General features: G+C 66.2%; 40 protein-coding genes (1 of these 40 running past the window's edge). 21 read left to right on the top strand and 19 right to left on the bottom strand.

Going from position 1 to position 57671, the window contains the following annotated elements:
* The 11 genes from Q1V78_RS04980 to Q1V78_RS04930 form a co-directional block, all read left to right on the top strand.
* Positions 1-1727, top strand: the 3' portion of a protein-coding gene (locus Q1V78_RS04980) for a glycosyltransferase (RefSeq protein ID WP_300612282.1). It extends 358 nt beyond the left edge of the window; 1727 of the gene's 2085 nt are visible here — the last part of the coding sequence; its start codon lies off the left edge, out of view; it ends in the stop codon at positions 1725-1727.
* Entirely contained in the window at positions 1727-2320 is a 594-nt protein-coding gene (locus Q1V78_RS04975) for a phosphatase PAP2 family protein (RefSeq protein WP_300612280.1), read from the top strand. The genes Q1V78_RS04980 and Q1V78_RS04975 overlap by 1 nt, the downstream gene beginning before the upstream one ends.
* A gap of 45 nt (positions 2321-2365) precedes the next feature.
* Positions 2366-3418, top strand: a complete 1053-nt coding sequence (locus Q1V78_RS04970) for a decaprenyl-phosphate phosphoribosyltransferase (RefSeq protein WP_300612278.1) — start codon at positions 2366-2368, stop codon at positions 3416-3418.
* A gap of 129 nt (positions 3419-3547) precedes the next feature.
* Positions 3548-4543 (top strand): alpha/beta hydrolase family protein, encoded by a 996-nt coding sequence (locus Q1V78_RS04965; protein WP_300612276.1) that lies wholly within the window; start codon positions 3548-3550, stop codon positions 4541-4543.
* 325 nt (positions 4544-4868) lie between these two features.
* Entirely contained in the window at positions 4869-6809 is a 1941-nt protein-coding gene (locus Q1V78_RS04960) for an alpha/beta hydrolase-fold protein (protein ID WP_300612274.1), read from the top strand.
* Positions 6810-7018: 209 nt separating this feature from the next.
* Positions 7019-7600 (top strand): hypothetical protein, encoded by a 582-nt coding sequence (locus Q1V78_RS04955; RefSeq protein ID WP_300612272.1) that lies wholly within the window; start codon positions 7019-7021, stop codon positions 7598-7600.
* 25 nt (positions 7601-7625) lie between these two features.
* Positions 7626-8576 (top strand): cutinase family protein, encoded by a 951-nt coding sequence (locus Q1V78_RS04950; protein ID WP_300612270.1) that lies wholly within the window; start codon positions 7626-7628, stop codon positions 8574-8576.
* Positions 8577-8678: 102 nt separating this feature from the next.
* The gene (locus tag Q1V78_RS04945; protein WP_300612268.1) at positions 8679-10556 is read left to right on the top strand and encodes a FadD32-like long-chain-fatty-acid--AMP ligase; all 1878 of its coding nucleotides are present in this window, start codon (positions 8679-8681) and stop codon (positions 10554-10556) included.
* A 78-nt stretch (positions 10557-10634) separates the two neighbouring features.
* Positions 10635-15635 (top strand): polyketide synthase Pks13, encoded by a 5001-nt coding sequence (pks13, locus tag Q1V78_RS04940; protein ID WP_300612266.1) that lies wholly within the window; start codon positions 10635-10637, stop codon positions 15633-15635.
* Positions 15636-15642: 7 nt separating this feature from the next.
* Positions 15643-17244: an acyl-CoA carboxylase subunit beta gene (locus tag Q1V78_RS04935; protein ID WP_300612264.1), complete on the top strand. Its 1602-nt coding sequence runs from the start codon at positions 15643-15645 to the stop codon at positions 17242-17244.
* 123 nt (positions 17245-17367) lie between these two features.
* Positions 17368-19095 carry an acyl-CoA synthetase gene (locus Q1V78_RS04930; protein ID WP_300612262.1) on the top strand — a complete coding sequence of 576 codons (1728 nt, stop codon included), beginning with the start codon at positions 17368-17370 and terminating at the stop codon, positions 19093-19095.
* A gap of 117 nt (positions 19096-19212) precedes the next feature.
* Here the strand turns inward: Q1V78_RS04930 and Q1V78_RS04925 are convergent, their stop codons facing one another.
* The 8 genes from Q1V78_RS04925 to trmB all read right to left on the bottom strand — a co-directional run bounded on the left by Q1V78_RS04925 (position 19213) and on the right by trmB (position 28503).
* Positions 19213-20490, bottom strand: a complete 1278-nt coding sequence (locus tag Q1V78_RS04925; protein ID WP_300612260.1) for an MFS transporter — start codon at positions 20488-20490, stop codon at positions 19213-19215.
* A 16-nt stretch (positions 20491-20506) separates the two neighbouring features.
* Positions 20507-21925: a DUF6114 domain-containing protein gene (locus Q1V78_RS04920; protein ID WP_300612258.1), complete on the bottom strand. Its 1419-nt coding sequence runs from the start codon at positions 21923-21925 to the stop codon at positions 20507-20509.
* Positions 21909-22478, bottom strand: coding sequence for a DUF6230 family protein (locus Q1V78_RS04915; RefSeq protein WP_300612256.1), 570 nt, complete (start codon positions 22476-22478; stop codon positions 21909-21911). Before Q1V78_RS04915 ends, Q1V78_RS04920 begins: the two co-directional genes overlap by 17 nt.
* An 85-nt stretch (positions 22479-22563) precedes the next feature.
* A complete protein-coding gene (locus Q1V78_RS04910; RefSeq protein ID WP_300612254.1) occupies positions 22564-22980 on the bottom strand; it encodes a DUF3054 domain-containing protein in 417 nt (138 codons plus the stop codon).
* A 9-nt stretch (positions 22981-22989) separates the two neighbouring features.
* Entirely contained in the window at positions 22990-24111 is a 1122-nt protein-coding gene (locus Q1V78_RS04905) for a YbhN family protein (RefSeq protein WP_300612252.1), read from the bottom strand.
* Positions 24111-26780, bottom strand: coding sequence for an MMPL family transporter (locus Q1V78_RS04900; RefSeq protein ID WP_300612250.1), 2670 nt, complete (start codon positions 26778-26780; stop codon positions 24111-24113). Before Q1V78_RS04900 ends, Q1V78_RS04905 begins: the two co-directional genes overlap by 1 nt.
* Complete coding sequence (locus Q1V78_RS04895; protein WP_300612248.1) at positions 26773-27519, bottom strand: NYN domain-containing protein; 747 nt, start codon at positions 27517-27519, stop codon at positions 26773-26775. Before Q1V78_RS04895 ends, Q1V78_RS04900 begins: the two co-directional genes overlap by 8 nt.
* Positions 27520-27654: 135 nt before the next feature.
* On the bottom strand, positions 27655-28503 hold the full coding sequence (gene trmB, locus Q1V78_RS04890; RefSeq protein WP_300612246.1) for a tRNA (guanosine(46)-N7)-methyltransferase TrmB: 849 nt from the start codon (positions 28501-28503) through the stop codon (positions 27655-27657).
* 117 nt (positions 28504-28620) lie between these two features.
* Here trmB and Q1V78_RS04885 point away from each other — a divergent pair, with 117 nt between their 5' ends.
* The 3 genes from Q1V78_RS04885 (at position 28621) to Q1V78_RS04875 (ending at position 31906) form a co-directional block, all read left to right on the top strand.
* Positions 28621-29475: a hypothetical protein gene (locus Q1V78_RS04885; protein ID WP_300612244.1), complete on the top strand. Its 855-nt coding sequence runs from the start codon at positions 28621-28623 to the stop codon at positions 29473-29475.
* Between the two features lie 3 nt (positions 29476-29478).
* Positions 29479-29859 (top strand): DUF6802 family protein, encoded by a 381-nt coding sequence (locus Q1V78_RS04880; RefSeq protein ID WP_300612242.1) that lies wholly within the window; start codon positions 29479-29481, stop codon positions 29857-29859.
* A 226-nt stretch (positions 29860-30085) separates the two neighbouring features.
* The gene (locus tag Q1V78_RS04875) at positions 30086-31906 is read left to right on the top strand and encodes a phosphoenolpyruvate carboxykinase (GTP) (protein WP_300612240.1); all 1821 of its coding nucleotides are present in this window, start codon (positions 30086-30088) and stop codon (positions 31904-31906) included.
* 241 nt (positions 31907-32147) lie between these two features.
* Here the strand turns inward: Q1V78_RS04875 and ahpF are convergent, their stop codons facing one another.
* Both ahpF and ahpC read right to left on the bottom strand, forming a co-directional pair.
* A complete protein-coding gene (ahpF, locus tag Q1V78_RS04870) occupies positions 32148-33716 on the bottom strand; it encodes an alkyl hydroperoxide reductase subunit F (RefSeq protein ID WP_300612238.1) in 1569 nt (522 codons plus the stop codon).
* Positions 33717-33906: 190 nt separating this feature from the next.
* Positions 33907-34470 carry an alkyl hydroperoxide reductase subunit C gene (ahpC, locus tag Q1V78_RS04865; protein WP_300612236.1) on the bottom strand — a complete coding sequence of 188 codons (564 nt, stop codon included), beginning with the start codon at positions 34468-34470 and terminating at the stop codon, positions 33907-33909.
* Positions 34471-35119: 649 nt separating this feature from the next.
* Between ahpC and Q1V78_RS04860 the strand changes: the two genes are divergently transcribed.
* The 3 genes from Q1V78_RS04860 (at position 35120) to Q1V78_RS04850 (ending at position 38571) form a co-directional block, all read left to right on the top strand.
* Complete coding sequence (locus Q1V78_RS04860) at positions 35120-36601, top strand: YeeE/YedE thiosulfate transporter family protein (protein WP_300612234.1); 1482 nt, start codon at positions 35120-35122, stop codon at positions 36599-36601.
* A gap of 223 nt (positions 36602-36824) precedes the next feature.
* Positions 36825-37109 carry a hypothetical protein gene (locus Q1V78_RS04855; RefSeq protein ID WP_300612232.1) on the top strand — a complete coding sequence of 95 codons (285 nt, stop codon included), beginning with the start codon at positions 36825-36827 and terminating at the stop codon, positions 37107-37109.
* On the top strand, positions 37054-38571 hold the full coding sequence (locus tag Q1V78_RS04850; protein WP_300612230.1) for a hypothetical protein: 1518 nt from the start codon (positions 37054-37056) through the stop codon (positions 38569-38571). The genes Q1V78_RS04855 and Q1V78_RS04850 overlap by 56 nt, the downstream gene beginning before the upstream one ends.
* A 300-nt stretch (positions 38572-38871) precedes the next feature.
* On the opposite strand, the gene Q1V78_RS04845 is transcribed toward Q1V78_RS04850, so the two are convergent.
* The 3 genes from Q1V78_RS04845 to Q1V78_RS04835 all read right to left on the bottom strand — a co-directional run bounded on the left by Q1V78_RS04845 (position 38872) and on the right by Q1V78_RS04835 (position 43449).
* Entirely contained in the window at positions 38872-41142 is a 2271-nt protein-coding gene (locus Q1V78_RS04845; RefSeq protein ID WP_300612228.1) for a 3-hydroxyacyl-CoA dehydrogenase NAD-binding domain-containing protein, read from the bottom strand.
* Positions 41143-41247: 105 nt separating this feature from the next.
* On the bottom strand, positions 41248-42477 hold the full coding sequence (locus Q1V78_RS04840) for an acetyl-CoA C-acetyltransferase (RefSeq protein WP_070758530.1): 1230 nt from the start codon (positions 42475-42477) through the stop codon (positions 41248-41250).
* Between the two features lie 129 nt (positions 42478-42606).
* Positions 42607-43449: a bifunctional 2-polyprenyl-6-hydroxyphenol methylase/3-demethylubiquinol 3-O-methyltransferase UbiG gene (locus Q1V78_RS04835; RefSeq protein WP_300612226.1), complete on the bottom strand. Its 843-nt coding sequence runs from the start codon at positions 43447-43449 to the stop codon at positions 42607-42609.
* Between the two features lie 62 nt (positions 43450-43511).
* On the opposite strand from Q1V78_RS04835, the gene Q1V78_RS04830 reads away from it, so the two are divergent.
* Positions 43512-44699 carry a glycosyltransferase family 4 protein gene (locus Q1V78_RS04830; RefSeq protein WP_300612224.1) on the top strand — a complete coding sequence of 396 codons (1188 nt, stop codon included), beginning with the start codon at positions 43512-43514 and terminating at the stop codon, positions 44697-44699.
* Here the strand turns inward: Q1V78_RS04830 and Q1V78_RS04825 are convergent.
* Positions 44696-46492 (bottom strand): hypothetical protein, encoded by a 1797-nt coding sequence (locus tag Q1V78_RS04825; protein ID WP_300612222.1) that lies wholly within the window; start codon positions 46490-46492, stop codon positions 44696-44698. The genes Q1V78_RS04830 and Q1V78_RS04825 overlap by 4 nt on opposite strands.
* Before the next feature lie 81 nt (positions 46493-46573).
* Positions 46574-47785 (bottom strand): DUF3068 domain-containing protein, encoded by a 1212-nt coding sequence (locus Q1V78_RS04820; RefSeq protein ID WP_300612220.1) that lies wholly within the window; start codon positions 47783-47785, stop codon positions 46574-46576.
* 253 nt (positions 47786-48038) lie between these two features.
* On the opposite strand from Q1V78_RS04820, the gene Q1V78_RS04815 reads away from it, so the two are divergent.
* Positions 48039-49289, top strand: coding sequence for an acyltransferase (locus Q1V78_RS04815; RefSeq protein WP_300612218.1), 1251 nt, complete (start codon positions 48039-48041; stop codon positions 49287-49289).
* On the opposite strand, the gene Q1V78_RS04810 is transcribed toward Q1V78_RS04815, so the two are convergent.
* From Q1V78_RS04810 to Q1V78_RS04800, 3 genes are all read right to left on the bottom strand, one after another.
* On the bottom strand, positions 49199-53017 hold the full coding sequence (locus Q1V78_RS04810) for a DUF3367 domain-containing protein (RefSeq protein WP_300612216.1): 3819 nt from the start codon (positions 53015-53017) through the stop codon (positions 49199-49201). The two genes, Q1V78_RS04815 and Q1V78_RS04810, sit on opposite strands and share 91 nt — an antisense overlap.
* Before the next feature lie 49 nt (positions 53018-53066).
* Entirely contained in the window at positions 53067-53276 is a 210-nt protein-coding gene (locus Q1V78_RS04805; RefSeq protein ID WP_012359452.1) for a DUF2613 domain-containing protein, read from the bottom strand.
* Between the two features lie 99 nt (positions 53277-53375).
* Complete coding sequence (locus Q1V78_RS04800) at positions 53376-53978, bottom strand: universal stress protein (protein WP_300612214.1); 603 nt, start codon at positions 53976-53978, stop codon at positions 53376-53378.
* Positions 53979-54022: 44 nt separating this feature from the next.
* Here Q1V78_RS04800 and Q1V78_RS04795 point away from each other — a divergent pair, with 44 nt between their 5' ends.
* On the top strand, positions 54023-55225 hold the full coding sequence (locus tag Q1V78_RS04795) for a glycoside hydrolase family 3 N-terminal domain-containing protein (protein WP_300612212.1): 1203 nt from the start codon (positions 54023-54025) through the stop codon (positions 55223-55225).
* A 175-nt stretch (positions 55226-55400) separates the two neighbouring features.
* Positions 55401-57131 carry a VanW family protein gene (locus Q1V78_RS04790; protein ID WP_300612210.1) on the top strand — a complete coding sequence of 577 codons (1731 nt, stop codon included), beginning with the start codon at positions 55401-55403 and terminating at the stop codon, positions 57129-57131.
* A gap of 85 nt (positions 57132-57216) precedes the next feature.
* Here Q1V78_RS04790 and Q1V78_RS04785 read toward each other — a convergent pair.
* A partial coding sequence (locus tag Q1V78_RS04785; protein ID WP_300612208.1) for a carboxymuconolactone decarboxylase family protein occupies positions 57217-57671 on the bottom strand: 455 nt, incomplete at its 5' end.

Genomic DNA, 57671 nt, shown 5'->3' with positions numbered 1-57671 from the left:
GCCACGGTACCGCGGAGTTCACCGTCTCCCTGGCCCCCTTCGAGGACGGCGGCTGGATCTGGTTTGACCTGACCTGCGAGTCCGAGACCACCGTCCACTCCGCCGGCTGGTACGCCACGAAGCCCGCCGAAGGCCAGGTTCTGCAGTCCCCGGCCGTCGTGCGTGACGCCGACACCGCCGCCGAGACCCACCTGAACCCGGGCGACAAGCTGCCCGCCGCCGAGCCGCGCGTCACCGTCGGCATCCCGACCTTCAATCGTCCGGCAGATGCCGTCGCCGCCCTCGAGGCGCTGGCTTCCGATCCGGAGGTCGGCAAGGTCATCGAGGCGGTCATCATGCCTGACCAGGGCGACAAGCACCCGGCCGACGAGCCCGGTTTCCCGGCCGTCAGCGAGCACTTCGGCGACAAGCTGCGCATCGTCCAGCAGGGCAACCTCGGCGGCTCCGGCGGCTACTCCCGCATTATGTACGAGGCCCGCCACGCCGAGCGCGGCACCTCCAGCCCGTTCATCCTCTACATGGACGACGACATCCAGATCGAGCCGGACTCCGTCCTGCGCTCCCTGGCGGCTGCCCGCTACGCACGCTCCCCGATGCTGATCGGCGGCCAGATGCTGAACCTGCAGGAGCGCAGCCACCTACACACCATGGGTGAGGTCATCGACCGCGGCTCCTTCATGTGGACCGCAGCACCCCACACCCACTACGACCACGACTTCTACAAGCACCCGCTGCGCGACCGCGGCTCCTATGGCAAGAACGCCTCCGGCGAGGAGATCGACTCCCGAGATCTGCACCGCCGCATCGACGTCGACTACAACGGCTGGTGGATGTGCATGATCCCGCGCGTGGTCGCGGACACCATCGGCCAGCCGCTGCCACTGTTCATCAAGTGGGACGACGGCGAGTTCGGCCTGCGCGCCAAGGACGCCGGCTTCCCGACCGCATCCTGGCCAGGCATCGCGATCTGGCACATGGCCTGGTCCGATAAGGACGACGCTATCGACTGGCAGGCCTATTTCCACCTGCGCAACCGACTCATCGTCGCCGCCATCCAGCACGAGGGCAGCACCCGCGGCATCATCACCTCGATGGTAAAGGCGACTGCCAAGCACCTGCTGTGCCTGGAGTACTCCACCGTCGCCATCCAGAACGAGGCGATGAAGGATTTCCTGGCCGGCCCGGAGCAGCTGTTTAGCATCCTGGATACCTCCCTGCCGCGCATCAACGCGCTGCGCAAGAGCTACCCGGACGCCGTGGTGATTCCCTCGGCTTCCGAACTGCCGCACCCATCCGGTGGGCCGCGTAACCTTACCCGCATCCCGCTGAGCATCCCGGCGAAGGTCAAGACCCTGACTCAGGCGGTGATCAACACCGCCAAGCCTGCCGATGAGCATCACCACGAGGTCCCGCAGGTCAACCTGCCGCCGATCGAGGCCCGTTGGTTCAGCCTCTCCCGCGTGGACGGGGCGACCGTGACCACCGCTGACGGTCGGGGAGTGGTCTACCGCAAGCGCGACCGCGCCAAGATGCTGGAGCTGGCACGCGAGTCCATGCGCCTGCAGAAGCAGGTCGCGGAGCGCTTCGATGAGCTGCGCACCCGCTACCGCGAGGCTCACCCGTACCTGACGAGCCTCGAGGGCTGGGCCCAGATCTTCGAGCCGGACTCCGAGCTGGCCAAGGCAGGCCGGGATTCCAACCTGGCGCCGAAGAAGGAGCGTGCCTAATGGCTGCGCAAAATTCTCAGACCGCCGGTCGCGTCGCGGGCGATCCGTTCGGTGAGACCCGCGCGCTGGTCGCGATCCAGAACGCGATCGGCGAGCCGGGGAGCGGCTCCAGCCTGGCCTCGGTGCAGCGCATCTCGCGCGGCATGAGCCACTTCGGGGAGCACGCACTCGGCTGGTTCGCAGTCTCCGCAGCGGGTGCAGCGGCGGATAAGCCGCGCCGGGCCGAGTGGCTGGGCGTGGGTGTGTCCGCCTTCATCGCGCACGCTGCGAGCGTGATCATCAAGCGCATCGTGCGCCGACCCCGCCCGCACGACCCGGCGATTCGCATCGGCGTGGGAACCCCGTCCAAGCTGAGTTTCCCCTCCTCGCACGCCACCAGCTCCACCGCAGCGCTGGTGAGCATGGCGGACCTTAGCGGGAAGAAGGCGCCCCTGGCGGGCATTCCCGCGATGGGCTTTTCCCGCCTAGTCTTGGGCGTGCACTACCCGAGCGACGTGATCGTCGGTACGCTTATCGGGTTGACGACCAGTAAGGCAGTTCAGAAGACGATCGTCCCCCGCTTGAAGCAGCGGCTGAGTGGCTGCGATGCCTAGCGGGTTGAAAAGACACTTGTTTTCCACAGGGAGTGACGCGTAACAGTGAGCAATCGGGATCCAGAATCCGTCTTCGGCGGCGAGCCCCATACCTCCGGCATTGAGTCGGCAGATGCGACGGCGCGCCGCTACGAGGGCACGGAATATGACGCGTCGAAGACGAGCACCTCGGTGGAGGCGGCGAAGCTGCAGCCACCGAAGAACCTGCTCGACGGGATGATCAAGGCGCTGCGTCCGAAGCAGTGGGTGAAGAACGTCCTGGTCGTCGCCGCGCCCGTCGCGGCCGGCGGGGACGTCATCTTCCAGGGCCGTGTGCTGCTGGACATCCTCATCGCCTTCGTGGCCTTCTGCCTCGCCGCGTCCTCCATCTACCTCATCAACGACGCCCGCGACGTCGAGGCCGACCGCCAGCACCCGACGAAGCGCTTCCGGCCGATCGCTGCTGGTGTGCTGCCGGTCTCGCTGGCCTACATCATGTCGGTGGTGCTCATCGCCCTGGCGGTGGGCGGGTCCTTCCTGGCCAGCTCCGGGCCTGGGCTGGCCATCGTCGTGGCCGTGTACATCGCGCTGCAGCTGGGCTACTGCTTCGGCTGGAAGCACCAGCCGGTGATCGATATCGCCCTGGTCAGCTCCGGCTTCATGTTGCGCGCGATGGCCGGTGGCGTGGCGGCCGGGGTGATCCTGTCCCAGTGGTTCCTGCTGGTCGCGGCCTTTGGTTCCCTGTTCATGGCGGCGGGTAAGCGCTACGCGGAGCTGAAGCTCTCCCTGCGCTCTGGCGCGAAGATCCGCAAGTCCCTGGAAAGCTACACCCCGACCTACCTGCGCTTCGTGTGGACGCTGGCCGCGACGGCCGTGGTGCTGAGCTACGCGCTCTGGGGCTTCGATCTCTCCCAGCAGGTCAGCGGTGCGGCCGCGGTGTGGTACCAGATCTCGATGGTTCCGTTCACGGTGGCGATCTTGCGTTACGCGGCCGATGTGGACCGGGGGGACGGCGGGGCACCGGATGAAATCGCGCTCAACGACCGCGCTTTGCAGGTGTTGGCGCTGGCCTGGCTGGTGACGATCGGCATCGCGGTCTACGTGGTTCCGGCTTTCTAATACCCAAGAGAGTTTCCAAAACAAAAGTTTTCATACGAACGGTATGGCGTGTCAGATAAAGATTTGATAACGTCATGCCGTTAGTTATTCGTCTTTGAGGGATTTTTCATGAACCTTAAAATGAGCTCCATGGTTATGGGCAAGCGCCTCACAGCAGTGCTGGTGGCCATTGCTACTGCGCTCGGCATGGCGACCGTAGTTGCGCCGCAGGCTTCGGCCGATACCCGTGGCGTGCTGCGCCCGGGCTGCACCTGGTCCCCGTACAAGTACTACGTGCAGGACTGCTGGGTCAGTTCGCCGTCGATGGGCCAGAAGATCAAGGTCCAGATCCAGGCTGCCTCCCGTGGCGGCAGCGCCGGCATCTACTTCCTGGACGGTCTGCGCGCTCCAGAGCACTACAGCGATTGGGTGGAGCTGGGGCACGCTCCACGCAAATTCGTCAACGACAACGTCACCATCGCTATGCCGGTCGGTGGCAAGGGTCAGTTCTATGCCGATTGGCAAGGTCACTGGGGCGGCACTAATGGCCCGCGCAAGCCGCGCTGGGAGACCTTCCTGACCCGTGAGCTGCCGAATTACCTGGCCCGCGAGTTTGGCGTCTCCCGCACCAATAACTCTGTGGTCGGCCTGTCCATGGGTGCGATGGCCGCGATGAACCTCGCCGCGTGGCACCGCAACCAGTTCAAGCAGGTGACCTCGATGTCCGGTTACCTGAACCCGACCCTCCCCGGCATGTACTTCGCGATGGACTACTCGATGAAGGATTCTTCCGGCCCGGGTGCTCGCGTTGAGAACATGTGGGGCCCGCCGGCTAGCCCGGGTCGCTTCCGTAACGATCCGACCCTGAATGTGGGCCGCCTGCGGGGCCTGCCGATGTACCTTTCTTCCGCCCAGGGTGCGCCGACGCCGGACATTAACTTTGTGAACAATCCCGTGGTCGGGGCTAGCGCGGTCATGCTGGAATTCTTCGCCCGTAGCTCTACTGGCAAGTTCGAGCTTGCTGCCCGAGCCGCTGGCATCAATCCAGTTGTCAGTTACCCCTTTAACGGTGTTCACAACTGGAATAACTGGGGTGCCGAGCTCAGCAAGGCTCGCCCGCATATCCTGCGCGCACTGGGCGCTTAGTCCGGTTCGAGCCTGATGGGATCGTGTTCTCCCGTGAGTGGCTGAACACCCTGGCTCTATAGAAAAAGGGGCGCTTCCTCTCCATCGAGGAAGCGCCCCTTTCTTTGTGTCTCGGAAACTTTTCTGCGAGTTGCCGTCGAGTGTGCTTTACAAGCCCTAACGAAACAGTAAACTTAAGCCTTAAGTGAAGCTTTAGGCTTTGTGGCTATTGAGGCTGGCGAGCAACCCAGGACGAAGCGGGAGGGGAACCCGCTTCGACTGGGAACTACCAGCCTGGATCTCGGCCGTTTTATTGACGTTCACAAGGACACAAGGAAGAAAACACATGCGCATTGCTGCGAAACTCCCCCGCCCCTCCCGTCTGGGGAAGGCGACGCTTGCCCTGCCGCTGGCCGCGGCTCTCGCTCTGCCGCTGATGCCAGCCGCCAACGCGCAGAGCCCTGCCGGCGGCCTGGCCGGCTCCAGCGGCCCTGGCTCCGGCACTGGCTACCTTGAGCCTGACAACGTTCCGGCGCGTGAGCCGGTGCGCGTGACCGAGCAGAACCTCCCGGGCCTGCCGGAGGGCGTGTCCGTGGACAAGGTCGAGTGGATCACCGACCGCTGGGCGAACGTCTACATCAACTCTGCCGCCATGCCGGGCAAGCCGGTCAAGGTCCAGATCCTGCTGGCTCGCGACTGGTACTCCAAGCCGAACCAGAAGTTCCCGACCGTCTGGGCCCTCGACGGCCTGCGCGCCCGTGAGGACGAGTCCGGCTGGACCCTGTCCACGAATATCGCGAACTTCTACGCGGACAAGAACGTCAACGTCGTCCTCCCGGTTGGCGGCGAGTCCTCCTTCTACACCGACTGGCAGCAGCCGGATAACGGCAAGCACTACAAGTGGGAGAGCTTCCTCGTCAACGAGCTCCCGGCTGTCCTGCGCGAGGGCTGGCGTAGCACCGAGGACCGCGCGATCGTCGGCCTGTCCATGGGCGGCACCGCGGCGATGAACCTCGCGCAGCGCTTCCCGAAGATGTGGAAGTTCGTCGGCTCCTTCTCCGGCTACCTGGACACCACCTCCCCGGGCATGCCGCAGGGCATCGCCTACGCCACGCAGGACGGTGGCGGCTACGACGCGCAGAAGATGTGGGGCCCATTCGGCTCCAAGGACTGGTACGAGCACGACCCGAAGCTGGGCGTTGGCCTGCTGAAAGATATGTCCGTGTACGTCTCCGCCGGTAACGGCACCCCGGGCAGCCCGGAGGAGAATAGCCCGGCCGGTATCGGCCTGGAGGTCATGTCCCGCCTGACCACCCAGACGTTCCTCAAGGAGGCCAAGAAGAAGGGCGTGAATGTCACCGCCCACTTCCGCAACTCCGGCATCCACAACTGGCCGTACTGGCAGTTCGAGATGACCCAGGCGTGGCCGAAGATCGCTAACGCGCTCTCCCTGCCAGAGGGCGACCGCGGAGCGCGGTGTGTTGTTGGCGGTGCGATCGGCGATGCGCTGAAGGCCAACCCGCAGATCGGCGCCCAGATCGGCGCTTGCGTCTCCGGCGAATACGACGCCGCCCGCGGCGGCAAGGTCCAGGACTACCGCTCCGGCCGCGCCTACTGGCACCCGGACACCGGCGCCCACTTCCTGTGGGGCCGCATCGGTGCCCGCTACGTGGAGATGGGCGCAACCCACTCCTGGCTCGGCTACCCGAAGAGCGAGGAGCATAAGATCTCCAACGGCCGCGGCCGCTTCGTCGAGTTCGAGCACGGCAACATCTACTGGACCCACGAGACCGGCGCCTACGCGGTGAAGAAGGACATCATGCGTACCTGGGGCAAGAAGGGCTACGAGAACGGCCCGCTCGGCTACCCAGTGGCGAACGCCGAGAAGGTCGGCGACGGCTGGGTGCAGCGCTTCCAGAACGGCGTCATCACCCGCGACAAGGACGGCAAGACCCAGTACGTCCAGGGCGAGATCGCCAAGAAGTACATGGCAGCCAAGGGCCCGGAGTCCAAGCTGGGCTTCCCGGTCACCGGCGAGATGGATCTGCCGAACAAGAAGGGTAAGTTCTCCGAGTTCACCGGCGGCTACATCTACTGGTCTCCGCAAACCGGCGCTCACATCATCTACAAGGGCGCGATCTTCGACGCCTGGGGCGAGGAGAAGTACGAGCAGGGCAAGTACGGCCTGCCAGTCTCTGACCAGGTCTCGATCCCAGCGGGCGGCGAGGTCGTGCGCTTCCAGAATGGCGAGATCCAGCAGGTCAACGGCAAGATCGTCAAGAAGTAACACTCACCCATAGGGCGGGGCCGGGAAGATAAAACCCGGCAGACCGGGCACCAGGAGGGGCGGCGCGTGCACCAGCGCTCTCCCCCGGTGCCCGGTATCGTTTTAACTAGTCAATCCGTTCACCGCGCCTGGCTACTAGCCCCAGCCCCGGCGGGGTCGTAATATGGCTGACCCGCCGAATTCCGGCGCCAATGGAAAGGAAGCGCACTGTGCGAAAGACCAGCCTCCCAACGATGCGGCGGCCGCTAGCCATCCTGGCGAGCCTGACCCTCCTCGGCGCGGCCAGCGCATGCGGCACGGGCAGCACCGTCGACAACTCGGAGCAGGCCGATAACACCGCCGTGCCGAGCGTCTCCGCATCCGCGAAGCCGGACAAGGGCGACGATAAGAGCAAGGATAAGGACGACTCCAAGGATGAGGGCGCGTCTTCCGGCGACCACGGTGCGACCGGCAAGGGTGCGCAGGACGGTGCCGTCGAGGAGGTCGACGACGTCCCCGAGGGTGACGACCGCAGCGAGGGGGAGGAGCACTTCCTCGCGGCCCTGGAGAAGTCCGGCGTGTACTTCGACAAGGTGGACGAAGCGAGCCGCAACGCCATCGAGTCGCAGATCATCGCTGCCGGCTACCACCACTGCCGCGAATCGGATACCCCGCTGATCGGTGTCGCGGCCGGTCAGATGCTCGCCCAGGGGCTCGTCGATGCGCCCAAGGGGGACGACGCCCTCACCCAGAAGTTCGAATCCATGATGAAGGATCTGCGCACCGCCGCGGATGAAAACCTCTGCCGCTAAGCGTGGCCGGGAGGAAAGAAGAATAATGCGCAAGCCAATCGGCAAAACCGTGACGATCATCGGCCTGGTGGTGCTCCTGGTGCTCATCATCGCCGGCATCGGCTCCTGGCTGGGTACCGATGGGAAGGGCGGCTTCGGCGGGCCCGGCTCCAACGAGGGCTCCGGGAAGCCGGGCCGCGAGGCGAGTCCGAACCCGCCGGGCTGCATTGACTACGAGGTCATCGCCCTGCCCGGTACTTGGGAGTCCAAGGCGGACGACGACCCGGTGAACCCGACGGCCAACCCCCGCTCCCTGCTGCTGCACGTCACCCAACCCCTGCAGGAGCAGACCAACCCGGAGCGCGTGAAGATCCACACGGTGCCCTATACCGCGCAGTTCCGGAACTTCAACGCGCAGCACGAGATGAGCTACGACGACTCCCGCAAGCAGGGCCTGGGGCGCGCCGTCGGGGAGATTCAGGCGACGCACGAGAAGTGCCCGGCCACGAAGTTCGTCCTCGTCGGGTTCAGCCAGGGTGCGGTCATCGCCGGTGACCTGGCGTCGAATATCGGTAATCACCGCGGCCCGGTGGACCCGTCCCTGATTGCCGGTGTCGCGCTGATTGCGGATGGTCGTCAGGAACCACAGCACGGCGAGCTCGTGGGCAATAAGAAGAACACCGGCATCGGTGCGGAGGTTGCGCTCCACGCCGTCAACGCCCTCGTGCAGCCCATCGTGCCAGGGGCGACGATGCGCGGCGGGCGCCCGGATGGTTTCGGCGAGCTCAATGACCGCGTGAAGAACTTCTGTGCTGCCGGCGATACTGTCTGCGACGCGCCGCCGACGATCGGTAACGCGGTGTCCCGGGCGAAGGATCTGGTGGGATCCAACGGCATCCATGCGCACTACGACACGAACCGCGACGTCGTCGATGGGATGACTGCGCCGGAGTGGATCACCAATTGGGTGCGCGACCTCGTGCAGCAGCCCATCTAAAACTTCAGACACGAACCCTGAAGTAGTGCATTCAGCACCTAAATAGTTTAGGGTACAAAACAGCAATTTCTGAGCTTTAGGAAGGGACTAGGTGGTCCACCGATGGATATTAACGCAGCCATGGGGCAGTTTTTCGACGAGAACGGCAATATCGCCGTGCCCGATGCACTGACTCTCTCCGGCATGAACGAGATGCTCTTCGCCGCGGCGAAGGCACAGGGAGAGGCCGACAAGGTCCTGTACCGCTACTGGGACTACAACGACTCCGCAGAGGGCGAGCTCCGCGAATACACCCGCGAGGAGATCAACACCCGCATCAAGGCCGTGTGCGTGCGCCTGCAGCAGGTCACCAAGCGTGGTGACCGGGTGGCCATCCTCGCCAATAACTCGCCCGAGTATGTCTACAGCTTCCTTGGCATCATGTACGCCGGTCTGGTGCCGGTGCCGCTCTACGACCCGACTGAGCCGGGCCACGCGGACCACCTCACCGCGGTGCTAGATTCCTCCACCCCGGTGGCCGTCATGACCAACAAGCGCTCCGCCGCTGCCGTCCGCGAGTTCTTCGCCGACCGCCCGGCCCCGGAGCGCCCGCGCGTGCTCGTCGCCGACGCCCTGCCGGACAGCCTCGCTGAGCAGTGGCAGAACCCGGCCGAGCTGCTGGCCAAGCATCCGGAGCTGGCGCCGAAGAGCTCCGACGAGGCGTTCCTGCAGTACACCTCCGGCTCCACCCGCACCCCGGCGGGCGTGGTCCTGACCCACAAGTCCATCGTCACCAACGTGCTGCAGATCTTCATCGCGGTGAAGCTGCAGCCGCCGGTGCGCATCGTCAGCTGGCTGCCGCTGCACCACGATATGGGCCTGATCCTCGCGACCTTCGCCTCCATCCTGGGCCTGCCCTTCGACCTCATGAGCCCGCGGGACTTCCTGCAGAACCCGGCCCGCTGGATCAAGCAGCTCGACAAGCGCGACGACGAGGAGAACATCTACACCGTCGTCCCGAACTTCGCTCTCGAGCTGGCGACCCGCTACGCCAACCCCGCCGACGAGGCGAACGCCGAGCTGCTCGCCGGCCTGGATCTCTCCCGCGTCGACGGCCTGGTCAACGGCTCCGAGCCGGTCACCCACGCCTCCGTGGAGCGCTTCCTCGACCTCTTCGCCAACTACCAGCTGCGCCGCGACACGATGCGCCCGTCCTACGGACTGGCCGAGGCCTCCCTGCTGGTCACCACCCCACAGACCGACAAGCGGCCGTGGACCCAGTGGTTCGACCGCGAGCAGCTCGCGGGCGGCACCGCCGTGGCTCTGCCGGAGGGCGACGAGGCAGCCATGCCGCTGACCTCCGTCGGCCAGGTTTGCCCGTGGCAGAGCCTCTGCATCGTTGACCCGGAGACCGGCGAGGAGCTCGCCGACGGCCAGGTCGGTGAGCTGTGGACCAACGGCGAGAACACCGCCGCCGGTTACCTCAACCGTGAGGAAGAGACCACCTTCACCTTCCGCAACCACCTGCCTGCGGACCACCGCCTGCTGGAGAACTCCCGGGCAGGCAACGCGCCGGAGGATAACTGGATGCGCACCGGCGACCTCGGCGTCATCGTCGACGGTCAGGTGTTCATCACCGGCCGCCTGAAGGACCTCGTCATCGTCGCGGGCCGCAACCACTATCCGCAGGACATCGAGGAGACCGCTGCCGCGGCGACGTCCCACGTCAGCCACGGCGCGATCGCTGCCTTCGCGGTACCGGGCGCCGAGCTGGGCCAGGACGTCGAGGGCCTGGTCATCCTCGCGGAGCGCACCCCGGAGGCCTCCCCGGTGGAGGACGGGCTTGCTGCCAACGACATCCGCGCGGCAGTCTCCAAGGTCCACGGCCTGAAGCCGGCGGATATCCGCATCGTGGGTGCCGGAAACATCCCGCGCTCCAGCGCCAACAAGATCGCCCGCCGTGTCGCGGCGAAGGCCTACACGCAGGGCCAATTCAACTAGAGTTAGGCGGCTCGTCCGTTAGGATGAAAGATTCACTAGGACGCGCCGCATTGCAACGAGAGGAATCACCCGGTCACCATGGCAGAAGATAACGTGGGTCGCGCTCAGCAGAGCCACCCCCGGAGCGAATCCGAGCTCCGGCAGTGGCTGCGTAACTGGGTTTCGGAGACCACCGACACCCCGGAGGCGGAGATCCGCGACGATCAGCCCCTGGAGGAATTCGGGCTCTCATCCCGCGACGTGGTGATCCTCTCCGGCGAGCTGCAGCGCATCACGGGCCAGTCGGTGGACGCCACCGTGGCCTATGAGCACAACTCCATCGGGGCGCTCGTCGACTACTTGAGCTCTCAAAGCCAGGCGAGCGCTCCGGCGGCAGCGTCCGCACAGAAGCGGGCCGTGGGCGGCGAGCAGGCGCCGGGGGAGCGGGACATCGCCGTCGTCGGCATGGCGGGCAGCTACCCCGGTGCCCCGACCACCGACGAGATCTGGGACCTGCTGATCGGCTACCAGGACGGCATCGGCGAGCTGCCGGAGGGCCGCTGGTCCGAGTGGGCAGATAACCCGGAGATGGCCCGCCGCATGGCGGACGCGCAGCTCACGGGCGGTTACCTGCCGGACCTGGCGTCCTTCGACGCGGAGTTCTTCGGGCTCTCCCCGCTGGAGGCCGCGAACATGGACCCGCAGCAGCGCATCCTGCTGAAGCTGACCTGGGAGGCCCTCGAGGACGCGCTGATCCCGGCGAACACGCTGCGCGGGGTTGATGTGGGCGTGTTCATGGGAACCACGAACAACGATTACGCGAACCTCATCATCGCAGACCCGAAGGTCGCCCACCCCTATGCGCTGACCGGCAACTCCAGCTCCATCGTCGCCAACCGCATTTCCTATGCTTTCGACTTCCGGGGGCCGTCGGTGGCGATGGACACCGCCTGCTCCTCCTCGCTGGTGGCGATCCACCAGGCCGTGGGTTCCCTGCGTAATGGCAGCTCCGAGGTGGCGATCGCCGGTGGTGTGAACCTGCTGGCCAACCCCTTCGCGACCATCGCGTTCTCCGAGACCGGTGTGCTGTCCCCGACCGGCAAGATCCACGCTTTCTCCGAGGACGCCGACGGCATCGTGCGTTCCGACGGCGCGGGCGTGATCGTCCTCAAGCGGCTTTCCGACGCCGTGGCAGCCGGTGACAACATCCTCGGCGTGATCAAGGGCTCGGCGGTCAACTCCGACGGCCGCTCCAACGGCATTACCGCACCGAACCCGGAGGCGCAGTCCGCGGTGCTGCGCGCTGCCTACGAGGACGCAGGGATCGACCCGACGACCGTGGACTACGTGGAGGCCCACGGCACCGGCACCATCCTGGGCGACCCGATTGAGGCTCGCGCGCTCGGCGAGGTGCTGGGCGCGGGGCGCGATGCGGATCACCCGACCCTGCTGGGATCCGCCAAGACGAACTTCGGCCACACCGAGGCCGCGGCGGGCGTGGCCGGCGTGATGAAGGTTCTGATGGCGATGCGCGAGGGCGTGCTGCCACCGAGCCTGAACTACGTTGGTCCGAACCCGCACATCGACTTCGACGCCCAGCGCCTCGAGGTGGTCGAGGATCCGCGCGAGTGGCCGGAGTACTCGGGCCGCCCGGTGGCCGGTGTGTCCGGTTTCGGCTTCGGTGGCACGAATGCACACGTGGTGATCGCAGCACCGACCGAGGAGGAGCTTCGCGACGCTGCTGCACTGAATGAGGAGCGGGCCGCTGGCTCTGCTGGTTCCGACGCTGGCTCGGACGCCGCCGCGGGCACGGACCCGGGCCGCCCGCTGATCGATTGGGAGGCCTGCGAGACCCCGGCCGCTCTGCTGCCGGTTTCCGGATTCCTACCCTCCCGCCGCCGCCTGGCCGCAGGCGACCTGCGCGACTGGTTTGCCGAGCATCAGTCCGCCGATCTGCTGGACGTCGCCGGGGCGCTCGCCGGCCGCAACCACGGCCGCTCTCGTGGCATCGTCCGCGCCACCAGCGCCGCTGAAGCTATTGAGGGGCTGGAGCGCCTCGCCGAGGGCAAGAAGGGCGCTTCCGTCTTCACGGCGGACTCTCCGGCGGCCACCGGCCCGGTGTGGGTCTACTCCGGCTTCGGCTCCCAGCACCGGAAGATGGGCAAGGAGCTCGCCGGCATCTCCAGCTTCTTCGCCGAGCGCCTCGCTGCGATCGACGAGATCGTGCAGCGCGAATCCGGCTGGTCGCTGGTGGAGAAGATCAACGACGACGAGCAGAACTTCGACCTGGAATCCGCCCAGGTCGCAATTACCGCCGTCCAGATCGCGCTGACCGACCTGCTGCGGGAGTTCGGGCTGCGCCCGGCCGCGGTCGTCGGCCAGTCCCTGGGCGAGATCGGTGCCGCCTACGGCTCCGGCGGGCTGTCCCTGGAGGACGCCATGGTCGTGGCCTGCCACCGCTCCCGACTCATGGGCGAGGGCGAGAGCCAGCTCACCGGCGACCAGGCCGGGGCGATGGCCGTCATCGAACTAGGCCCGGAGGCGCTCGAGACCTTCCGCGCCGAGCACCCGGAGTTCGCCAAGGTTGAGCCAGCGGTCTACGCCGCGCCGGGCATGACCACCGTCGGTGGCCCGCAGGCGGCCGTCGCCGCGCTGGTCGAGTACCTGGACGGCGAGGGCAAGTTCGCCCGCATGCTGGACGTCAAGGGCGCGGGGCACACCTCGATGCTCGACCCGATCCTCTCGGAACTCCTTTACGAGATCGGCGGCATCACCGCCCGCCCGATCCACACGCCGCTGTACTCCACCGTCCACCGCGGTGAGGTCTACCAGCCGGGTGAGGCTGTGCACGACGCGGATTACTTCGTCCACTGCACCCGCCACCCGGTCTGGTTCTCGGACGCCACCGGCCAGCAGTTCAAGGACGGCTACCGCACCTTCGTGGAGCTCTCCGCCCACCCGGTCGCGCTCATGCCTATCATGAACAACGCCTTCGCTCACGACGCGGGCGACGCCAAGACCCTCTACGCGCTCAAGCGCAAGGAGCCGGCCGCGGAGACGCTTCTAAATCTCCTGGCCGAGCTCTACGCCGAGGGTGCCGACCTGGACTTTGGTCGCCTGTACCCGCGCAACTTCGCGCTGCAGCTGCCGGGCCAGCACTGGGTGGAACAGCCGCACTGGACCGAAGCCCACCCGTCCGGCCCAGGCGCGCAGGGCCTGCCGGGCAGCCGCGTGGACCTTCCGGACGGCCGGGTGGCCTTCGCGACGCAGGCGGATCGCGTCGCCTCCCTGGAGGTGCTGGCCGAGGCGCTGGCCGACGAGCTCGCGCCGGGGCACGCCGTCAGCGCAGCACAGTCCCACGGGGTGCTGCCGGCAGCCGGTGAGATCACGACCATCGCCACCCGCACTCTGGGCGGCTGGTCCCTCCAGGTTTTCGACGTCGCCGGCACCGGCCAGGTGCTGGGCGAGGCTTTCGTCAGCACGCTCGGCGGGGACGCAGGCGCCGGCGCGGCAGCTGCTGCACCAGCCGCTGCGGTTGCCAACGCCAACGAGGACGCAGGGCAGAAGCTCGGCGCGGTGACGCAGTCCGCGCACGCCCTGCCGGAGGTCCAGGAGGGCGAGGCACGCTGGACCCCGGACAGCGGGGTGAGCGTGGCCCAGCGGCTGCGGGAGATCGTTTCGGAGTCCATGGGCTACGACGTCGAGGACCTGCCGGGCGAACTACCGCTGATCGACCTGGGTCTGGACTCCCTGATGGGCATGCGCATCAAGAACCGGGTGGAGTACGAGTTCGACCTGCCGCCGCTGCAGGTCCAGCAGCTCCGCGACGGTTCCGTGGACACCGTGATCGCCATGGTCGAGGCGGAGATCGCCTCCCGCACCAGCGAATCGGGTGCCGCGGAGCAGGCCGACGCGCAGCCAGCAAGTGACACAGCCGACGACGCCGAAGGCGCAGCAACCGACTACACCGTCAACACCGGGGGAGTCGCCCCGCGTGATGCCTCCGAGCGACTCGTCTTCGCCACCTGGGCGAAGATCAACGGCAAGGCAGCAGCCGGCGTCACCAGTCCGCTGCCGAAGATCAGCGCCGAGACTGCCCAGCAGATCGCCGAGCGCCTGAGCGAACGCTCCGGTGCTGAGGTCACCGCCGAGCAGGTCGCCGAAGCCGCGGACCTCGCCGCCCTGGCGGATACCGTCCGCTCCAGCCTGGAGACCGCCGTCGAAGGCAACATCCGCGTGCTGCGTGCCCGCCCGGCCGGCTCCGAAAAGCCGAGCGTGTTCCTCTTCCATCCAGCCGGTGGCTCCTCGGTGGTGTACCAGCCGCTGACCCGCCGCCTGCCGGAGGACGTCCCCGTCTACGGCGTCGAACGCCTCGAGGGCAGCCTGAAGGAACGCGCCGCGGCCTACCTGGACGAGATCATCGCCCTGGCCGAGGGGCGCCCGGTTATGCTCGGCGGCTGGAGCTTCGGCGGGGCCCTGGCCTACGAGGTCGCCTTCCAACTTGCGCAGCGCGCCGCCGCGGGCGAGCCCAGCGCCGAGGTGCAGCGCATCGTCCTGCTCGACACCGTGCAGCCGGCCAACCCGGCGCCGGATACGAAGGAGGAGATGCACGCCCGCTGGGACCGCTACGCCGCCTTCGTCAACAAGACCTACGGCTTCGAGATGGAGGTTCCGCACGAGCTGCTGGACCTGCAGGGCGAGGACGTTATGCTCGCGATGTTCCAGGAGATGCTGCAGTCCCCGGAGGCCGCCAGCCTCGGGCTGCCAGCGGGTGTGCTGGAGCACCAGCGCGCCAGCTTCGTGGACAACCGCATCCTCGAGTCCCTGGATTTCCACGCCTGGGCGGCCGTCGAGGTACCGGTCACCCTCTTCCGCGCCGAGCGGATGCACGATGGTGCAATCGAGCTGGAACCGGCATATCGTGATATTTCGCCGGACGGCGGCTGGGGCGAGATCGTCACCGAGCTGGATGTCATCCAGCTGCAGGGCGACCACCTCGCCATCGTCGACGAGCCCGAGATCTCGAAGGTGGGCCGCGCTCTCACCGAGGTGATCCAGGACACCCCGGCCACGGACGAAGAACCACAGGATGAGGAGTAGCCCCGACGTGTCTGAAGACTCTGCTGACCAGGCCAACCCGCAGGGTGAAGATACTGCTCCAGCGGACAGCATTGTGTCCGCGAAGCTAAAGGGCCTGCAGCGCCGGCTCGAGCTGGCGCAGGACCCGGGCTCCGAGTCGGCGAAGGCCAAGCGCGACGCCGCTGGGCTCACCACCCCGCGCCAGCGCATCGACGCCCTCCTCGACGAGGGCTCCTTCACCGAGATCGGTGCCCTCGGCCAGGCCCCGGGCGACCCGAGCGCCCCCTACGGCGACGGCGTGGTCACCGGCTACGGCCGCATCGGCGGCCGCCCCGTCGCGATCTATGCCCACGACAAGTCCGTTTTCGGCGGTTCCGTGGGCGAGACCTTCGGCAAGAAGGTCACCGAGGTCATGGACATGGCCACCCGCGTCGGTATCCCGGTCATCGGCATCAACGACTCCGGCGGCGCCCGCATTCAGGACGCCGTGACCTCGCTGGCCATGTACTCCGAGATCGCGCGCCGCCAGGTCCCGCTCTCCGGCCAGAGCCCGCAGATCTCCATCCTCCTGGGCCCCTCCGCAGGTGGTGCGGTCTACGCCCCCGTGACGACGGACTTCCTCATCGCCGTGGACGGCCGCACCCAGATGTTCGTCACCGGCCCGGCCGTCATCGAGTCCGTGACCGGCGAGAAGGTCTCCATGGAGGAGCTGGGTGGGGCGCGCCAGCAGGCCCGAAACGGCAACATCAGCTACGTCGCCGCCACCGAGGAGGAGGCCTTCAACTACACGAAGGACCTGCTGGACTTCCTGCCCTCCTCGGCCTTCGACGACCTGCCACAGTACTGGGCGCCGAACGACTCCCTGACGGAGCGGGATAAGGAACTGAACTCCATCATCCCGGACGACCCGAACGCCGGTTACGACATGATGGACGTGCTGACCCGCATCTTCGACGACGAGAACGTCCTCGAGGTGCAGGGGGACTACGGTGCCAACGTCATCACCGCCTACGCACGCATCGACGGGCAGACGGTCGGCGTGATCGCGAACCAGCCGATGGTGCTGGCCGGCTGCCTGGATGCCGAGGCCGCGGATAAGGCCTCCCGCTTCATCCGCATCAACAATGCCTACAACATCCCGTTGGTCTTCGTGGTGGACACCCCCGGCTACCTACCGGGCGCGGAGCAGGAGAAGGTCGGCCTGATCCACCGTGGTGCGCACCTGGGCTTCGCCCTGGCCGACGCGACGGTGCCGAAGCTCACCGTGGTGGTGCGTAAGGCCTTCGGTGGTGGTTACGCCGTCATGGGCTCGAAGAACCTCACGGCGGATGTGAACCTCGCGTGGCCGACCGCGCAGATCGCGGTGATGGGCGCGGAGGCTGCCGTCGTCATGATGAAGGGCAAGGAACTGGCCGCGATGCCGCCGGAGAAGCGGGTGGTGGCGAAGAAGATGTTCATGGACTTCTACAACGCCAACATGACCAGCCCCTATGTATCCGCGGAACGAGGCTACGTGGACGCGATCATCTCCCCAGAGGACACCCGCGTGCAGCTGCGTCAGGCGCTGCGCCAGCTGGCGCACAAGCGCACTCCGCGCGAGAAGAAGAAGCACACGATTCTGCCGATGTAGCCGCATCGGTGGATACGCACAGCGTGGCGGGTTCTCTCGAACCCAGCCACGCTCGCGTTGTTTCGGCGTAATATCCATAGTAATTTTTGGGTCCAAACAACCGGCCAACTAGATGGGAAGTATATGACGACGCAGTCGCCGCTGAGCCAGATCAAGAAGCTCGCCAATAACCTCAAACACTCGGCAGAGGGACTGGCCACCGAGGTCTCCGCCGTGGGGCGCGGGCTGATCCCGGTGCTGCGCTCCGACATCGTCGCCAAGGGAGGCGGCGTGCGCGGCAAGCTGACCTTACTGGAGGGCATCGCCCGCTATGGCTTCAGCACCGCCCGCCAGATGCGTTACGCGGCCTTCCACGCTCCGGATCAGCTGGCCTTCATCGACGACATGGGGCAGCGTACCTACGGTGAGATGCTGGACGACGTCCAGGCGCTGGCCCGCGCCCTGCAGCGCCGCGGCGTGGGCAAGGGGAGCCGGGTCGGCGTGATGTGCCGCAATAGCCGCGCGATCATCTACGCCCTCGGCGCCAAGGGCTTCGTCGGGGCAAAGATCTTTCTGCTGAATATCGGCAGCTCTCCGGAGCAGCTCGCGAACTCCCTGGCAGAGCACGATCTGGACCTGCTCATCATCGATGAGGAGTTCGCCGAGCGTCTGCCCGAGGATCTTGATGGTTGCCAGATCATCATCGGGCACGCCGAGGACCTAAGTAGCCCGCAGGTGCGGGATGCCTCCTGGCCGACTTTCCAGCAGGTCATCGACTCCGCCCCGGGCGAGCAGGAAGAAAAGCTACCGCTCTTCCCTAAGCGGGATCGGATCATCATCATGTCTTCCGGCACCTCCGGGACCCCGAAGGGCGTGTCCATCCAGGATCCGCTTATCCCCACCCCCTTGGTCACCTTGGTGACCAAGGTGCCATGGCGCAAGCACATGATGGTGCAGATGTCCGCCTCGATGTTCCATGCCTGGGGCTGGGGCAACATCAACCTCATCATCGCCCACCGCGCGACCGTGGTGCTGCGCCGCATCTTCGACCCAAAGCAGGCGATGGAGGACCTGGTCAACTACCAGGTCGAGGGCATTATCTCCTCCCCGATCTTCCTGAAGGAGCAGCTCCGCGTAGCCGTGGAGGGGGACTACGACGTTTCCAACGTGAAGATGATCTTCTCCTCCGGGCACGCCATCAGCCCCGAGCTTATCGACGGGATCCACGAGAAGTTCGGCCCGATCCTGGCGAATTACTATGGCTCCACTGAAGCCTCCTCCTGCGTGATCGCGACCGGCGAGGATTTGGCGAAGGACCCGGCAGTCTCTGGGCGCCCAGTTGCCGGCGTCCGGATCAAAATTTTGGACGAAGACGGCAAGGAGCTGCCCCCGGGTCAGGTCGGTCGCATCTTCTGCCGTGGGCGGTTGACCATGAAGGAGTACACCAACGACCGGGACAAAATGGTGATCGAAAAGGGACTGCTGGAGATCGGCGACAAGGGCTACCTCACCGAGGACGGCCGTCTCTACGTCCTGGGCCGCAACGACGATATGATCATCGTCGGCGGCGAGAACGTCTACCCGAAGTCCGTCTCTGAGGCCCTGGAGCCCATGCCGGGCATCCGCGATCTCTTCGTTAAGGGTGTGGAAGACGAGGAGACTTTCGCCCGCCTGGCGGTATGGATTGTCCGAGAGGACGACGAGACCGGCCGGAGCCTGACGAAGAAGGCCGTCCAGGACTGGGTGCGAGACAAGCTCGCCGAGCACTCCGTGCCCCGGGATGTTGTCTTCGTCGACGAGTTGCCGTACAACCCCACCGGCAAGGTCATGCCGCGCCAGCTCCCGGACTCCCGTATCCACGGCGAGCCCTAGTCTGCCCTAGGGGGCTGGGGTCCAGGCGCGCTTTGGGAGTGCGCTGCCTGGGGGAGGGCAGCGCGTGCCCCCGGGGGCGCATCGGCGCGTGCCCGTGAGGCGGCGCGCCTCCCGGGGCTAGGCCTGCTGCTTGGCCTTGCGGTGCACGGACAGCGTGATGAGTAGGGCCAGCACATAGAGCCCGGTGAGCCAGCCGATCAGCGCCTCCCAGCCGATGTTGAAGAACTGGCCGGAGAGCGCGCCCAGCAGGGAGGAACCCAGGTAGTAGCTCAGCACATAGGTGCTGGAGGCCTCGGCCCGGTCCTTCTTGGCCACAGCGCTCACCCAGCCGCTGGCCACGGAGTGGCAGGCAAAGAATGCGGCGGTGAACAGCAGCGCGCCGGTGACGGTGAGCCAGACCGTCGGGATGAACATCAGCAGCAAACCGGACAGCGCCAGCACCATCGAGACGGTGAGTACCCGGCCCTGCCCGTAGGCCTGCACGGCCCTACCCGCCCGGGCGGAGGACCAGGTGCCAGAAAGGTAGATGACGAAGACCGCGGCGGCCAGGGACTCTGGCAGCCCGTACTCGCCGATCAGGTGGAAGCCCAGGTAGTTGTACAGGGAGACGAAGGCGCCCATCAGCAGGAAGGGCAGCACGAACAGCCCCAGCAGCACCGGCGAGCGGAAGTGTCCTGCGAAGGCGGCGAGCTCGTGGGAGACCGTGATCTTCTTTGGCCGGAAGTTCTGCGAGGGAGGCAGCAGCACCAGCATCGCTAGGCCGATGAGGACGGAGACCCCGCCGGAGGTCAGCACCGCGACGCGCCAGTCCGCGAACTCCAGCACCGCGCCGGGGATAAGGCGGCCGAAGAGGCCGCCGATGCTCGTGCCGGAAATATAGAAGCCCATCACCCGCGGCAGATGTTTGGCATCGATCTCCTCGGCGAGGTAGGTCATGATCACTGCGGGGACGCCGGCCACAGCCACGCCCTGCAGGGCACGCATGAGCAGCAGCGAGCCGACCCCCGGGGCGATGGCCACCAGCAGGCTCAAGAAGGTGGCGGCCATGACGCTGATCTGCAGGATGCGGTAGCGCCCCAGCCGCTCGGAGAGGATGCCGACGGGGATGACGGATAGCGCCAGCGCGCCCGTCGTCGCCGAGACCGAAAGCGCGGCGACGGTGGGGCTGATGCCAAAGTCTGCGGTGATGCTCGGCAGCACCGCTTGGGTAACGTACATGGCGTTGAAGGACGCCAACCCGGCGAAAAGCGCGCCGATCAGGGCCCTCTTGTAGCCGGGATCGGTTGGTGTGAGCCCCCTCGATACGCCAGCGGCGTCGGCCGCCACCTCTCGGGCGGCCGACGCCGTCGTTTCTGGATTAACGCCCTCCGTCGCGTGATTCTCTGCGTGGCTCATGCCACTAATTATGCACTTAGGGTGCTAGCGAGGTGCCTTTGGGTAGGTCGATGCGGTCCGAGGAGACCACGTAGGCATCCATCGTGCCGTCCAGCATCCGCAGCTTCTCGGAGAGCGCGTCGGGCTGGCCGAGCCCCATCTTCGCGGCTTCCTTCTTGATCTCCTCCGGCGCCCAGGAGGCGTCGATGGTGATCGGGATGGTCTTCACCCCGGCGATCTCCGGGGTGATGGTCAGCTTGCTGACGATGATGTGGAAATTTCCGCTCAGCACGCTGGTCTTACCGGGGCCCGTGCGCTGCCAGATCGGTCCCGCGGACTGGCCAGGCATCTCCATCGCCAGGTTCTGCAGGACGGCCTTGTCCGCGTCGATGCGCAGTGCCGGCTTCGGGCCCTGCTGGGTCTCCAGCGTGATCAAGGAGAGCTTCATATTGCCCAGCAGCGCGGTGGAATCGGTCGTGATCTGGAAGGTGGTGCCCGGAATTCCCCGCAGGCCCTCTATGGGGGCTGGGGGAGTGAGATCCATCTCGTATTCCTCCGGGATCTCCGGGGGTTTGGGAGCTTCCGGCAGCTTCGGAGGATCCGGGAGCTTTGGGGCTTCCGGCAGCGCGGGCGAGGCAGGCCGTTGCTGTGCTGGGGGCTTCGCCGCCCCAGGGTTCTTGGGGACGCCCGGCAGCTCCGGGAACTTCGGCAGTTCCAGCTGCGCCTGCGCCGGTGGTGCGCCCGCCGTGGCAGTCAGGCCCGCGGCCAGTCCGGTCGCGGTGACGGCGGCGAGAACCGCAACAGCAGTGGAATTGCTGGCCCCGGAGGTCGTGCCTGCCTCGGTGGCAGCCCGATCCGCCTTCTGCTGCTTCTTGGCCTCCCGCCGCGCGGCGAGCTCCTCCTTGGAGGAATCTGTCCAAGACAGCGCCAGGGCGCCGCCCACCAGGGCCAGCAGGGTGCCGAGCACGAAGCCACCGAAGTTGGACGTCGGCAGCGCGACGATGCCCAGGATGATGCCAGCCACGCCGGTGAGGATGCGGCTGCCGCCCCCGAACCACGTCATCAGCCCGCAGGCGATCAACAGAGCGCCGATGATGAAGGTGGACACCCCCGAGATCGTCGAGACCTGGATGATGATGTTCGAAATCTCCAGCGAGAGGTACGCAGGGGTGAGGATCACGACCCCGCCCAGCAGCATCATCAACCCGGCGAAGAAGGGACGGCTGCGCCGCCACTGTGCGAAAGAGGGACGGCTGCGCCGCCCCTGGGCGAACCCGGAGCGGCGCTGGCTTGCCGTGGCCTCGTCTCCATTCTCGCCTGCTGTGGCGTCTACTCCCGCATCTGCTGTGGTCGACAGCTCCTGGGTATCCGTGTTCTCAGTCACGGGGGTGCCACCGGTGCTCGCCGCGTCGGTGGCTGCCGCCTCCGCCGCTGCACCGTTAGCACTCTGCGTCATCTGGATTCTCCAGCGTGATCTTGCTTCCCGCCGCGGTCAGCTGATCCGCGGACAGCGAGGACGCGCGCATGGTCTGCCCATCGGAAAGGAGCTTCTCGGCCGCGATTCCCCACGCACCGGGGGTGGCGTTATCGGCGACCTGGCTTGCATCGATGCCGATCTGTGGCTTGACCAGAGTCATGCCACCGCTCAGGTCGGGGGCGCCGATGATCATGTTCTCGGCTTCCATGTTCTGGCCTGGCACGAGCATCTGGAACTTCTTCTCCCCAATACCCGGCACCTTGACTGGTGCGGACATGCACACGTCAGACACGCGGGCCTTGGACATCTTGATGCGGGAGACCGTCTCCTCGCCGGTGGCCAGCTTGTCGGAATCGACGAAGAGCGAGAATCCGTCCGCGTCCAGACCGCCGACGTCCATGTTGAAGATCGTGTTGGACAGCGCCAAGTTGGCGGAGATCCCGCCTTCGGCCATCGCGACGCCCATTCCGCCGGATGCCAGCAGGCCGACACCCAGAATTCCTGCGAATCGAATTTTCCTTGTGTGTCCCATGTCATAGAACCCTAGGCGCGCAAAACTAAGTTTCGTGCGAACTTCGAGAAAATTTCCCCGAAAAAATTGAGAGCGGCGGGGAGTTTTAGCTCTTTCGCGCCCTGCGCTGGGCGATCCCGCGCCAGCCGAAGAGCAGCAGCGCGGACATCACAGTGGCCACCAGGATGAAGGACCAGTGGGGGATCGCCGCATGGCGGATGCCCCAGATGCCGAGGCCAACGACGAGGCCGCCCAGCCATACGAAGACCCCGGTGCGCAGCGCCTGGCCAGCGGCGCGAGCCCCCGTGGCAAGCAGGATGCCCCAGACGATCACGGCCCCCAGCATGAAGGGCCAGGCGGTATCCAGCCAACGCAGGACGCTGAAGCCCGAGCCGTCGTCGTGGGCCAGGCGCGCGAGCAGTGCGAAGATCAGCAGTGCCAGAAGATCCAGCACGGGCGCAAGAGCGCCGGAGGTTGGCGCCGGGGTGGCGGGGGCAGAAGCGTTGTGCGGGGTAGTAGACATGCCCTCAGCTTAGCGGGAGGTGGGTCCGGGGTTCTTGGGCACTACGGGGGAGGTCGCCGAGCCCGTACCCGTGACGGGCTCGGCGTCTGGCTTCGGTGCCTCCGCCTCAGTAGCTGGTGCCAGCTCGCGGGGGTTGGGCAACTTTGCCACGAGGAAGATGATCCAGCCCAACCCCACGAGGCCCACGAAGCTAAACATGCGGAAGACAATCACGGCGGCGAAGGCCTGCCCGGAGGTCAGCCCCGCAACCGCGACCAGGGTGCTGGTCAGCACGATGTCCACCGGCCCCAGCCCTCCCGGGGTGATCTGTGCCTGCCCGACCAGCTTGGCGGAGATGAAGCTCAGCACCACCCCGGCGATCGGCGCCTTAGCCCCCACGGCGTAGGTGCAGGCCAGCAGGCAGATAATCTCCAGGATCCAGTTCAGCATGGACCAGTTGATCGCCAACGCGAGCTTCGGCAGCGGCAGCTCCACGGTCGCGAGCTGCTCGGAGAAGCCCGCCAGCTGCTCCACGTGCCGATCCTCCGGCTTCTTGCGCCAGCGGTTGAAACCCCGCAGCCGGGCGATCAGCCAGTCCTCCACCTTCTTGGGGTTGCGGGCGGCCCAATTCGTTAGGGACGCCAACACCACCAACACCACAAGCGAGACAGCCAACGTGAGTGGGTTGACCTTCAGCCCGAGGAAGAAGACCGAGCCGATGCCCAGCAGTGCCATGCCCGCGCCCGCGAGCAGGCCGGAGAAGACCATGTACCAGCTGGCGATCACCGGGGTCGCGCCCCACTTCAGCTGCTCCCGGAAGATCATCGCCACGGAGATGGCGGGCCCACCGGGCAGGGACGCGGACCAGGCATTCGCGACCAGCCCCAGCACGTTGGCTGAGAGCCGCCGGACCCTGATCCCCGCCGAGCGCAGCAGCACGACCATGACCTCCGCCTGCGCGAACATAGACAGCAGGACGGTCATGGCGGCGAGCAGCAGCCAGCGGTTATCGGCAGCCTTCAGCTCCTCCCACCCATTTTCCAGGAAGCCGAAGTGGCGGTGCGCCATGAACGCGATGGCGGCGAGCACCGCCAGCGCAATGGCGATCCGGGTGAGGGGGGAGCGGAGGAAGGCTGAGGTCTTGGCGAGCACTAGTCTTGGCGACCCTCCTCGCGGCGCTTCAGCTCCGCCATGAGTTGCTCGAAGGGCACGGTGCGGCCGCGCTGCCCGGAGTGCTCGGTGTCCGGCTCGGCAGCGGGCTCATGAGTCGCTTCGTATTCTTCCTCGCCGTCTGCTTCGACGTCGGCGTCGTCGTCTACCTCGTCGTTCGCAGCCTCGTTCGCTTCGGGTTCCACGTCGACGGCGGCAGCCGCATCAGCATCGACGTCCGCGGCTGCGCCCTCGTAGTCCACGTGGTCCGCATCCTCCGCGGAGGCCACGTGGCCCTCGTCCGCAGACTCGACGTCCTCCGCGAACTCGGCACCCTCGGTGCGCTCACCGTCGACGTCCACGTCCTCGTGCTCATCTTCGGCGTGCGGCTCAGGGAGCGGCTCCGGCAGCGGCGAGCGCTGGCCGGAAACCTCCGGGGCGGCCACGGTGGCGGCCCCACCGGTCGTGGCAGCAGCGCCCGCTGCCACCGGTGCGCCAGCACCCACCAGCGCCGGCTCGGCCGCGCCCATCGCGACCGGGGAATCAGCCAGCTGCTCGTTGTGCCCAACCTTCTCGGACAGCCGCTGCACCCAGCGGGGTGCCCACCAGTTGTCCTCGCGCAGCATGTGCATCACAGCGGGAACCAGCAACAGGCGGATGACGGTCGCGTCCAATATCAGGGCCGTGATCATGCCGTAGGCGATGTACTTCATCATCACGATGTCCGAGAAGCCGAAGGCTCCGGCGACCACGATCATGATCAGGGCGGCGGCGGTGATGATCCCGCCGGTATTCGCCACGCCGAAGCGGATCGAACGGTCGGTACTCTCCCCGTGGGAGCGGGCCTCCACCATGCGGGAGACCAGGAAGACCTCGTAGTCCGTGGACAAGCCAAAGAGGATTGCCACGATGAGCACCAGGATCGGGCTCATCAGCGGGCCTGGCGTGAAGTTGAACAGGTCCGCGCCCACGCCGTCGACGAACAGCAGCGTCAGCACGCCGAGGGTCGCGCCGATGCCCAGCACGTTCATGATCACGGCCTTCGCCGGGATGATCAGCGAGCCGAAGACCAGCGCCATGAGAACGAAACTGACCACCACGATGTAGAGCATCATCCACGGCAGCTTGTCGAACAGGGCCTGGATGGACTCCTGCTCCATGGCCGGGGTGCCGGCGACCAGCACCTCGGCGCCCTCGGCATTCAGGTCCTCCAACTCCTCGACGATGCGCTTGTAGTCGTCGCGGTCGGCGATACCGGTGGACAGCACCGTCGTGTCGTCCTTCGTCGGCTGCGTGACGCGGAACGGACCGGTCAGCCCCGTGATGTTGTTGGCCTCTCGGTAGACCTGGGCCACCGCCTGCTGATCGCCCTGAACGACGAGCTTGATCGGGTCGGTGCGGAAGGCCGGGAACTTCTCGTCGAAGTTATTCTGCGCCACGCGGGTGGTCTCGTTCGGCGGCAGGTAGGTCTCGTTGATGCCGCCGAACTTGATGCCGGCCATCGGGGCGGTCAGGGCGAGCAGAAGCGCGACCAGCAGGAAGGTCACGGCCTTGGAGTGGCGCATCGCGAAGGCCGGGATGCGACCCCAGATGGTGTTGATCTGCTCGTCGCGGGTGCGGGTCTTGTGCTTGCGCACCGCCCACTTATCGATGTTGTGGCCCAGCATGCCGAAGATGCTCGGCAGCACCATCACGGAGAGCAGCGCAGCCAGGCCGACCGCGCTCATCGCGCCGAAGGCCACGGACTTCAGGAAGGCCTGCGGGAAGATCAGCAGGCCGGAAAGCGCGACGGCCACCATCGCCGCGGAGAAGACCACCGTCTTACCCGCCGTTGCGGTGGTATTCCGTACCGCGGTGGGGACGTCGCTGCCCTCGGCGAGCTCCTCGCGGAAGCGGGAGACCATGAACAGGCCGTAGTCGATCGCCAGGCCCAGGCCCAGCAGGGTGACGACGGAGATCGCGAAGACGTTGATCTGCGTGGTCGCCGCAAGCAGCGAGAGTACGCCCAGGGAGCCGAGGATGGACAGCACGCCCACCAGCAGCGGCATCAGCGCGGCGATCACGCCACCGAAGACGATGAGCAGCAACACGCCGACCGCCGGCAGGGCGTAGATCTCGGCGCGGGAGATGTCCCGGGACATGCCGGAATCCAGCGCGCCGGCCACCGCGGTCTGACCCGCGATCTCCGTCTTCAACCCCGGCACCTCGATCTTCGCCAGGTCGTCCTCGATGGCGCGCAGGTTGTTCAGGACATCCTCGTCCTCGCCCTTCATCGCCAGGGACGCGAAGGCGGCGTCGCCCTCCGGGGTTGCCATCTGGCGCGGCCCGTTGGCCCAGTAGGAATTGATCGTGCGGATGTTATCCGGGTACTTCTCCTGCAGGGCGGTCAGCTGCTTCGTTAGCGATTCCTTGACCTCCGGGGTGGTCACCGACTGAGGTTTATCGCCGGTGACCAGCAGGATCACGTCGCCCGAGTCATCGCGACCGAAGATCTCCTCCTCGATCTCCTTCGCCCGGGTGGACTGCGAGCCGGGATCGTCCCAACCCTCCTGGCTCAGCCGGTCGTCCAGCTGTGTGCCCACGGTCGCGAAGAGCGCGAGCACCGCCGCGATGATGACCAGCGGGATGACCCGGCGGAAACGGTAGGCGAAATTTCCCCAAGCGCTAAACATGGAAGTTGTTCTCCGAAGGATTGTGGTGGTTGTTGTCCCTGCGCTCGGCAAGCGCAGTCAGCGGGCGGAAAGGCTGCAGCCAAGCGCCCTCGTCCGGCAGGTTGTCCAGGCTCACGCGCGGCAGCGGTTCGCGGAAGACCCCGGGGATGTCCTCCAGGTCCACGAAACGCAGCTTTTCGTTGCCCAGCACCCAGGCGACGTGCTCCCGGAATCCGATCACGGTGACCGGGATGTCCTCGGAGAGCTCCTCCAGGGTCTCCCGGAAGTTCTGGCCATCCGCGCTGGCGACGATCAGCCCGTCGAGAACGCCCTCCGAGTGACGGCGACGGATGAGGTCCAGCATGTCGGCGTCGACGTCCGAATCCTCGCGGATCTTGGGCTTGGCGAAGACGGCGAAGCCCACGTTGCGCAGGGCTTCCACCCAGGGACGGACGACGTCAGCGCCGCCGGGGGTGATGTTCGTGAAGACGGTCGCTTCGGGCTCGATCAGCTCCTCACCGCTGAGCCCGAAGTCCTCGTTGAGCTGCTCGGTTTCGTTGATGACCCAGCGGCCCACCGCGTCGAAACGGGGACGGTGGGCGGCGGTGGGGCGAGCCCCCAGGATCGCGCCCAACCCCATGTCGATATTCGGGGCGTCCCACACCAGCAGCAGGGTGGGGCGGGTCTCGGTGGCGGAACCGTAGGAGCGATGCTGCTCCCCAACGGTGGTTCCGGCACCGGAAGAAGAAGGACTAGTCATATGCGGGATAAATCGTGATGAAAGAGCTCAGCAGTGAAAAGCTGCTGAGGAAATTCTGGAATAGGGATCAATCCAAACTACCACCGGTTACCCCGCGTCCCTAGGAGCTATTTCCCAGGAACGACTAACCAGTGGCTACTTCTTAGTCCACAGGTATTCCTTAATAGTGTGCTCCTTGCGCAGCCCCTTGTCCTCAAACTTCGTGAGCAGCTGGCGGTCCACCAACTGGTTGAGGTGGCCGCGGCCATCGTCCGCCCCGCTGGCGAGCTCCTCGGGCCAGCCCAGGTATTCGAGCTGTGGCTCTGCGTTCACGAGCTCGTCGATCCACTCGGCGTAGTCCGCGTGGTCGGTGGCGACATGCAGAATGCCACCCGGGCGCAGCCGGCTGGCGATGAGGTGCAACGTGCCGGTCTGGACGATGCGGCGCTTGTGATGGCGGGCCTTGGGCCACGGGTCCGGGAAGAAGATACGCACCCCGGCCAGGGACTCGGGCCGGAACATGCGCTGCAGCACCTCCACGCCGTCGCCCTTGATCATGCGGATGTTCTCGATCCCCTCGCGGCTCACCGCGCCGACGAGCTTGGCCAGGCCGGGGCGGTAGAGCTCGACGGCGACGATGTTCTTATCGGTCTCCAGCGGGGCCATCGCCGCGGTGGAAGTGCCGGTTCCTGAGCCGATCTCCACGATCGTGTCCGCATGCCGGCCGAACCAGTCATCCAGGTCGATGTACTGCTCGTTGACCTGCTCGTCGAGCTCCTTGCCCAGGCGCGGCCAGTTGGCTTCCCAGGTGGCCTCCTGGTTATCGGTGAGCGTGCCGCGGCGGAAGGCGAAGCTGGATAGCCGCGGGTAGTCGCGGCCGTCGTTAAACACGGTTTGAAGTGGGCGCCTGCCGGTGCCACCGGTGACTTCCGGAGCCGGTGCGGAGTTTTCTTCCGAAAGGGCTTGCTGCTGGTCGTCCTGTGGGGAATTATTGGAGCTAGTCATCGTCATCATTCTTGCAGATGGACTGGTTTTCCGGGAGTTTCGGCGTGGGGTATGCCGCCCGGGGTCTAAGGCGATGGGGGCAAGCCCGGGGAGAGCCCCCGGGGAAATGGGGGAAAGATGAAGACTATTGCCGTGATCGGCCCGGACGAGGCCGAGGCGAAGAAGCTTGCGGAGCAGCTCACCGGGGTGCGCGCGGTGCCTGGTGCGGGGCCGGGGAAGGACATCGACGGGGTCGTCGCCGTCGCGGGGGAGCCCACCGTGGAGGCCGTGGAGATCGTCCAGGCCGTTGCCCGGAACATCGGTGTGGTTGCGGTGCTCAGCGACCACCGCTGGCCCAACATCCCGGGGGTTCATGTTCTTGGTTCCCGGGACGTCGCCGGCCTGCAGCGGTTGATTGACCGGCTCTACGTGGACACCAAGCAGTGGGAGATGGCGGCGCGCCGGGCGGATCAGGAGCGCCTCGAGCAGGCTCGCGTGGCGATCCGGTTGCGGATGCAGCGCTTCATCCGGGAGGGGTGTTCCGCCGCCGACCTGGGGGAACCCGGCTCGGGCGGCCGGGAGCTGGTGCACCGCCGCTTCCTGGCGGAGCTGCGGGTCGCGGTGCTGAGCCAGGGGATCTTGTGCCCGCCTGTAGATGCCGCGGTTCCGCCGGCCGCCAAGCCGGTGGAAGTGCCCGGCCGTGCCGCGCAGCTAGCCACCCTGGCAGCCGGGGTGCTGGGCGCGGTGGGTCTGCTCTTCGCGGTGGGGCGGCTGGCTGGCTACCCATGGCTGGGCCTCAGCCTGGGGCTGCTCGCGGCGGTCGCGCTTGGCTGGTTTCGGCTCAGCGCGCAGCAGCGGGCTATCGACCAGGCGCAACGGGAGGCGGACTTCCGCATGCTCCAGGAGGCCTGGGGTGCACAAGTCACAGAGACGATCACCCGCATGAACGTCCCGCGGGTGGCTGAGCAGCTGGCGCTGCGAACGGGGGTATAAAACATGGATTTCCTGGGCGATATCTTTTCCCATCTGCCGGCGGAACCGGGGGCGGCAGGAGCGCAAGATTTGGTCTTCTCCTTCGGTGGCTCGGAGTACGCCATTCCCAACCCGCAGGGTCTCGAATCCGCGACCTTCACCGGTGAGGATGGGGTCACCACCGTCTCTGACTTGGATGGGGATGGGCACGTGGACTACGTCAGCAACGTCTCCTACGACGGCAAGTGGACGGCATGGCGTCCTGATGGGGTGGCGGAAGCAGCGGAAACCGGGCAAGAAATGGGTGAGCTTGTGGAGGGGGTGGCCGAAACCACCCCCAATGAGGTGAGCAAAACTTGGGATGCTGGCCGATGGGAGTGTGTGGACCGGGGGGAGTGGGGCTAGTGTGGGGGTGAAGAAAAACTCTGCGCAGCAGCACTCATCGGTACGAATGAGCACCTCAGCGCCCGCGACGCGATTCTGTGCATCGGGGCATGGGGCGAAGGCTCGGCTGGAGTAGCCCACACAAAGGTGGGCAATTCCGGTTGATCCGTGAGTCTGGTCCCCACATCCACGCTCAGAACCGATAGTGTTGAGCCAGAGAATTAGCCGAGCGTAAGGAAAATATTCGATGACCATCCGAGGGCTTGTCGGCGAGGCACCCACCAAGAACCAGGAGCTGCTGGACTGGATCGAAGAATCCGTAGAGCTGTTCCAGCCGGACTCCGTCGTATTTTGTGACGGCTCCGACGAGGAGTGGAACCGGCTAGCCGAGCAGCTGGTTGAGGGAGGAACCCTCATCAAGCTGGACGAGGAGGCACAGCCGAATAGCTTCCTCGCGCGCTCCAACCCGGCCGACGTGGCTCGCGTTGAGTCCCGCACCTTCATCTGCTCCGAGAAGGAGGAGGACGCCGGCCCGACCAATAACTGGGTCGAGCCCGAGAAGATGCGTGAGGAGATGCGTCAGCACTTCTCCGGCTCCATGCGCGGCCGCACGATGTACGTCGTCCCGTTCTGTATGGGCCCGATCTCTGACCCGGAGCCGAAGCTGGGCATCGAGCTCACCGACTCCGCATACGTCGTGATGTCCATGCGCATCATGACTCGCATGGGCGCAGAGGCCCTGGCGAAGATTGACGAGACCGGTCAGTTTGTCAAGGGCTGGCACACCGTCGGCGCTCCGCTGGAGCCGGGCGAGCAGGACGTCCCGTGGCCGTGCAATGACACGAAGTACATCACCCACTTCCCGGAGGACCGTGAGATCTGGTCCTACGGCTCCGGCTACGGTGGCAACGCCATCCTGGCTAAGAAGTGCTACGCCCTGCGCATCGCGACCGTCATGGCCCGCGACGAGGGCTGGATGGCCGAGCACATGCTGATCCTGAAGCTGATCAGCCCGGAGGACAAGGCGTACTACATCTGTGCTGCCTTCCCGTCCGCCTGCGGTAAGACCAACCTGGCGATGCTGCAGCCGACGATCCCGGGCTGGCGCGCGGAGGTCGTCGGTGACGACATCGCGTGGCTGCGCTTCGGCGAGGACGGCCGCCTGTACGCCGTGAACCCGGAGAACGGCTTCTTCGGTGTGGCACCAGGCACCAACTACGCCTCCAACCCGGTCGCAATGAAGACCATGGAGCCGGGCAACACCCTGTACACCAACGTCGGCCTGACCGACGACAAGAACGTCTGGTGGGAGGGCCTGGAGAACAAGCCGGAGCACCTCATCGACTGGCTGGGCAACGAGTGGACCCCGGAGTCCGAGGACAAGGCTGCCCACCCGAACTCCCGCTACTGCTCGCCGATCTCCCAGTGCCCGACCGCGGCACCGGAGTACGACGATCACCGCGGCGTCCCGGTCTCCGCGATCCTGTTCGGTGGCCGCCGCGCGGACACCGTCCCGCTGGTGACCCAGGCCCGCGACTGGAACCACGCCACCTTCATCGGTGCGACGATGGCTTCCGGTCAGACCGCCGCTGCCGCCGAGGCAGCCGTGGGCTCCCTGCGCCACGACCCGATGGCGATGCTGCCCTTCATCGGCTACAACGCCGGTGACTACCTGCAGCACTGGATCAACATGGGCGAAAAGGGCGGCGACAAGATGCCAGAGGTCTTCCTGGTCAACTGGTTCCGCCGCGGCGAGGATGGCCGCTTCCTGTGGCCGGGCTTCGGCGAGAACTCCCGCGTCCTGAAGTGGATCGTTGACCGCATCGAGGGGCGCGTCGAGGCCGACGAGACCGTGGTTGGCTACACCGCTCGCTACGAGGACCTCGACACCGAGGGCCTCTCCGAGCCGGAGGAGGACATCCGCGAGGCACTGAGCGTCCACCCGGAGGAGTGGGACCGCGACGTAGCCTCCAACGAGGAGTGGCTGAAGTTCCTTGGTCCGAAGGTTCCGGCCGAGGTTTGGGAGCAGCACGAGGCGCTGAAGCAGCGCATCGAGGCTGCCAAGTAAGCACTTAACGCTTTCGCAGACGGCCCCCGCCCGCTGGGTGGGGGCCGTTTTCGCGCATTAAGAGGCTCGCAGCGGGTGGGGTGGTGGCGTTCTCGGCGGACCTCCGCGGGGCTCGTTTGCCTGCGAGGTGCTCGGCTACCTACGCGCCGAAGGGGCGGCCCAGCACGCGCACCCGTAGAAAGAGCAACACCCCGGCGCCACCATCGCGGTGGAGCCGGGGTGAGTGCTTAACAGCGGTGTATTAGCCGATCGCGTTGTGCTCCCAGGCGGACAGGCCGGCGGTGGCGCCGGTGCCCGTGGCGATCACGATCTGCTTGTATGGCACGGTGGCGCAGTCGCCAGCGCCGTAGACGCCCGGCACGTTGGTCTTGCCCTTGGCGTCGATGACGATCTCGCCCATCTGGTTCAGCTCCACGCCGGAGCCGTCCAGCCACTTGGTGTTCGGCAGCAGGCCGATCTGGATGAACAGGCCGGACAGCTCGAGGGTCTTCTCTTCGCCGGTGGTCCGGTCCTCGTACTTCAGGCCGGTGACCTCCTTGCCGTTGCCGATGATCTCCTTCGTCGCGGCGGAGGTGACGATGTCGACGTTCTTCAGGCTGCGCAGGGTGTCCATGAGGACGTCGTCGGCGCGGCAGGTATCTGCGAACTCCAGGACGGTGAGGTGGTTGACCACGCCAGCCAGGTCGATGGCAGCCTCGATGCCGGAGTTACCGCCACCGATGACGGCGATGTCCTTGCCCTTGAACAGCGGGCCGTCGCAGTGCGGGCAGAAGGAGACACCCTTGTTGCGGTACTCGTCCTCACCCGGCACGCCCATCAGGCGCCAGTTCGCACCCGTGGCGACGATGACCTCGCGCGCCTTGAGGGAGGCGTTCTCGCCGAAGTGGACGGTGCTGAGCTCGCCGTCCTTGCCCGGGGTCAGGCCGGTTGCGGACTGCGCCTTGATGACGTCGATGTCGTAGTCGTTGACGTGCACCTCGAGGTTCGCGGCGAAGGTCGGGCCTTCGGTCTTCGGGACGGAGCTGTAGTTCTCGATGGACTGGGTGTCCAGCACCTGGCCGCCGAAGCGTTCACCGACGAGGCCCACGCGCAGGCCCTTACGTGCGACGTAGATCGCGGCGGTTGCGCCAGCCGGGCCCTGACCGACCACGAGGACGTCGTAGGGCTCCTTCTCGTTGAGCTTCGCGGCCTCACGCTCGGCGTGGCCGTCGTCGAGGCGGGCGACGAAGTCCTGGATGTCCATGCGGCCGGAGGCGAACTCCTCGCCGTTGAGGTAGACCGTCGGGACGGCCTGGATGCCCTTCTCGTTGACCTCGTCCTGGAAGAGGGAGCCCTCCACCGCGGTGTGCTTGATCCGCGGGTTAATGACGGACATCGCGTTCAGCGCCTGCACCACGGTCGGGCAGTTCTGGCAGGTCAGGGACATGTAGGTGGTGAACTCGAAGTCCCCGTCCAGGGCCGCGACCTGGTCGATGAGGTCCTGCTCTTCCTTGATCGGGTTGCCGCCGACCTGCAGGAGTGCGAGCACCAGGGAGCTGAACTCGTGGCCCATCGGGATGCCCGCGAAGGTCACGCCGACGTCGCTGCCTGCACGCTGAATGGTGAAGGAAGGTTTACGCTCGTGGAGCTCGTCGTCCTGGCGGGCGGTGATGTTATCGGAAAGTGCCGCGATGTCCTCGAGCAGCTGCTTGAGGTCTGCGGACTGGCTGCGGTCGTCGAGGGAGTAAACGAGTTCGACCTTCTCGGTGATGCGGTCGACCAGCTGGCTGAGCTGGGCCTTCAGGTTGTCATCTAGGAGCTTTTTGGCCATGGTTAGCTGCCTCCTTCAAGGCGTGTGTGTAGTGCGGGGCCGGTATAGGCGGTGATTTATGAGGGTTTTATGGGATGCCGCGAGGTGTGCGGCGAAAGATAAGGGAAAGGGCGGGCGGGCAGACTGCCCGCCCGCCCTTAGCATTTGCGGCTGCGAGCATGCGCCGCTTAAAAGATCTGGAAGCTAAAGGCTAGATCTTGCCAACCAGGTCGATGCCCGGGGTCAGGGTGTCCTCGCCCTCTTCCCACTTCGCCGGGCAGACCTCGCCTGGGTGCTCAGCGACGTACTGGGCGGCCTTGATCTTGCGGACCAGCTCGGAAGCGTCGCGGCCGATGCCCTCGGCGGTCTGCTCGATGTACTGGATGATGCCCTGCGGGTCGACCAGGAAGGTCGCGCGGTCGGCCTGGCCGACACCCTCGCGCATGTTCTGGAAGTTGCGGGTCAGGTCGCCGTTGGAGTCGCCGATCATCGGGTACTGGACCTTGCCGACCTGGTCGGAGGACTCGTGCCAAGCCTTGTGCACGAAGTGGGAGTCGGTGGAGACACCGTAAACCTCAACGCCCATCTTCTGCAGCTCCTCGTAGTGGTCTGCGAGGTCGCCGAGCTCGGTCGGGCAGACGAAGGTGAAGTCGCCTGGGTAGAAGAAGAAGACGGACCACTTGCCGAGGACGTCGTCCTTGCTGACCTCGGAGAATTCACCATTGTGGAAAACCGGGTTCTTGAAATCCAGAATCTCAGTGTTGATCAGAGACATATGAACTTCCTTCCTGCATTGTCGTTTGAATAGTCTGCCCTGTGGTGACCGGGCGCGCAGTCCGGTGATGGCCTGCGGAATTCCCGGGGTGGGCATTCACTATTTAAGGGTACCTAGCTGCGGCGGGCTTCGCTGCCGTAGCTTCTGCTCATTAATATAGCAGAACCTTTTAATAAAGCAAGTCCCAATAGGCGGGGGTTATCAAAGGTGCTTCGCTGTCGGTTTTGCGGGCGCTGGTTTGCTGTCGAACTCGCGGATGGCTGGTTCGCTGTAGATTTTGCGAGCGGTTAGGCTGCCGTGCCGCGGGAACGCCGTGAGCGTTTTGCGGAGTTTGATGCCTGGCGCCCGAGCGCCGTGAGTGTTTTGCAGAGCTCGATGCCGGAAATTGACGGAAAAGCGACATCAAACTCTGCAAAACGCAAAAAGGGGGAAGGGGGGAGCGGGAGGGTGGGGCGGGGGCGGGATTGTAGACTGTGTGGTCTTGCTGCTTGCGCGCGCAGTTAAGCGCTCCTAGCTGTGTAGATGGGGCGCTTGGTGCGGAAAGTAGACCGAGCGGTATGTTTTGACCTTTACAAACTTCCGGTGGGGTACTAATGTTCTCGGCCATACATAGACAGATCGGTTCATTACTGACAGAAAAGAGAGACACATGATCATCACCGGCCTCGCGCTCGGCGTGGTACTCGGATGGGTTATGCAACGCGGCAGGTTCTGCGTCACCGGCATGATCCGCGATATCTTCCTCAATAAGACGTGGCGCGGTTTCACCGCCCTCCTTATCGTCATCGCCGTCCATGCTGTGGGTCTGGCGGCGTTGACCACCGCCGGGGTCATCACCCCGGATTACAAGGAATTTGCCCCGCTGGCCGTGACTCTTGGCGGCCTGCTCTTCGGCGCGGGCATCGTGCTGGCCGGCGGCTGCGCCTCCGGTACCTGGTATCGTTCCGCAGAGGGGCTCATTGGGTCCTGGCTGGCGCTGATCTTTTACGCAGGTAGCGCCGCCGCGATGAAGGGTGGCGCGCTGAACTCCCTCAACGAGGGGCTGCGCAGCTGGACCCTGCCGCTTACCACCATTAACGCTTCCCTGGGCATCTCCGTCTGGTGGCTGGTGATTCCATTCGCCATCGGTGTGGCCTTCCTGACCCGCCACTTCCTCGCCGAAGAGGCAGCCGCCCCGAAGATGGCCACCTTGAAGCCGAAGAAGACCGGCCTGGCGCACATCCTCGCGGAGAAGCCCTGGCACTTCTACCCAACGGCAGCCATCATCGGTGTTCTCGGCGTGATCGCCTGGCCGCTCTCCGCAGCTACCGGCCGTAACGACGGCCTCGGCATCACCAGCCCGTCCTCCAACCTCTCCAAGTTCCTCATTAGCGGTGAGGACACCGTGGATTGGGGTGTGCTGCTGGTTCTCGGCCTGCTGGTCGGTGCGTTCTTCGCTGCCAAGGCCTCCGGCGAGTTCCGCCTGCGCCTGCCGTCCGCTACCCAGGCTGTGCGCTCCGTTTTCGGCGGCATTCTGATGGGTGTCGGCGCCTCTGCCGCCGGTGGCTGCACCGTCGGCAATGGCATGGTTCAGACCTCCCTGTTCAGCTACCAGGGCTGGGTTGCGCTGCTGTTCATCTCCATCGGCATCTGGGGCGCCGCCAAGCTGTGGCTCAAGCCCACCGACGCCGTCCCGGGCCAGAGCGCACAGCCGAAGCAGGACGCCCCGAAGGTTGACATCGCACCGACCGTCGCCGCTCCGGCGGCGCAGTCCGCGGAGGCTGGCGACTTGCAGGCCGCCGGCGCACAGTATGGCTTCCAGACCACCGGCGTAGCCCTCCTGGAGCGTCCGCAGGTTGCGACGGCCGCCGGGTCGACGTCCGAAAACACCGGCACCACGACGGGGCTGGAGCTGGTCGGGGACCGTACCTACAAGCTGGACTCCCTCGGCGCCGTGTGCCCCTTCCCGCTGATCGATGCCAAGGCTGCCATCGCGCAGCTGGAGGTCGGCGACTCCCTGCAGATCGACTTCGACTGCACCCAGGCCACCGACGCCATCCCGCGCTGGGCGGCCACTGACGGCCACGAGGTGACGAACTTCGAGCAGACCGACGACGCCGGCTGGACGATCACCGTCAAGAAGGGTGAATAATCCGCTAACGGCAGTGAAAAACTAAGTTAAAACCCCAGGGGTGGGTGGCTGTTGCTTGCTAACTTTGGAAACCAAAGTAAGGGAAGGAAGCAGCCTCATGCGAGCGAGATACGAGCACGCGACTCCAGGGGGAGCCGGCATGGCCCCCGCAGGAACAACCCGCCCCGAGCACAACTCTTGCCGTGCTAGCCGGGCACGCAGCAGCGTAAAACAACGCAGCGCGATGGTTTTCGCCATCGCGCTGTTGCTGTCTCTAGCCGGGATCGTCGTCCCCTTCGGGAAGCCGCAAGCCACGGCGGAGGCCAAGGACATCCCGCCGACCATGCTGATCCTCGACGCCTCCGGCTCAATGATGGCCCGCGACGCGGGCGGCCAGACCCGCCTGGACGCCGCAAAGGAAGCCTCCAAGAAATTTCTCCCGCTCCGTTTCCGAGGACTCCGAACTGGGCTTCATGGTCTACGGCACCAAGGTTGGCAACTCCCCGGAGGAGCGGGAGGCCGGCTGTAAAGACGTCACCACCTTGCTGCCCGTGGGCAAGGGCAACGCGGGCAAGATCCCGGGCGAAGTGGACAAAGTTAACGCCTCTGGCCACACGCCCATGGGTCCGGCCCTGAAGCAGGCCGCGAAGGAGCTGCCTAACGAGGGTGAGCGCTCCATCGTGTTGGTCTCCGACGGCGAGGACACCTGCGCCCCGCCGCCGGTCTGCGACGTCGCCAAGGACCTGCACAAACAGGGCATCGACCTGACCATCAATACCGTCGGCTTCCTGGTCGACCCGGCCGCCCGCAAGGAGCTGCAGTGCATCGCCGAGGCTGGCGGGGGTGAGTACCTGGATGCCAAGGACGCCGAGTCCCTCGCCGAGTCCATGAAGGTTCTGGCGACCCGCACCGCCCAGACCGCGGAGTCCAACGCCCCGGAAATTAAGGGTGGGGACGACGAGGCCTCGGCCGCCGAGGTGCCGGAGGACGTCGAGCTCTTCTCCACCCCGCTGCGTGAGAAGTCTGGTGGCGCGAAGGGCGACGAGGACGGCGCCGAGTACTTCAGTACCCCCATCGCGGAGGGGGAGCGGCTCGCCATCAGCGTGGCCACGATGCCGCCGCCGTCCCAGGGCAGCGAGCTCGGCGTCAGCAAGAACTTCGCGGTGAAGGTCGACGTCGACGAGGCTCAGTGCTACCTCGATAGCGACAATGCCACCGGAATCATCGACTCCAACGGGCCGTTCTTCGCCTCCTGGACCACGAAGCAGGCAGGCGAGGACTGCCCCGCCGGCGACTTCCGCTTCAAGGTGGTGCGAACCAGCGGCCCGTATAAGGGTAAAGAGATCCCGGCCGAGGTCACCATCAAGCGCCTGCAAAATGAGGACCTCTCGGACGTTCCCGAGCTCTTCGCGGAGGATGAGGCGGATGACCGCAAGGAGCCGAGCGCTGCCGGTAATCCCCGCAAAGCGACCCCAGGCGCATGGTTCGACGAGGCCACCGAGCTCGCCGCGGACGCCAAGGAGACCGTCACCGCGGACATCGTCCCAGGCGAGGCCCACGTCTACAAGATCAAGACCGACTACGGCCAGCAGCTACGCGGCGGAATCAAGGTGACCAGCGAGCCACCGAAGGATCACTACGCAGAGATCAAGCAGCTGGACATCAACGTCCTGAACTCCGCCCGCCAGAAGGCAGCGAACCCGGAGAGCGTTCCCGTCAACGAGGGCGATTCCAAGGCCTTCGGTTACCCCGCCCGCCTGAACTACCGCAACATGGTGGGCGACGGGAAGGAACAACCGAGCGACATCGGTGCCCGGAAGGCCTGGCTAGATGGTGAGCAGTACATCGTCATCTACCTGAATAAGAGCCTGAACGCCGGCGATAACCACGACATCAGCAAGGAGAAGAACGCCACCGCCACCTACGAACTCACCACCGAGCTGGTGGGGGGAGAAGATCCCCGGCCCGAGCTTCGAGAAGGTTTCCAATGACACGGAGATCGAGGAGAGCGAGGAAGCCGAGGAACCGAAGGAGACCGAGCAGGCCGCCGCTGAGGAGAGCAACTCCATCAACTGGTTCCTGATCGGTGCGGGCGTACTCGTGGTGCTCGCCGTGGCCCTGGTGGCCCTAACCCGCCGCGGGCGCTAGAACTCAACCGGAGCCAGCTCAAGCGGCGCCAAGAACAACGAAGCCCCGGCCCTGCCACTGAATCTTTCACAGTGGCAGGGCCGGGGCTTTAGCTGTGGATAGGGGGCGCGGGAAGCTCCTTGCGAGCTCCCCGCACGCACCCGCTAGCTCTTCAGGGAGTCCAGCGGGGTGAAGCGCTCGCCGTACTTCGCGGCCAGCTCCTCGGCGCGGGCGACGAAGCCAGCCACGCCGGTGGTCGGGTAGTCCCCGCCATCCACATCAGCCTTCTTGCCCTCCGGCAGCGCAGCGGCGGCCGGGCGAGCGTAGTTTTTGATGTACTGGCGGGTACCGCCGGTCCAGGCCGGGAAGCCGATGCCCATGATGGAGCCGATGTTGGCGTCCGCATCGGACATCAGCACGCCCTCGTCGATGCACTTCTGGGTCTCCAGAGCCTCGGCGAAGAGCATGCGCTCCACCAGGTCGACCAGAACTGGACCCTCGGTGGAGATGGACTCCAGACCGTGGCCCTCGGTTGCGGACTCGGCGTCCGGGACGGTGACGGACCCGCCGCCCAGCTCGTCCCACAGGCCGCGCCACAGACCGGTGCGGCGACCTTCTTCGTTGTACTCGTAGAAGCCCTTGCCCTCGAGCTTGCCCGGGCGGTCGTAGACGTCCAGCATCTTGTCCACGATCTCGGTGACGCCACCGTCGTCGATGGAGATGCCGGCAGCTTCCTGCGCAGCCTTGGTCTCGGCGCCGATCTTGCGGGCCAGCTTCAGGTTCAGCTCATCCTGCAGCTGCAGCGGCGGTGCCGGGTAGCCGGCCTGGCGGCCAGCTGCCTCGATGACGGCCGGGTCGATGCCCTCGGCCAGCATGCGCATCGCCTCGTTGAGGAAGAAGCTGATGACGCGGGAGGTGTAGAAGCCGCGGGAGTCGTTGACGACGATCGGGGTCTTGCGAATCTGGCCGGTGAAGTCCAGAGCCGCAGCCAAGGTCTCGTCGGAGGTCTCCTCGCCCTTGATGATCTCCACCAGCGGCATCTTGTCGACCGGGGAGAAGAAGTGGATACCAATGAAGTCCTTCGGGCGCTTCACGCCGGTAGCCAGCTCGGTGATCGGCAGGGTGGAGGTGTTGGAACCCAGGACGCAGTCCTCCGGCACCGCTGCCTCGATCTCTGCCCAGACCTTGTGCTTGAGCTCGGTGTTCTCGAAGACTGCCTCGATGACGATGTCGCAGTCGGAGAGGTCGGAGTAGTCCACGGACGGGGTGATCCGGTCCAGCAGGGCCTTGGACTTCTCCTCGGTGGTCTTGCCGCGCTTCAGCGCCTTGGCCTCCAGGCCCTCGGAGTAGGCCTTGCCCTTCTCCGCTGCCTCCAGCTTGATGTCCTTGAGGACGACCTCCATGCCGGCCTTCGCGGCGACGTAGGCGATGGCAGCACCCATCATGCCGGCGCCGACCATGCCCAGCTTCTTGAACTGCTTACGCGGCACGTCCTTCGGGCGGGAGCCACCGCCGTTGCAGTACTGCAGGTCGAAGAAGAAGGCCTGCATCATGTTCTTCGAGGTGGAGCCGGTGACGAGCTCGACGAAGTAGCGGGTCTCGACGCGGGTGGCTTCCTCGATGTTCTTCAGCTGCAGGCCCTCGACGGCTGCGGCGAGGATCGCCTTCGGCGCCGGCATCGGCGCGCCCTTGATCTGCTTGGTGACGTTGGCCGGGAAGGAGGGCAGGAAGGCGGCCAGCTTCGGGTTGGTCGGGGTGCCGCCCGGGACCTTGTAGCCCTCGGTGTCCCACGGCTGCTTCGCATCCGGGTTTTCCTTGACCCACTTCTTCGCGGCGTCGAGCAGCTGGTCGGCCGGAACGACCTCGTCGATCAGGCCGGTCTTCAGCGCGTCCTCGGCGCGGAACTGGCGGCCGGTGGTCAGGACCTTCATCAGCGCGTCCTGCAGGCCCAGCATGCGGGTCACACGGGTCACGCCGCCGCCACCCGGCAGCAGGCCGAGGGTGACCTCAGGCAGGCCGACCTTCAGTCCCTTGGCGTCGGAGGCCACGCGGTGGTGGGTCGCCAGTGCCAGCTCGAGGCCGCCGCCCAGGGCGGTGCCGTTGATAGCTGCTGCGACGGGCACACCCAGGGTCTCCAGGGCGCGCAGGTCGGCCTTCATCTGGTCGATCTGCTGGGTCAGCTCGGCGGCATCCGCCGGGGTGGCCTGGATCATGGCCTTGATGTCGCCGCCGGCGAAGAAGGTCTTCTTCGCGGAGGCGATCACAACACCCTTGACCTCGCCGGCCTCGACGGCCTCCTTGACCTTCGCCACGGTGGCGGTGAGGTCGTTCTGGAAGGTGGCGTTCATGGTGTTGACCGGAGCGTTCGGGTCATCCATCGTCAGGGTGAGGATGCCATCGGCGTCGACATCCCACGCGAACATGTTGTTGCTCATTGATTCTCCTGTATTCGAATCTTGCAGTGAGGCAGTGCTCTTAAGCGCTGAATGACTTCAGTGCTTACAGCGACTGCAGTGCTTGAACTGTCGGGTGTCGATCGCTTAGACGCGCTCGATGATGGTGGCCACGCCCATGCCGGCTGCGACGCACAGGGTGATCAGTGCGTAGCGGCCGCCGGTGCGGTGCAGCTCGTCGACCGCGTTACCGGTGATGATCGCGCCGGTCGCGCCCAGCGGGTGACCCATGGCGATGGCGCCGCCGCTGATGTTGAGCTTCTCATCCGGGATGTTCAGCTCGCGCTGCGCACGCAGGACGACGGAGGAGAACGCCTCGTTGATCTCCCAGACGTCGATGTCCTCCGGCTTCAGGCCCGCCTTGGCCAGCGCGGCGCGGGAGGCCGGTGCCGGTGCGGTGAGCATGATGGTCGGCTCCACGCCGGTGGTGGCGACGGAGACGACGCGGGCGCGCGGCTCGAGGTCCATCTCCTGGCCTGCCTTCTCGGAACCGATAGCCAGCAGGGCTGCGCCGTCGACGATGCCGGAGGAGTTACCAGCGTGGTGCAGGTGGTTGATGCGCTCGAGCTGCGGGTACTTGGTCTGCGCGACAGCGTCGAAGCCGCCCTGGTCGCCGATCATGGCGAAGGCCGGACGCAGCCCGGAGAGGGACTCCACGGTCGTGCCCTGACGGATGGTCTCGTCGCGGTCCAGCAGTACCTGGCCGTTCTGGTCCTTGACCGGGACGACGGTGCGGTCGAAGCGGCCTTCCTCCCAGGCCTTGGCTGCACGCTCGTGGGAGCGGGCGGCAAAGGCGTCGAGGTCCTCGCGGGTCATCCCGTCGAGGCTGGCGATGATGTCCGCGGAGATGCCCTGCGGGATGAAGTCGTTGTAGAAGTTGGACTCCGGGTCGAGGGCGAGGGCGCCGCCGTCGGAGCCCATCGGCACGCGGGACATGGACTCCACGCCACCGGCGAAGACGAGCTCGTCCCAGCCGGAGCGCACCTTCTGTGCGGCGAGGTTGAGGGCGGTTAGGCCGGATGCGCAGTAGCGGTTGACCTGTAGGCCGGTCGCGGAGTACGGCAGGCCGGCGTTGAGAGCGGCGGTGCGGGCGATATCCATGCCCTGGTCGCCGACGGGGGTCACGCAGCCAGCGATGACGTCGTTGATGCGCGCCGGGTCCAGGCCCGGGTTGCGCTCCAAGATGGCCTCGATCAGTCCGCTGAGCAGGCTGACCGGCTTGACGGTGTGCAGGGATCCGCCGGGCTTACCCTTTCCGCGGGGTGTCCGGACGGCGTCGTAGATGAAGGCCTCAGGGGCGCCAGAGTTGCTCGTCATGACAGTCCTTTGGTTCCTATCGTTTGGGAAATGTGTCCTGCATCACTCTAATCTATTTCGATCCGATAGTTGTACTTTTATTCTCTTCTTTTTAGGACGTCAGTTCCCGCCTCCCCGGGCCACCGTCAGCTAGGCCTTCCGGAACACCAGAACCAGGTTGGATACCGCGAACTCCCGCAGCAGTGGAACCCGAACCATCCACCATGCCCACCAGGGGTGATAGCGCGGGAACGCCGCCACCAACTCCGCGCCGCCTGCGGCGGCAACCCGCTGGCCGTATCGCAGACCATCGGCCGCGGAGACGTTGAACAGCGACTCGCCCCAGCGGTTCTTTGGCGGCTTGCCCATCTTCTTCTCGTAGCGCTGGGCCGCGAACTCCCCGCCCACGTAGTGCTCCCACAATCCGGTCTCGTGGCCGCCGAAGGGGCCGAGCCACACCGTATAGCTGTAGATCATCACCCCGCCCGGCTTGGTGACCCGCAGCATCTCATCGGCCATCACCCAGGGCTCCGGCACGTGCTCGGCGACATTGGAGGAATAGGTGATGTCGAAGGCCTCGTCGATAAACGGCAGCTCCATCCCGGAGCCCCGCACCGAGGAGACCAGGGTGATGCCCGCGGCCGCCATCTCGCCCACGTCCGGTTCGCAGGTCACGTACTCCGCGCTCGCTTCGCCGAAGGCGACACCGAAGTAACCAGGCCCGCCACCGACGTCCAAAATCTTGGAGCCAGCGAGTTCCCGTCCTGTCGCGCCGCGCCACAGGGCCTCGATGAGCCCCACCGTGTCCTCGGCGAGGTGACCATAGAAGATATCGGGACGAGTCTGCTCGTAGCGGAAATCCGAAAGCAGGCCCACGGCGCGCTGCAAGCTCGCTTTCGGGCGCCAAAAGCGCAGGGTTGAATTGCCTGCGGGGGCGGTGAGGGCAGTGCTGACGCGGCGGAAAAATCGCCGGGCGGGGTGCGCGGAAGTCATGGAAGGAATTGTGACATAACCAGAAGTGCTTGGGGGTGAATCCGGGTAGGGTGTGATGCATAATGAGTCGTTTCCTGAAAGTAATCTTGCTGTGCTGGCGCGACACCAACCACCCGGAGGGCGGTGGTTCGGAGCGCTACCTCGAACAGGTGGGGCAGTACCTCGCCTCCCAAGGTCACGAGGTGATTTACCGCACCGCTTACTACCCGGGAGCGAAGAAAACCGAGCACGTTCAGCGCGGCGGCTACTGGCTCAAGTTCTCCCGCGCCGGGGGAAACTTGAGCGTCTACCCCCGCGCGCTGCTGGCGCTGCTGGCGGCCCGGCTCGGCCTGCGGGTCGGCGCAATCGGCAAGATGGGAACCCCGGACGTGGTCGTCGATACCCAAAACGGTGTGCCCTTCTTCGCCTCCCTCGTCGCCGGCGCCCCCACCGTGGTGCTCACCCACCACTGCCACCGCGAGCAGTGGTCCGTCGCGGGCCCGGTGCTCTCCCGGATCGGCTGGCTCGTGGAATCCAAGATCTCCCCGCTGATCCACCGCCGCAACCGCTGGGTCACGGTCTCGCAACCCTCGGCAGAGGAGTTCGCCGAGCTGGGCGTGCCTGCAGAGAATTTCACGATCATCCGCAACGGCATCGAACCGGTGCCCGAGGCCGCGCGCGGGCACAGCGCCCAGGAGGGGGAGGATAAGCCCGTCTACCTGGTCGCGCTCTCCCGACTGGTGCCGCACAAGCAGATCGAGCACGCCCTCGACTGCCTCGCCGCCCTGCAGCGGAGCCACCCCAACCTGCGCCTGGACGTCATTGGCGATGGCTGGTGGTCGGAGAACCTGCGCCGATACGCCCAGGAGCTGGGGGTGGACGGCAAGGTGGTCTTCCACGGCTACGTCAGCGAGGAGCTCAAGCACCGCATCCTGCAGCGCGCCAGGATCCACGTCATGCCCTCCCGCAAGGAAGGCTGGGGGCTCGCGGTCATCGAGGCGGCCCAGCACGGGGTGCCCACCGTGGGCTACGAGTCCTCCGCGGGCCTGCGGGACTCCATCGTCGACGAGGAGACCGGCCTGCTGGCCACCTCCCCGGGCGGGCTGATCAACGCCGTCGAACACTTGTTGGACGACCCCGCCCTCTGCCGGCGCATGGGGCAGGCCGCCGAGCTGCGGGCAGCCCAGTACTCCTGGGAAAACACCGGCCGGGCCTGGGAGGAGCTGCTGCAGCAGGTGGCGACGCTCCGGGAAACCGAGTGGCAGGGCTAGCCGGACACTTCGGCAATCAGGGCGCGTCGGCGCGCGTCTCGCCGCGCCTGGTTTAGCGACCATAAGCCCGCGCCCAGCGCGGCCAGCTGGGTGATCCAGTACAAGGCCATGCCCGCCACCGCGGGCGTGGAGGGCTGTCTAGCGTCAGCCCCGTCTGGCTGCGGGATGCGGTAGAGCTGCATGCCCTCGACCTCCTCCACCGTCGGGTACTCGGCGAGCAGCTCGTCGAGCTGCTGGTAGTCCTCCTCGTTGTCACGCATCAGCGGCCGGTCGGCGATCACCCAGCCCACGCCGCTGGCCGCCAGCGTGTCCCGGCCCGCCATCGCGTCCTCGATCAGTCGGATCGTGTCCTGGTCCCCGTCGACGAGCTTGCCGTCGACGATGAGGAACTGCGGGTCCAGCGGCTGGCCAGGCAGCGTCTTCAGTGCCGGGGTGAGGGTCGGCTCGCCGTCCTCACGCAGGCGATAGTTGCCCGGCGGGAAGAGCAGGATCTTGCTCCGCGGCACACCGGAGATCGTCTCCGAGAAGCTCGCCCACGCCGGGGAGATGCGCTGCGGCGCGGTGGGGGAGACGTCCGCGGGATAACCCGGCACTGTCGCGATCACCAGCGCGCCGACTGCCAGGGGGACTACCCCGCCGAGCAGCCGCGTGCCGTCGGGGGAGAGTTCCGTGCTGGCGGATACCGCGCGCTGCCGCAGCCGCTGCATGCCTACCGCCAGCAGCAGGATCAGGCCAGGCAGGGCCAGCCCCACGAGCTTGTGGGTATCGCGGAATAACGCCACCCCTGGCACGTGCGCCACTAGGAAACGCATCAGCGGCAGCCCCACGGGGGTTGCGAGCAGCAGGGGAACCGCGAAGGCCGCAGTGGTAAGCACCGCAACGCCGCGGTACACCCGCCACAGCTCCGCGATGCCCCAGGCCGCGAAAATGAAGAGCGCGAGCCCAGCCAGCGCGCCGAGCAGGCCGCGGGAGGGCGGGATCGCGCCGGCATTCCAGATGCCACCCAGCCCCAGCACCGAGACCACCGTGCCGAGCGGGCCGTCCGGCCCCACCGCGAACGCTTCCGCGCCGTTGGCGGTGGACCGAGAAGGCGTGCCATTGAGCAGGGTCACCAGCAGCCAGGGGGCAGCTAACGCGAGGCTGGTGAGGAACACCAGGGCGCGGGAACGCACCGTCGGGCTAAACACCAGGGCGACGATCGCGCCCAGCACGAGCCCCGCCGGGGTCAGCCCCGCGAGGCTAATCAGCAGCACCTGTGGGCTCTGGAATCCCGTCGCCGCACAGTAGGCGATCGCGGGCAGCAGCATCACCGCCAGCGCCAGCGACCACTGCCCCTGCAATAGCCGCTCGATGACGTACGGGTTCCACACCACGAACAGGCCGCACACCAGCTGGGCGGCACGGTGGGCGCCCGCCATGTCGCGGGCCATCTTCACTGCGCCGAGAATCCCGCAGGCTGCCGCGATCAGGACGAAAGCCGCCGCCAACGTGGTCGCGGGGATGGTGGGGGAGAAGACCGCGAGGATCGCGTCCTGCGGCAGTGCCCGCGGCGAATAATCCCCCTTGCCGAGCACCAGGTCATTGGCGCTGAGGTGGAAGGGCACCATCATGTCGCGGAGCATGAAAGCCCGGTCCCGCGACGGGATGAGACCCCACCAAAAGGGCCACAGCGTGCTGGCCGTGACCGCGAGGATAAACAGCCCCAAACCCCACGCCGGAACGCGCGGGATGGACTGGCCAGATTCACCTATGGCCAGTTCCCGCGTCGGCGTGGAATCGAAGGAAAAGCTCACAATACAAGTTTAAGCCCGCCCCGTCGCTGCGAAAGCAGAAACGGAAAGCGGGCTTAAAACGTCAGGCGCCTAGATTTCGGCCTAGCTCTTACGCGGTGCGCGCTGCAGCCACAGGCCGACAAAGAGCAGGAATAGACCCAGCAGGCCAGCGATGATCGGAACCGTGGTTCCCATCGTCTTGATGGTGCTCAGGCCCTCCTTAGCGGTCACCATCTGGGCTTCCTTGGACTTCTCGTCCCACTGCGCCGGCAGGTACATCGCGGTGCGCTTCGGGTTGGCCAGCTCGCGCTCCCGGTTCTCCGGCTTCGCGATCTCCTTGGCCTCCTCATCGTCCTGAGCGTAGAACATCCAGATCTCTTCGCCACCGTTGACGATCACGCCGGTCTCCGGCTCGATGCTGATCTTGCGGTTAACGGTGTAGTAGCGCTGCATCTCGACGTCCGGGCCAGCCTCGGACTTCTCGTCCTTGTCCTTGTCCTCACCCTTCTTCGGGTTGCGGATCTCGTCGTCCTTCAGTCCCCAGACCTTCGCCGGGAAGGTCAGCTTCAGGGAAGTGAGCACGCCCTCCTCCGCAGCGGTCAGGGAGCCATCGGACTCGAGGTACTTCTTCTGTGCGTCGTACAGCGGGGTCGGGTCGACCGTCTGCTCGAAGGTGTAGATCTTTTCGCCACCCTGCTCGCCTTCATCGACGAAGTCGATTGGGTTGGTGGTGAGGGTCTGGGCGTCGAAGTACGGGTAGGACTTCCGGTCAGCACCCATCGGGAACTGGTACTGCAGGCCCTTACGCACGAACTCTGGCGGGGTGTAGCCCTCCGCGTCCTTGCCCTTCGGCGGAGCCAGGTTCAGGGAAGAGATCGGGTCGGTCACCGGCATCTGGGTCTTGCGGTCCAGGGTGACGCGGTCGATGGTGGCGGAGAGCAGGTTATCCGGCTCGCTCTTATCCGTCCGGAAGACGGTCTGGCCAGCCTCCAGGGTGACTCGCTTCTTATCGCTCGGCTCCTGGGCGGTGGTGAACTTCTGGGTCTGGATTTCGACGTCGTTCCAGATGAAGCACGAGACTTCCTTGTTGTCCCCCTTGCACTCTGGGCGGTTCTTGTTATCCCCCACCGGCTTGTCCTTCGCCAGCGCTCCCGAGTCGAGCAGGCGAGCCTCGACCGGCTCGGTGCTCGTCGTCGACACGACGTCCAGTGGCAGAACCTTGCCCTTAGGGACGACGTAAGTCGGAAGGGCGATCGCGAAGACCAGCAGCGCTGCTCCCAAAACGATCGAGATTAGGGAGATGGTTTTTCTCATATGGCAATTCCGTTCAGTGTCCTTGAGGCCTCTCTGCCCAGAGATCCCTCTTACAACAACGTGTTCGCCATACTTTAACCAAAAATGAAAGTATGTAAGGGGAAAGAAACAAAAAATTCTCTGGTTTTATCGCTATCGGCCGACTTCAGCCCTAAAGCGCTCGTCGGCTGCCTAAAATGAACGGCCAGGAACCCGCCCGCCACGGTGACTTTGATCCACTGGCGCGCCCATGACTGCACCGAGGAGGGTGAGTATGCGCTCTGCGTCCGCGTCGTCGTCCAGCGTAACCTCCGGGGCTGCCACGACGTCGCCGCCGGGAACCGCGGCACCGTCGGGAACCGCCTCAACTCCGACGACGGCCCACCCCAAGACCCCCTTCCTGCCCTCCCTGGAGGGGCTCCGCGCGATCGCGTGCTCGGGGATCATCATCACCCACGTGGCTTTCCAGACCGGCACGGACACCGGCTCGCTAATCAACCAGATCATGGCGCGCACGGACTTCTTCGTCCCCGTGTTCTTCGCCCTCTCCGGCTTCCTGTTGTGGCGCCGCCAACACGTGCAATTCCGCAACCGGCGGGGCGTGGCCAGCTACTACGTCAAGCGCCTGGGGCGCATCATGCCAGCGGCCTGGGTGATGATGCTCTTCGTCTTCCTCTTCCTACCGGTCGCCGATAACCCCTCAGCCAAGCAGATCGTGGAGAACCTGCTCATGGCGCAGGTCTACTTCGCCGATGGCCTGGTCGGTGGCATGACGCACCTGTGGTCACTGTCCGTGGAGCTGACCTTCTATCTGGTGCTCCCGCTGATCGCCCTGCTGATTGGGAAGCAGCCCCGCTGGCGCCGGGTGCTCGTCATCGCCGCGCTCGGGCTGGTCAGCTACTACTGGGCCTTCCTGCCGCCCTTCACCGGGGAGCTGGAGCCGGGTCGGGTGAACCCGCACACGATGCCCCCGGCGTTCGCGGCCTGGTTCGCGATCGGTTTTCTCTCTGCGGAAGCGGAAGCCTGGGTGCTGGGAAACCCGGAGCGCAGCCGCCGGTTGGTGGGGGCGCTATACCGGCTGCGACCACTGTTCTGGCTGATCGCACTGGCGGCGCTGGTGGTCGCGGCCTTGGACGGCCCGCAGGGGCTGGTGCAGGCCACCCCGGCCGAGTTCGCGCGCCGCACGATCTACGGCACGGTCTTCGCGGCGGCTCTGATTACCCCCTACACCCTGGCGCCGCGCTCGGCATTGCTGGAGTCCGCACCCATGCAGGCGCTGGGGCGCTGGTCCTATGCGATCTTCCTCTGGCACATCGCGATCCTCTCGGTGGTCTTCCCGCTGCTGGGGATCCCGATGTTTAGCGGCAATCACGTCCACACGGTCATCGTGATGATCGCGACCTTCGTCCTGACCGTGCCGGTCGCCGCGCTGAGCTACGCCTTGGTGGAGGAACCCGCCCGGGTGGGGATCAACAAGATGTGGGCGAAGTACACGGCGAGCACAACCGCCAGCAGCGCCAGCTGAACCACCCAAAAGTCCCCGGCGTAGTGGCGGCTGGTCCACGGGCCCTGCGCCGCGAGCACGGCTGCCAGGAATGCGCCCAAGCCGGCGACGATGCGCAGCACGCCCCCGGTCGGCAGGGATCGAAGGATTGGGCGCTGCTCGGCCCTGCGTTGGAGGCCAGGCCGGGCGAAGGCCAGCTGCAGCAAGGCCAATACCACCGCGAGCACCAGGCCCGGGACGCCGGCCAGTAGGAATGCCAGGGCAGCGGTGGCGAGCAGCGCTGCCCCGCGCTGGACCCGGTTGAGCGGGGTGGCGCTGTGACCTGTGGCGCCAGCCTCGGTCTGAACCGCGTGGGCGGGCTCATCGGATACCTCGACCGCCGTGGTGGCCTCCCCCGAGTGCGCCGCAGAACCAAGCGCTGCTGGGACGCCCGCCCGGGTTTCCAGCCGGCGGCCGCGCCGCTCCGCCAACACCCAGGCCAGCACGACCGCGAGAGCCAGCACCAGGCCCGCAGCCAACCACGCCTGGTACAGGCCGGTGGCCGCGAAGCTGAGCGCGATCGTGCCGCTCACACCTGCGGGAACCACCCAGCCCTGCTGCCAGCCGCTGATAACCATCGGGTGCAGGCGAATCTCGCGGGAGCCCTCGGGATCCTCCACGTGCAGGGTGGCCACCCGGCCCGGGTTGGCGTTGGAAGGTAGGAACACCACCCGCTGCTCCGAGGAATGCCCCAGGTGGAAGCGGTCGTTACCGCCCGAGCCCCCGCCCTGGGAGACCACCGGCAGAGCATCGGCCGCGGGCGCCTCGGAAACCGCCTCCGCGTACAGCGGTTCAGCCACGGAGAGAGCAGCCCAGCGTGCCGTCGTGGCCAGGCGGTGACGTCCTTCCGAAAGGGAGAGCTTCTCCCCGCAGCGGTAATCCTCCCCGTCGACGGTGACCACCGCAGACTCCGCGCGCGACGCCGAATCCTCGCAGCCGGCGGTGTAGAGCACCAGCTCCTGGCCCGCGAGGTGCTCCGGCACCGTGAACTCCCGCAGCATGGAGTGCTCGGGGATCTCCTGGCCGAAGACGAAGCGGTTGAGGTAACGGGCTGAGGAACCTTCCAGCGCCGGGACGGTCGGCACACGCCGGGGAGTCACATCCTTGGCAGCCCCTCTGCCGTCCGTGGCGAAGACCTCGACCTCCGAGAATCCCACGTCCGAAAAGCTGCCCAGCAGCTGGAGGCGCACCCGATCGCCGCTGCCGCCCGGGATCGCGATGCGCGTGGCCTCGCCGGCCTTGACCGTCACCGTTGTACTGCCCAGCGGGCTATCCCCGGCATCGCTGCGGAAGCTCTCCGCATGGATGCGCGCGTCCGAGCCCTGGGTGAGCAGGGAGACGCTGAGGCCCCGGTGTGGCTCGTCCAGCTCCAGTTCCAGGTACTGGCCGATCGCGCGACCCGGGCTGGGGTACCAGGCAGTATCCGGGTCGCCGTCCACCGCGGCGGTGAGCGAACGGCGGGTATCGGCCCCGCCGAAGCCCGTGGGGTCGGCCGCGGTGCTGCTCGCCCGGACCGTGCCCCCGGTGGCGCGCACCTCAGTCAGCGGATGTTCGTCGTGGTTTGCCGCATCCGCGCCCTCCGCCACGCTGCTCAGCGGGTAGTCCCGCACCGGGTTGAGCACCCGGGTCGAATCCTTAGGGGATCGGATCTCGGAATCCGCGTTGGTCACGTTGCCGTAGTTGTGATCGCGCCGGGCGGGCGTGTCGGTGAGGGTCTGTGGGCCGCGGTCGGCGAAGGCATCCGCGCCCGTGCCGCTGCCAGCGAGCTGCTGGTGGAGCGCCCGCACGCGCGGAGCATCGGTGCGGCCCAGGGCGCGGTCGGCAGCATCCAGCCGGGGGAGAGCCTCGGGGCCTGCATAGACGATCTCCACCTGCTCGGCGTCGATCTCCCGCAGCCCACCGGCCGGTTGGGGTGCACCCCCGCCAGCCTGCTCGGGAGTAACGGCGAAGACGCGCACCTCGGGGGCCTTCTCGTCCCCGAAGGCCGCGACCTCGCGGAAGCCACCCGAGCGCCGCAGCGTGCGCAGCACCGAATGAGCCCCCGGGGTATCCGCGGCCACCGTCAGATCCGTGCGCACCAGCACGTGACCCACGCCCTGGGAACGCAGGGTCGCGGCCAGGGCGGGCAGCGGTTGCCCGGAGTGAACCTCGCGCTGAATGCCGTCCAGCCCGCGGATGGCATCCGGCTGCACGAGTGGCACGGAGTCGCGCACCACCCACGGCACATCCAGCAGCGGCTGGGCGGGCTCGTCGCGAGTATTACCCCAGGTTTGACGGCCGAAACGCGCCTGCGGCAGCAGCATCACGCGACCGTCTTCCAGCTGGTTGCTGTGCTCATTCAGCCAGTCCGCGGCCTCCCGCCAGTACTGCGGCACCTCGCGGAAACCATCGGCCGGGGCGACCCGGCCGGACCAGCCGGGGGCGGTGGCCAGCACGGTCAGAAGCACGGCGGCGAACACCTTCACCACGTGCGGGTTCTTCTCCGGGTGGCGCCACTGCTGCATGCCTGCCCGGTCCCGGCCAGGGACCCGCACGTGTGCCAGTGCGTGGGCCACGCCCACCATCAGTGGCAGCCGCACCAGGACGTCGAACTTGTGCAGGTTGCGCAGTGCGGCACCAGCGCCGTCGAGGAAGGAACGCGCCCCGCCGGAGAGCAGGGAGAAGGGATCGACCGCGACTCCGAGCGCAGCCAGCCCCACGCCCAGCATGCTCAGCCATACCCCGGCGGCGGGAAGATCGCGCCGGGCAAGCCCCCACAGGCCGAGCAGTGCCACCGCAAGGGTGGTCAGGATGAAGACCGGCTCGCTGACCAGGGCAGCACCAGCTACGCGCTCGGAGGAGAGGAAAGGGACCCAGCTGGTCGTGCCCCGCAGGTTCTCCAGCAGGTTCAGCCAGCGGGTGGTCAGCGAACTGGACTCGATGTAGTCCGTGAAGGGTGGGGAGTAGCGGCCCAGGATCAGCAGCGGGCCGACCCACCAGAAGCAGACCGCCAGCCCAGCGGGCACCCACCAGCGGCTGAAGTAGGCCACCTGCCCCCGGGAATCGCGGCGCAGCCAGGCGGCGAGCCAGAAGATCACCGCCGGCAGGATAGCCACGGCGGTGGCCACGGCGTTGACCGCGCCCATGCACAGGGCCGCCATCGCGCTGCGCAGCGCGGCCCGGCGCAACAGAACCTTCTCCTCGGCGCTCAGGGCACGGTCAGCGGAGTCCGAGGTGGCATCACCGCCGGCACCAGCCCGCGGCCGCAGCACGTCGACGAGCGGCAGCAGCACCCACGGCGCCAGCGCGCACACCCAGGCCTCGGAAGAGATCGCCCCCAAGGTGGTGAGCACCCGCGGCGAGAGGGCGAAGAGCACACCTGCAAGCATGCGGGAGAAGTTGTTCCCGACCGGCAGCTTCTCCAGCAGCCGGACCATCCCCGCGAAGGCCAGGAACAGCAGTAGCGCCCACCACAGGCGCTGGGTGACCCAGGCGGGCAGCCAGGAAAAGAGCGCAAAAAACAGGCCGTGCGGGAAGAGGTACCCGTAGGCCTGGTTCTGTAGCTGCCCCAGCGGGAAAACCTCAGTCCACGGCTGGAGCGCTTGCGAAAGAAAGCCCCAGGGGTTCTGAATCAGGTCGAGCTTCGTATCAGCGACCGATAGCCCAGGGGCTTGGAGAAAGGCGAAGGCCAGCCACCCGATGGCGCACAACAGCCACGCGCGGCTGCGCATGCTCGAGTGGACGGGGGCCTTCACCTAGCGGATAGCGTGCAGCGTTGAGCTAGCTCTCGACGCGGCCGCCGTACTGCACGGCACCCAGGAACGCGCTGTCCTGATCGACGGCGACAGCCTCTGCGGAAGGCAGGCTCGTGTTATCGGCGGCAGCGCCGGCGCCAAAAGCGACGAGGCCACCGAGGATGGCGCCCGAAACGATAGCGGCGATGGCCGGGCCGGCGGTGCGGCGTGGTGCGGAGTCGTTCTCGAATGGCATGGGAATCCTTAAATTGCTTCGTCGTGGTGCCCCACCTTCCCAACCGGAGAGGAGTGGCGCTGGGTGTTGTGGACTTATGTAGTGGTGAACCCCAAGTCCTTAATCGTCCTCGGCTGCCGGGACGATAAGCACTGGCCGACCAGCATTCTTCACGATGCTGTCGGAGACGCTGGACTGCAGGATGGACTTCCACCCGCTGAGCGTCCGGGAACCAGTGACGATGATGTCTACATCGAGCTCTTCTGCAGCGTCGACGATGGCGCTCCAGATGGCTGTTTCAGATTCTACCAAAAAGGGTTCGGTGGCAAAGCCGTTTTTGCGAGCAAACTCCACACCCTCGCGGCAGATGGCCACAGCCTCGGTATATGCGGGGTCCTCGTTCTCGTTTTCCTCCGGCGAATCCACAGACCAATCGTGCTGCATCATCCCGCTCATCCCCGCGGCGCGGGCGGCCTGGCGGTGGATGGGCTCCCACACGGTGAGGATGTAGGCATTGTTAGCGGACAAGAAGCGCCCGGCGTATTCGATGGCCGCCTTGGCCTGCTCGCCGCCGTCGTAGGCAATGAGGACGGTATCGCCCTTCAGGCTGCCGGTGCTGCCTTCCTGCGCCTCTGGCTGTGGGGCGGGGGCGGATGCATCCTGGGCGGTCTGGGCGGGATCAGTCACGGTGTGCCTTCCTCGTTTCGGGGTTGCCGGCTTCATGCGAGCACTTGTTGCTCTCCTCCCCAGGTTAGTACGTTGGAATGATGACTTCCCGTCTTTCCTTTCTTCCCCGTTCCCGCAGTAGGACGGCGCGTCCCGCCGCCGCTGCTGTCCTGGTCGCTGGCCTAAGCCTGGCTGCCGGCTGCTCTTCCGGGGAGGAGGACGCCGCTCCCACTCCCGCCTCGTCTTCCTCCATGACGACGACGCCCCCGGCCAGCGCCCCAGAGACCACGCGGCCGGCACCACAGGTGCCGGCCGAGGAACTCGCACCGAAACTCCTCGCGGTCGGGGTGACGGACTTCGAGAGCGCGCGGGCGGCCGTGGACGCCGGGGTGCGGCACCTCTTCTTCGGCACCGGCTCGGACTTCAGCATGCTCAACGGGCAGGGTGACCCCGAGTGGAGCATCGCCGCGTTGCAGCGCCGAGCGGGGGAGCCGCTGCGGGTATCCGTCGACGAGGAGGGCGGGATGGTCCAGCGGCTCTCCGAGCTGATCGGCGCCCTGCCCGCGCCACGGGACATGGCCCGCACCATGACCCCTGAGCAGGTGCGGGGCATGATGGCGGAGCACGGCCGGAAGATGGCCGAGCTGGGATTCACCGTGGACTTCGCCCCCTCCATCGACCTGGCTGGCGGCGAGAATATCGAGGACAACGCGATCGGCTCGCGTTCCTTTGGCTCCGACCCGCAGGTCGTGACCCGCTATGCCCGCGCCTACGTGGAAGGCCTCCTGGATGCCGGCATCACCCCGGTGCTCAAGCACTTCCCTGGTCATGGCCATGCCAGCGGAGATTCCCACACCGGTGAGGTCTTCGTCCCACCGGTGGAGCAGCTCAAGCAGGCTGACCTGAAGCCCTTCGCCGAGCTGCTGGAGATCCCGGGGGTCGAGGTGATGATGGGGCACGTCCAGGCGCCGGGCCTGAACCCCGACGAGCCGGCCTCCGTCAGCCCAGCCACCTATGGGCTGCTCCGCAAGGGCTGGGAGGGCTTCGGTGGCTACCAGGGCGTCGTCTACACCGACGACCTCACCGGGATGCGCGCGATCACCGACCGCTACCCAGGCACAGAGGCTGTCGTCGCGGCACTATCCGCGGGAGCGGACCAGGGGCTGACAGCGGCCGGTGCCTTCGAGCTTCCCGAGCTCATTAGCTCGGTCACCGAGGCCATCCGCAACGGGGAAATCGCGCCCGAACAAGCCCAGCGCAGCTCCGAACGGCTCGCCTCTCCCGCGAAAGAAACGGAAAACTAAGCCCGTCGGTAGCCTGAACTCCCAGCGGTACTGCAGAAGCTAAAGACCTGAGAAAGTTCCTAGAAACGCTGGTCGGCCTATAGACTGTGCCTTATTGCTGGGTGCGGGCATCTTCACACGCTAGATGGAGCCGCGCCCTGCCTTTTCAGGAACCGAACTAGGAAGGTGCGCCGTCATGGCGGCAGCTGCGAAAAAGAAGACTGTAAAGCCGCGCCACAAGCGCCGCCGCTGGCCCCTGTTTGCCTGGGGACTCCTTGTTCTCCTCGGCCTCGGCGGGGTCCTCTACGGAGTGGACTACGCCATGAGTGAGGGCAAGGTGCCCCGTGGCGTGACCGTGGGCGGGGTGGACATCGGCGGGCTGCCGAAGGACCAGGCGGAACAGCGCCTCGTCAATAACCTCGGCGACGTCGTGCGCCAGCCGGTCACCGTCAACGCGGGCAACATGTCCAGCATCGTCGACCCGCGCGACTCCGGCCTGCAGGTCGACTGGTCCAAGACCGTGGATCAGGCGGGGCAGCAGCCGCTGAACCCGATCACCCGCATCCGCAGCTTCTTCCAGACCCGCGAGGTTGGCATCGTCTCCCAGTTCCACGAGGGACCACTCGCGACGACGCTGCGCCGCGTGACCGATGAGCTCACCCGCGAGCCAGAGAACGCGCACGTCTCCATCACGGAGAAGGGCAAGCCGAAGGTCGTCGCCGATAAGCCGGGGCAGACCGTCAACCGAGACCTGGTCGACGCGCGGGTCCGGGAACACTGGCTGAACACGGACCGCACCGTGCACGTCGACGCGGACGTCGTGGAGTCCAACATCCCGAAGTCCGCGGCGGAAGAGATGGTGGAGAAGGTCATCAAGCCGGCCACCAGCAGCGACGTCGTCTTCAAGGGACGGGACCACGTGGACGGTACCCTGCGGGCGGAGGACATGGTGCACGTCATCAGCTTCAACGAGAAACCAGGCAAGGAACCGGGCGAGGGCACCTTCGAGCCGGTGTACTCCACCGAGGCGGCGAAGAAGATCCTGCAGCCGCAGCTCGCGGAGACCGAGGTGGAATTCCGCAACGCGGGCTTCAACTTCAAGGGCCACGACATTGAGGTCATCCCTCACCAGGACGGGGTGAAGATCGAGTGGGACAAGACCCTGGGCGACCTGAGCAAGAAGGTGCTGGACAAGAAGCACCGCGAGCACAAGGTCTTCTACGAGGACAAAAAGGCCGAGTACACGACCGAGGAAGCCGAGAAGGCACACTTCGACGACGTGGTTGGCACCTTCACCACCCACGGCTTCAGCGCCTCCTCCGGCGTGAATATCCGCCGCGTCGCGGAGATGGTCGACGGGGCTATCGTCCTGCCGGGTGAGACCTTCAGCCTGAACGGCCACACCGGCCCACGCGGCAAGGAGCAGGGCTTCGTGGAGTCCGGCATCATCATTGACGGCCAGGCCGGCGAGGCCGTGGGTGGCGGCATTTCCCAGTTCGCCACCACGCTGTACAACGCCTCCTACTTCGCGGGCATGGAGGATGTGGCCCACACGCCGCACTCCTACTACATCTCCCGCTACCCGGCGGGCCGCGAGGCTACGGTCTTCGAGGGCGCGATTGACCTGCAGTTCAAGAACCCGTTCGACACCCCGGTACTGATCGAGGCATCGGCGGGCTCGGATAGCGTGACCGTGCGGATGCGCGGCGTGAAGCAGGTTGAGGTGGATTCCATCGCGGGCTCCCGCACCAACCCCACGAAGCCGGAGGTCCGCAAGGGCAAGGGCGATAAGTGCATCCCGTCGGGTGGCGCGCCAGGCTTCACGGTCACGGACACCCGCGTGATTAAGGACCTGCGCGGCAAGGAGATCAAGCGCGAGACGCAGACCACGGTCTACGATCCGCAGCCGATCGTGCGCTGCAGCTAGCAGCGGAAAAGTGATGGGCGCCCCGGGGTGGGGGCGCCCATTTTTTATTGCACGGTTAGGTTCGCCGTTGTGCGAGGGGCAGGCCTTAGGAGTAATTGGCCTCGTGGGGCGGATGACCACTGGCGATGGATACGCGGTTGAAGGCGTTGATCGTGATGATCGCCCACTCCAGGGCAGTGAATTGCTCCTCACTCAGGGTCCGTAGTGCCCGGTTCTGGATGTCCACCAGCCCCGGGCCGCTGATCGTTCCGGTGGTCCTGTGGCCGATGGTCAACGCCTCGGCGAGCTCGAGGGCGATGCGTTCTTCCTCGGTGTAGATTTCGGCGTCCTGCCAGCTGGGCAGGAGGTCGAGTTTGAGCTCGGATACGCCCGCGCGCCGGGCGGCGGGGACGTGCACGCTCAGGCAGGCGGGGCAACCGTTGAGCTGGGAGACGCGCACGTTGACCAGCTCGGTGAGTGCGCGGCTGAGGCCCGCTGCGCGTTCTGCACGTCGGACGTGGCGGGTCACGCCCGCGAGTGCCTTATAAGTCTCGGGGTGGG

It is taken from the genome of Corynebacterium sp. (genome assembly GCF_030152825.1).
Classification (GTDB): domain Bacteria; phylum Actinomycetota; class Actinomycetes; order Mycobacteriales; family Mycobacteriaceae; genus Corynebacterium.
This window is presented reverse-complemented; position numbering and strand designations above follow the sequence as displayed.

Bases quoted from the DNA above. Each gene is read 5' to 3' on its own strand.
- Q1V78_RS04975 (WP_300612280.1), top strand. From the start codon at position 1,727: ATGGCTGCGCAAAATTCTCAGACCGCCGGTCGCGTCGCGGGCGATCCG.
- Q1V78_RS04965 (WP_300612276.1), top strand. From the start codon at position 3,548: ATGGTTATGGGCAAGCGCCTCACAGCAGTGCTGGTGGCCATTGCTACT.
- Q1V78_RS04960 (WP_300612274.1), top strand. From the start codon at position 4,869: ATGCGCATTGCTGCGAAACTCCCCCGCCCCTCCCGTCTGGGGAAGGCG.
- Q1V78_RS04950 (WP_300612270.1), top strand. From the start codon at position 7,626: ATGCGCAAGCCAATCGGCAAAACCGTGACGATCATCGGCCTGGTGGTG.
- Q1V78_RS04945 (WP_300612268.1), top strand. From the start codon at position 8,679: ATGGATATTAACGCAGCCATGGGGCAGTTTTTCGACGAGAACGGCAAT.
- pks13 (WP_300612266.1), top strand. From the start codon at position 10,635: ATGGCAGAAGATAACGTGGGTCGCGCTCAGCAGAGCCACCCCCGGAGC.
- Q1V78_RS04930 (WP_300612262.1), top strand. From the start codon at position 17,368: ATGACGACGCAGTCGCCGCTGAGCCAGATCAAGAAGCTCGCCAATAAC.
- Q1V78_RS04925 (WP_300612260.1), bottom strand. From the start codon at position 20,490: ATGAGCCACGCAGAGAATCACGCGACGGAGGGCGTTAATCCAGAAACG.
- Q1V78_RS04920 (WP_300612258.1), bottom strand. From the start codon at position 21,925: ATGACGCAGAGTGCTAACGGTGCAGCGGCGGAGGCGGCAGCCACCGAC.
- Q1V78_RS04915 (WP_300612256.1), bottom strand. From the start codon at position 22,478: ATGGGACACACAAGGAAAATTCGATTCGCAGGAATTCTGGGTGTCGGC.
- Q1V78_RS04910 (WP_300612254.1), bottom strand. From the start codon at position 22,980: ATGTCTACTACCCCGCACAACGCTTCTGCCCCCGCCACCCCGGCGCCA.
- Q1V78_RS04900 (WP_300612250.1), bottom strand. From the start codon at position 26,780: ATGTTTAGCGCTTGGGGAAATTTCGCCTACCGTTTCCGCCGGGTCATC.
- Q1V78_RS04895 (WP_300612248.1), bottom strand. From the start codon at position 27,519: ATGACTAGTCCTTCTTCTTCCGGTGCCGGAACCACCGTTGGGGAGCAG.
- trmB (WP_300612246.1), bottom strand. From the start codon at position 28,503: ATGACTAGCTCCAATAATTCCCCACAGGACGACCAGCAGCAAGCCCTT.
- Q1V78_RS04885 (WP_300612244.1), top strand. From the start codon at position 28,621: ATGAAGACTATTGCCGTGATCGGCCCGGACGAGGCCGAGGCGAAGAAG.
- Q1V78_RS04880 (WP_300612242.1), top strand. From the start codon at position 29,479: ATGGATTTCCTGGGCGATATCTTTTCCCATCTGCCGGCGGAACCGGGG.
- Q1V78_RS04875 (WP_300612240.1), top strand. From the start codon at position 30,086: ATGACCATCCGAGGGCTTGTCGGCGAGGCACCCACCAAGAACCAGGAG.
- ahpF (WP_300612238.1), bottom strand. From the start codon at position 33,716: ATGGCCAAAAAGCTCCTAGATGACAACCTGAAGGCCCAGCTCAGCCAG.
- ahpC (WP_300612236.1), bottom strand. From the start codon at position 34,470: ATGTCTCTGATCAACACTGAGATTCTGGATTTCAAGAACCCGGTTTTC.
- Q1V78_RS04860 (WP_300612234.1), top strand. From the start codon at position 35,120: ATGATCATCACCGGCCTCGCGCTCGGCGTGGTACTCGGATGGGTTATG.
- Q1V78_RS04855 (WP_300612232.1), top strand. From the start codon at position 36,825: ATGGTTTTCGCCATCGCGCTGTTGCTGTCTCTAGCCGGGATCGTCGTC.
- Q1V78_RS04850 (WP_300612230.1), top strand. From the start codon at position 37,054: ATGGTCTACGGCACCAAGGTTGGCAACTCCCCGGAGGAGCGGGAGGCC.
- Q1V78_RS04845 (WP_300612228.1), bottom strand. From the start codon at position 41,142: ATGAGCAACAACATGTTCGCGTGGGATGTCGACGCCGATGGCATCCTC.
- Q1V78_RS04840 (WP_070758530.1), bottom strand. From the start codon at position 42,477: ATGACGAGCAACTCTGGCGCCCCTGAGGCCTTCATCTACGACGCCGTC.
- Q1V78_RS04835 (WP_300612226.1), bottom strand. From the start codon at position 43,449: ATGACTTCCGCGCACCCCGCCCGGCGATTTTTCCGCCGCGTCAGCACT.
- Q1V78_RS04830 (WP_300612224.1), top strand. From the start codon at position 43,512: ATGAGTCGTTTCCTGAAAGTAATCTTGCTGTGCTGGCGCGACACCAAC.
- Q1V78_RS04820 (WP_300612220.1), bottom strand. From the start codon at position 47,785: ATGAGAAAAACCATCTCCCTAATCTCGATCGTTTTGGGAGCAGCGCTG.
- Q1V78_RS04815 (WP_300612218.1), top strand. From the start codon at position 48,039: ATGCGCTCTGCGTCCGCGTCGTCGTCCAGCGTAACCTCCGGGGCTGCC.
- Q1V78_RS04810 (WP_300612216.1), bottom strand. From the start codon at position 53,017: ATGCGCAGCCGCGCGTGGCTGTTGTGCGCCATCGGGTGGCTGGCCTTC.
- Q1V78_RS04805 (WP_012359452.1), bottom strand. From the start codon at position 53,276: ATGCCATTCGAGAACGACTCCGCACCACGCCGCACCGCCGGCCCGGCC.
- Q1V78_RS04800 (WP_300612214.1), bottom strand. From the start codon at position 53,978: ATGAAGCCGGCAACCCCGAAACGAGGAAGGCACACCGTGACTGATCCC.
- Q1V78_RS04795 (WP_300612212.1), top strand. From the start codon at position 54,023: ATGACTTCCCGTCTTTCCTTTCTTCCCCGTTCCCGCAGTAGGACGGCG.
- Q1V78_RS04790 (WP_300612210.1), top strand. From the start codon at position 55,401: ATGGCGGCAGCTGCGAAAAAGAAGACTGTAAAGCCGCGCCACAAGCGC.